Consider the following 56,494-nt stretch of genomic DNA (forward strand, 5'->3'; position numbering starts at 1 on the left):
GACCAGCACCACACCCTGCAAGGCGAGCGTGATGGCCCGAATACCCACATTCGCGATGGAGTTGACCTGTACGCTGCCGCCGGCGGTGAGCGTCGCGGCGCCCACCGCCTTGAGGCTGAGCGCTCCCATCGCGTCGACGGTGACCGCACCGCCGAGCGACTTGAGGTTGACCAGCCCGCGGCCCTCGATGTCGAGCGGGCCGCCGCTCTTGATGGTCAGTCTCCGGCGCGCGCTCAGGGTGAGGTCGGTGCCGGCCTCGACCGAGACCGACCGGGTGCCCTTGATGGTGACGGACCCCTTGCTGTCCACGGTGATCTCGGTCTTCGTGCGATCGAGATTGATGATCAGCTTGTCGTTGCCGGAGGCGATCCGCACCCCCTGCTTGCGGGCACCGGTCTGCTGGCTGAGCAGGTCCACCCGGTTGCCCTTCCGGTCGGACAGGGTGTGCCGGATCGCCTGCTTCTTCAGCCCGTCGTGCAGTGGTACGTCACTGACCACGGTCGGTTTGTCCTTGCCGTTGTAGAGGCCGCCGATGACGAACGGATGGTCCAGGGCGCCGCGGTCGAAGGCCACCAGCACCTCGTCGTCGACGTCGAACGGGAACACCCCGCCGCCACCCTTCCCGCCGAGCTGCACGGTCCGCGTCCAGTCGCTCTCGTACGCGTCGTCCAGCCAGGGGAACTGGAGCTTGACCCGGCCCTGCTTCAGCGGGTCCTGCACATTCGTCACCAGGGCGTTGGCCACGCTCGGCAGCTTCGGCGCGGTGGCCGTGCCCCCGCCGGACGTCAGCCCGTACAGGGAGCGCCACTGCCGGCCGCTGACAGTGATCCAGGTCTGGTAGTGCTCGTCGTAGCCGAAGACGTGCCGCACGGACGTCACCGTGTACTTGCCCTCGAACGGCTTGCCCACGTCGGTCAGCGTGACCGGAACGCCGGGCCGCAGCTTGGGGTTGCCGAACACCATGACCTCCAGCTCGGCGAAGGAGGAGGTCACGTCGTCGGCGAGGGCCTTGGCGGCGACCTTCACCTCGGCCAGGCGGTCGTAGGGTGTGTCGGTCTCCACCAGCTTGGCGGTCTTGAACTTCTTCGCCGTCTTCTGCGGGGTGGTGCCGATCGCGAAGCCGTCGTTGGACGTGGCGGGCGACATGGCGGTGAGCTTCTTCTTCGTCGTGACGTTCCAGCCGCGCGCCTCGGTCTTGGCGACCTGGTCGGCGGAGGTCACCGCGGCCCGGCAGCGCAGCACGTCCACGCCGCCCTGCAGTACGAAGGGGCTCTTGTCGCCCGGGGTGCTGGTCGGCGGCGCGGTGGAGGCCGGGTCGGACTTGGCGAACTGGAACTTCCCCTCGGAGTCCAGCGACATGACCACGTCGTTCTCGTCGGCGAGCCGGGCGAGGAAGTCCCAGTCGGTCACATTGGCCTGACTGATGAACTCGTAGACCGTCGTGGTGGGCCTGATGCCGCCCTTCCCCTTGCCGATCGGAATGCCGTTCATCGTGGCCAGCTTCTTCGCGATGTCCGCGGCCGTCTGATTGCGGTACGCGGCCACCCTGCGCTGGCGCATCAGACGGTGGCCCATGTCGTAGCCGCGGATGACGGTGAAGGTGCCGGTGCCGTCGTAGTCGGTCTCCATGCCGGTCACCTCGCCGGTCAGCAGCGGGGAGGCCGCGCCCTGGCCGTCCGCGACCGGCGCGAGCGTCACCAGGGTGCCGCACTGGATGCCGAGTTCGCCGAGCACCAGCCGGTCCGGGTCGCGGAAGGTCAGCCGGAACGCGGCCGGCACGCCCGCCCCGAGGTCGACCCAGCAGCCGACGAGGTCGGAGGCGATCTTCTCCGGGACCGGACTGCCGTCCACGGTCACGTGGACGACGTTGGAGTACGAGGGCTGGACCATCAGAAACCCACCTCTTCGGCGGCGGGCAGCACGAGCTCGGTGCCGTTCGACAGCCGGTTCGGGTCGTCGATGCCGTTGGCCTCGGCGATCGCCCGCCAGGCCGCCGCGTCCCCGTACTCCCGCCACGCCAGCGACTGCAGCGAGTCGCCCGCGACGACCCGGTGCACACGCTGCGCGGTGAGCGCGCCCGACGTCGGGTTCTGCCCCTTGGTCTTGCTGGGGATCTCGTGCAGATGCACCTGACAGGTGGCGCGGATCGGCACGCCCGTCGTGCCGAACAGGGAGTAACTGGCGTCCACCGAGCTGACGTACGCCGTGAACCGCGCGGTCGAGAACGACCCCCACTGGAACACCACCCACGGCGTGGACGGCTGCTTCGCCGCGATGCTCTTCGTCGTCACCTCGCAGCAGGAGAACAGTGCCTCGACCTTCTTCAGCACCGAATTGCTGGTCGGGTCGTCGGACGAATCGAGGAAGATCTCGACGGTCATCTCGCGGGGCTCGGGCCCCATGAACTCCGGGAGAGAGCCGTCCCGCACGGCCGCGGTCGGGGTGGTCTTCCACCGGGCGCGCCGGCTCAGCGAGAGCGTCGAGGGGTTGAAGTCGAAGTTGAACGTCTTGATCAACCCGCCCGGAGTGGTGCTGCGGCCGATGGGCGGCTCGTGAATGGCCAGCGTGGCCCTCACCAGACTCTTGCCCGCGCCGCCCTTTCCTGACTTGCCTGCCATGTTCTTCGCCGTTCCCTAGTCCGTGAACCCGTGGTGGGTGATTTCCAGCACCTCCGTGGCCACGGCCGGGCTGGCCGGGTCCAGGGAGGGCCCCTGCCAACTGACCGGGAGCACGTCGAGCAGACCCCAGCGGGCCACCTCCGAGCCGTCCGCGCGCAACGCCGCGATCTGCGCCGTCGGCCGCTTGACCCCCGTGGTCACGGAGGACACCCAGGCCGCGACCTTCGCGGTGTCCGGTGTCAGGGGGCGGGTCAGCCGGATGTTGGAGAAGGTCACGCGGGACGGAAGCTGCCACACGAACCCGTTGTTGCCGCCCTCCTGGCGCTGCTCGATCTCCACCTGCGACGAGAGTCCTTCACACCCGTTGAAGTAACCGAGGCTCTCGCCGTCGATGGTGAGGGTGAAGAAGATGGTGGAGCCCGGGTCTCGATCGGTGGCCATCGGGGATCGGCCTTTCTTGAGGTGTCGTACGGGGTGGTGGAGGTCAGCGACGGGGATCGCGCAACTTGCCGATCCGCTCCCGTTCGAGGCGGAGTTCCGTCCGCAGCAAGCGGGTGATCGGCCCGGACAGCTTGTGCGTCAGCTCGTCGATCTGCCCCTGGGTCAGGGACCGGGGATCGAAATCGACGGCGGTGTACGTGGGCGGGGCCTCTTCGCGCTCGGCGTGCGAGGGCAGTGGCCGACGGGGCGGCTCGGTCGCGGAGTACGGGGGCGGGGGGCCGCTCGGAGGCGGCGGCGGTGGTGGCGTCGGCGGAGGCGAGGTGGGTGAGTACGCGGGAGGAGACGTCGGGTTGACGTCTCGCTGGACCGAGGGGAGGGCTGGGGGTACGGCGGGGGTGGCAGGTGCGGTGACGGTGGTGGTGGGTGCGGGAAGTACGGGAGGTACCGCCGAGGCGCGCTGTACCGGCAGGGCTACGGGTGGGGCGGCCGGGGTTGCGGTCAGGGGGACGGCCGCTTTGGGGGTGGGACTCGTGGAAGTCGTCGCGGGCGCTGGGGGTGTTGGCTGCGCTGGGGCCGTCGACTTCATGCGCTGAATCGGTGGCGTCGGTTGCGTTGGTCGCGCCTGGTCCGTCGGGTCCGTCGGAAGGCGGAGTCCGTCCGACGGGCGAGGCATGGGCGCGCTCGGAGTGGAGGAACGCTGTACGAGGGGGGCGGCGCTGGGCGTCGCCGGGGGCGTGAGACGGGGGGAAACGCCTCCGGCGGGCAGCGGGTGCGCAGGGGTGGGGCGAGCCGTCGAGTGCTGAACGGCGGGTGTGTCGGGTGCCTGCCGCGACGGAGCGGGCTCGGAGGCGACTTGCTGGACGACGGGGGCACCGAGGCCGAGACGGCGCGGGGTCGTGGCATCGGAGCGAGGAGTGCGGTGCTGCTGCGCGGACACCTTGGGTTGGGATGCGGGTGTCGAGGTCTCCGGCTGCCGAACGGCCGAGCGCTGCACAGGGGGCACAGGGAGCGCAGGGGGCACGGCGGGCCCGGCGACATTGGCACGGGCGATGCCGGGACGCGCTGGAGCTGGAGCTTGAGTCGGCACAGATGCGCGAGGGGCGAGTGGTCCCGTGGCAACTGTGGGTGTTGCCGGTGTCGCACTCGCACGGGGCAGCGGTGTCGAGGAAGTCGGGGGAGTCGAGGTGGCAACGCGCTGGACCACAGGGACAGTTGGCGTCGGTGAGCTCGGTGTCGACGGCTTCGTAGGGCCCGCGGAGGCCGGGCTGCGTCGCGCCGACGGGCCGCTCGCAACGGTGCCGGGTTGAGCAAGGGGGACGGTGGCAAGTCGCCGGAGCACCGGAGCACCCGAGCCGGGAGTCTCGGGGCCACGCGCTGCCGGACCGCCGTAGGTACCGGCGACGGGCCCGCCGACCGACGGTTGCGACACCGCCCGCTGCACCACGGCACCGGTGCCACCGGGCAACCCGGGCACGCTGGTTGACGAAGGTGCCGTTCCCGGTGCCTCGGTCGATCGGCGTGTCGGACGGGGTATCAGACTGCCGCCGGGCCCGGGACGGGCCCCGACTGCCGAGGAACGCTGTACGGCCGGGGCCGGGGCCGCGGTCGAGGGCGGGGTCGGGGCCGTTCCGGCTACGGCCCTACCGGGGGCGATGGACGTGCCCCCTGTTGGGCCGCCCGCTCCTGTCGGCCCGGGCCCGTCGGCACGCCGCGCCGACGGGCCACTCGCAGAGCCGCCGCCGGAGCCGCCGGAACGGGACACGCTCCGGCCGTTGTCGGCTGTTGTGGCGCGCCGCAGCGGTACGGCCGCGGGAGCGGTACGGCGCTGCACGGCGGCGGCAGGAGGCGTGGAGGGCAGTAGCGAGGTCAGTGCGCGTGCGGGAGCGAGCGGGCGCACGGGGGGACGTGGCGACGGCGGGGAGGTGGGAGCGACCGGCTCCGTGCCACCGTCCTGCCGGGGGACGACGAGCCCACTGCCCGCCGGACTCTTCGCGGTTCCCTCCACCGCGCTCGTACGTTCCTGAGCGCGAGGTTCCGCCACGACGGCCCGCTGTACGACAGGGCTGCCCACCGTGGCCGTACCCGACGCGGTGGAACCTGCCGGAGCCGGAGCCGGGGAAGAGACCGAACGCTGAACAGGCAGGTCCCCGGACGGGGCTCCCGCCTGGGGAATCTCCAGCCGAGACGGTGCCGCACCTGATGACGACGATCCCGAAGGTGGCATCCCTGGCTCCGGGGACGGCGTCCTGGGAGACGTCGTGGTGGAGAGAGCGGGAGGAGTCGTCGCACCGCTGTGTGCGCCCGGTCGTCCCGTTGGGGTCCCCGTCGCACGCTGCACCGGACGTTGGACCGGCGTCGCGTTCGAAGGCGGAGTGGACAAGGGCGCGCCCAGCCCCGAGCGTCGACGCGGCGGACCCGCGGACGGGCTGCCGCCCGGAGTCACTGGAGTCACCGGAGCGGTCGGTGCCGTCGGTGCTGCCGGAAGGGGGGACGCCGTTACGGATGCCCCGGCCGACGGCTCGTCCCCAACGGACGGCGCCCCCAGCCCCGTACGTCCGGAACCGCCCGACGTGCTCCGCTGGACCGGAAGATCGGACCGGGTGGCAGAACCGTCGCGCGATCGCGACAGGGAGACGGGAGGCGTGACCGGGCCGGCGGAGGCAGCCGGTGTCCCGGAACCCGGGAGCGTGGCGGCGGGAACCGAAGCCCGGGGAGCAGTGCCCGATGGCCGGGAGACGTTCACCGAAGCGGCAGAGCCGGACGGCGTCACGCCGCTACCAATGCCACCGCCACCTACACTCCCACCGTCTCCGCCGCCGTCACCACTGGCCGGGACGGTGACGGCGGGCGTCGACGACGGCTGAGGTTCGGACTGCTGCGGTATGGACGGCTGCGGAACGGACTCCTGCGGTACGTACGGCAACGGTGCGGACGGCTTCATTGCCGGCAGGGCCCGCCGCTGCACCGCGGGCCTGGCCGGTGCCTTGGTCAGCGAGGTGGGCCGTGCGGCCCGGGGAGCGGCGGGCGTCACTCGCAGGCCCGCCGGGCCGAGGGCCGCCACCGGGGAACTCATGCGCTGCACGGGCAGCGCACCGGTCTCCTCGCCCGACTCCACGGGCAAGGCCACCGGCAGGGAGAGCGAGGGGAGTTCGAGCCCGGAGGCAGGTCCCACCGGGGCGGCGAGCAGACCCTTGACCAGTCCGCCGGGCGCGCCGTCGAGGACGGCGTGCGACAGCGTGCCGGTGAAGGAGGGGTTCTGCCAGGTCGTCAGCCGACCCCCGAACCCGGCGTCGGCGACGGAGCCCGGCCGGTCCGTGGCCCGCTGGATCGGCGGCAGCGCGGGCCAGGCGGCAGGCCGGACCACACGCGCACCGGCTCCCCGCCCCGCACCGCCCGCCGTGGACGTATCGCTCACCCCGGCATCCGTACCGCCGGCCGGAGCCGTAGCGCCCGCCGGTCCGGAAGCGGACGCGGCCGCCGAGCCGCTGCCGGATCCCCGCTCGGGTCCGCCGCCCCGCAGCCGATCAAAAAGCCCCACGCCGTGTCACCCTTCTCCGGCGCCGCGGTTGACGAGTGCCGCGATCTGTTCCGTGTAGCCGCGCCGGTCGCGGTGTTCGAGATCCAGGATGGTCTCCAGGCTCCAGTGGAAGTGATAGGCGATGTACGCGATCTCCTCCTGGATGCGGTCGGTCGCGTACGTCACGATTCCCCCAGGCGGCTCCCGCCGAGTTCGACCTCGAACGGCTCCTCGCAGTGCGGGCAGGTCACGGCGGCACGGGTGTGGCCCTCCGCGTTGACCTGACGGTAGAAGTCCTGCAGGAAGGCCAGGTCCGAGGCGAACATGTTCTCCACCACCCCGTCGTGCACCAGCGCGAGCGTGCCGAGCCGGGTGATGACCCGGCCGAGCAGCACGACCGACAGGTACGCCGGGTTCTCCTGCACCCGCATGTCCCGCAAGGGGACCAGCTCGTCGCGAGCGGTGGCGAGCCGCATCACGCCGTGCCGGTGCACGGTGCCGGAGTCGTCCACGTACCCGCGCGGCAGCTCGAACTCGAACTCGGTGCGCAGCGGTTGCGCGGCTGCAGCCGGGGCCGGGGCCGGAGCCGGAGCAGCGGTCTGCTCCGGCTCCGGTTCGGCGACGGCCGCAGCCGCCGCCCTGGGAGCCGTACGGCGCATTACTCGATGACCAGTTCTTCGAAGGTGATCGTCACGGTCTCGGTGAGCGCGGACGCCTCGCCGGCCTTCACGGTGCTGGTGTCGATTTTGCTGCACCAGGCGTTGCGCATGTTGTACCGCTTGACCGGGTTGTTCATGTAGTCCATCACCATGATGGTGGCGTTCTTGCGGGCGGTGCTCATCTGACCGGCGACGGACTCGGTGATCCACTGGTTGAAGGCCGCCGACTGCGTCATACCGCGGACGACCGTGCAGGTGCCGGCCTTCTTCACGCCCGGCAGCTTCTTCGTGACGGGGATGCCCTGAGAGGAGACCTGCTGGTACTCGATGACGTCCTGCTCGATGCTGAGGCCGCTGACCTCCGCGAGGTACTCGACCATCACACCGTCGATCTGGAGGCCGAAATTGTGTGAAGTAAGGGCGTCACCCGGCTGGAGACTCATCTGTTCTCTGTCCTTCTAGGGTTTCTTGGGCGTACGGGGTGGAGCTGGTGCCCGAGAGGGCGGTACTGCTACTCCTCCAACTCGCCGCTGCCGCTGGAGAACTGGGCCAGCCGGAAGATCACGAACTCGGCGGGCTTGACCGGCGCGATGCCGATCTCGCAGATGACGCGGCCGAGGTCGACCGACTCCGGCGGGTTGGTCTCCTCGTCACACTTGACGTAGTACGCCTCCTCCGGCCGCGAACCGAAGAGGGCGCCGTTGCGCCACTCGTTGACCAGGAAGGCGGAGACATTGCGTCGGATCCGGGCCCACAGGGCGTGGTCGTTCGGCTCGAACACCACCCACTGGGTGCCGATCAGGATCGACTCCTCCAGGTAGTTGAAGTACCGGCGGATGTTGAGGTAGCGCCAGGCCGGGTCGGAGGACATGGTGCGAGCACCCCAGACGCGGATGCCGCGGCCCGGGAAGGCGCGGATGCAGTTGACGCCGATGGGGTTGAGCAGGTCCTGCTCGCCGCGGGTGATCTGGAGCTCCAGGTCCACCGCTCCTCGTACGACCTCGTTGGCGGGCGCCTTGTGCACACCGCGCTCGGAGTCGTTGCGGGCCCAGATTCCGGCGACGTGGCCGCTCGGCGGGATCAGCCGGGACTGGCCGCTGGCCGGGTCGAAGGCCTTGACCCAGGGGTAGTAGAGGGCGGCGTACTTGGAGTCGTAGCCGGCCGTCTCCTGGCGCCACACCCGGATCTGACGGGCGTTGAGGCCCGGCGGCGGGTCGATGACCGCGACCCGGTCGCCCATCAGCTCGCAGTGCGCGATCAGGCCGAGCTGGACGGCCTTGACGGCCTCCAGGTCGATGGCGCCGCGCTGGTAGGCGGCCATCAGGTCGGGGACGGCGACCATCGAGACCTCGTCCACGGCCTCCAGGCCGCCGAAGCCGGTGCGGTCGGCGGAGTCGCCGAGGTACTGGGCGGGGCCGGGGTGGCCGTTCTCCGTGGTGGCCGGGACGGCCGGTGCGGAGGTGGACGGGGCGGCGAGCGCCACCGTCTGGTTGTCGGGGCGGGCCAGCTGGGCGGCGGGCGCGGCCTCCTGCACGGCGATGAGCTTCGAGCGCTCCTTCACCTGGGTGACCACGTAGTTGCGACCGCCCTTCTTGGCGGTCACGTCGAAGGTCTCGGCGACCTTGTCGCCGTCCTTGACGATCAGCTTGAACCGCTCGGCCGGGCCCTCGCCCTCGGGGTCGGCGACCTCGACGCTCAGCGAGCCGCCCGCGACGGCGCTCACCGAGAACGTGCCGAGCTGCTTCGGCTCGCCCGGCGGCAGCGCGGCCTGCGCGCCGGAGCCGGTCACCGCGGCGGGGCCCGCGGAGTCGCCCGAGGCGCCGCCGGGCGTTCCGCCGACCCGGACGACATAGGCGGCGCTGCCGCCGTTGTTGAAGAAACCGTAGACGGAGTGCGCGAGGTAGTACCCGTCGGTGAACTCACCGAAGGCCGCCACGTACTGCGTCCAGTTGGTCACCAGTGTCGGCTCGTGCAGGGGGCCGATCGGGGCGAGACCGACGAAGGCCGCCACCGAGGTGCCCACGCCCTCGATCGGACGCGAGCCGCTGGCCACCTCCTCGACGTAGACGCCCGGCGACAGGTAGGACGGCATGCTCTGCTCTCCTCGGGGTACGAGATGGGACGTCACTCACCCTCACGCGCGAAGCGCGCCTCCCGAAACGTCCTGCGGTGCCGGGTCGGGGGCAGCCGTGTTGCCCCCAGGGGCAATTCGGGAGGGGGATTGCGGGGGTGCAGGGGCTCTGGTCTCCGAGGACCGGCGCGCACACCTGTGCCGTACTGGTTGCGCTCTGCCGTACTAGTTGCTGATGCTCCACGCCCACGCGGCGCCCTTCGCGATTCTCGCGGCGAGCGTCAGGAAGTCCTGCTTGACGGCCTCCGGGGTTTTCTCCGGAGGGAAGAGCGGCTTGATCGGCGATTCTTCGGGGAAGTCGGCCGACAGCAGGGCCCGGTAGCGGTTGTAGACCTGTGCGATGTCATTGCGGACCGCCTCCGATCCGCTCTTGGCGGGCGCTCCGAGGAGCCGGTTGTCATTCGTCGCCGCGATGGAGGCGACATCCATCAGGAAGCAGTCCAGAAGGTCGGTCACGTCCTGGTGCTTGGCGCCGTCCACCTGGTCGGTCACGTCCTGCAGGAGACGTTGCGCCATTTCCGTGGTGACCGCCTTGTAGACCCCGTAGCGGGGGCCCTGGGGGATCGCGCCGAGCACGTGGTCGGCCTGCTTGGCCTCGGCCGAGTTCATGAACTTGGGCTGCTCCTCGAGACCCGGCACGGGGAAGGGCATCCCCTTCAAATGCTGCTCTTCGTCGAGGAGTTGAGGCTTTGCCTCCGCGAGAGGATGTATGCCGAACTCGTGGGAGAGCATTCCGACGATGTATCCGATGTCGTAGTTCTCGAAGTAGTACGCGGCGAGAATGACCTTTACGCCCTGGTCCCCGTTGTCCTTGACCTCGGCCGGAGTGTCCGCGATCCGCTTCTCCAGGACGATGTCGCACGGGCGGCCGCGGAGATACTCCTGGATGAGCTCGTGCTCCGACAGCAGCTGAAGAACGCGCTGGGCCTTGCCGAAATACTGCGGGTATTTGTTGGCCACGTTGGTGAACGCGATCTTCCCGCTGGCCATGCGCGCCCGCTGGATCGGCAGTGCGGCGCGCTGCACCGGAGCCGCCTCGACCGCACCGGCGGAGGCCGGCCCGTTCTCCAGCGGGACCGGTCCGGACATCACGCGTTTCGCGTTGGCCTCGGCCGCCTGCTCGAAGCTGTCCCCGGGGTCGGACATGTGCAGCCCGTTGCCGTGGTCGGTACCCGCCACGGGGCCCTGCCGCTGCTGGACCACATGCGTGAGTTCATGAGCGAGCGTGTGCTTGTCGGCGCCCCCGGGGCCGATGACCACATGGCTGCCGGAGGTGTACGCATGGGCACCGATCTCGGCCGCGGAGCGCTGCGCCACGGTGTCCGTGTGCAGACGTACGTCCGAGAAGTCGGCGCCGAGACGGGCCTCCATCTCTGTCCGCACGCCGGTCTCGAGCGGGCTTCCCGTGCTGCGCAGGACGTCATGGACCGCCGACCGCTGCACCGGTGCGGAGTGCCCGCACGCCGGGCCGTGTTCGTGAGCCTCCCGGGCCAGCAGTCCGGCGACCGCCGCGTTGCCCGCGGTGCGCTGGAGCGCGGTCACGGCCGAGGGGGAGAATCCGCCGCCGGGCAGCAGGGCGGGTCCAGGGACCGGGCCCACGCCCGCGGCCCCGTCCGTCCGCCGTGCAGCCGCCCGATCGGCAGGCCCACCTTTTCGGGCCTGCTGCTGGTCTGTCTGGCGTTCCTGCACCGTCTGCCTCCTCGGCCGTCCGCGTGTGGTCCGCCGAGAGCACGGTCACACAACTCACCAGAAGAATGATGCGAGCGTCCTCCGCCAGGCCCGCAAGGTCATGGGGGACCTGTTCGGGAGCAGACCCCGTGCCCGAACGGGCCACCGAGTGGGTCCGTGTGACGTCTGGCGCTCCGTCCGGGTGCCGTGACAGGAGACTTCCGGGCAGCGTTTGTGCCCTCTGGTCTCCTGACCGGAGCCGGTCGTCCCCGTAGCGTCGACGGGTGAGCCTTTGGACTTCGCTGGAGCCTGCCTCCAGCACTGTGGATCCCGGTGGCAGCACGAAGGTGCGGTTGCGTTTGCGCAACACCGGTGACGTGGTGGATGAGTACCGGTTCGAGCCGGTGGGTGATGTGGCGCCGTGGACGGTGGTGGAGCCGCAGACGCTGCGGTTGTATCCGGGGACGACGGGGACGGTGGAGTTGACGTTCTCGCCGCCCCGTTCTCCTGACGCGGTGGCGGGTCCGAATCCGTGGGCAATACGAGGCTGACGGCGTCGATCAGTGGCAGTGACAACGGCGATCATCTGTCGTACGACATTCATCCCGGCAATGTGCAGATCGAGCCGGGTCGTGCGGCGTTCGTGAAGGCGACGTTGAGGCCGCGGCAGATCATCTGGTTCGGGTCGAAGGAGCAGCGGCCGTACACGCTGGCGATTCAGCGTTCGGGTACGGGGCCGCAGCCGGTGGAGGGTACGTATGTGCAGCGCGGGTTTTTGCCGCGTTGGCTTGCCACGTTCCTGGGTGTGTTCATGGCGCTCGCGATCACGTTCGTGATGCTGTGGATCGCGTACAAGCCCTCCGTGCGCACGTCCGCCACGGAGAAACTCCAGGAAGCCGGCATCAGCACGCTCCCGGCACCCACCCCGTCCCTGTCGCAGGCGCCGAGTTCCGCGCCAGCGGACGTCCCGGCGGCTCCGTCCCAGCCGCAGCAGACGCCCGAGAGCGGCGGTGGAGGGGGCGGCGGCGGAGCGTCGGCCAGTCCCGAGGCGACGAAGAAGACGGCGACCGGGCCGCTGCCCGCGACGAACATCGTGCTCAGGAACCCCACGACCAAGAAGTGCGCCGACATCCCGGGCTACGACAAGGGTTCGGTGAACGGCCCGGTCAGGGAGTTCACCTGCGACGGCACCACCCATGACAACCAGCTCTGGAACCTCGAAGTGCGCGAGAAGGGCGGCGGTCCCGAGAAGTCGGACCTCTTCCAGATCCGCAACGTCAAGGACCAGATGTGCATGGACCTGCCCGACTACGGCGCCAAGCCCGCACAGACGGGTGTGTACGAGTTCCAGTGCGACGGCACGACCGCCGACAACCAGTTGTGGTGGCTCGACAAGCAGGACGACGGCCACTACTGGATCCGCAACTACTCCAGCAACCACCTGTGCCTGGACGTCGCCGGCTTCAGCACCGGAGGCAACGACACCCCGCTCACGATCTACTACTGCAGCAAGACCGACGACCAGGAGTGGGACATCGTCCACCCGTCCTGACCCACAAAGGGCAGTGCCCCGCAGCTCTTTGGGCAGCCGTCATGCCCCGACGCTTGCTGACGGGAGCGACCCCCCGGCCGTAGCGTCGACGGGTGAGCCTTTGGACTTCGCTGGAGCCTGCCTCCAGCACTGTGGATCCCGGTGGTAGCACGAAGGTGCGGTTGCGTTTGCGCAACACCGGTGACGTGGTGGATGAGTACCGGTTCGAGCCGGTGGGTGATGTGGCGCCGTGGACGGTGGTGGAGCCGCAGACGCTGCGGTTGTATCCGGGGACGACGGGGACGGTGGAGTTGACGTTCTCGCCGCCCCGTTCTCCTGACGCGGTGGCGGGTCCGAATCCGTTTGCGGTGCGGATCACGCCGACGGAGCATCCGGAGGCCACGACGGTTCCCGAGGGGAATCTGACGATCACGCCGTTCACGGAGGTGCGGGCGGAGTTGGTGCCGCCGACGGTGAAGGGGCGTTTTCGGGGGCGGCCGAAGCTGGCGGTGGACAACCTGGGCAATACGAGGCTGACGGCGTCGATCAGTGGCAGTGACAACGGCGATCATCTGTCGTACGACATTCATCCCGGCAATGTGCAGATCGAGCCGGGTCGTGCGGCGTTCGTGAAGGCGACGTTGAGGCCGCGGCAGATCATCTGGTTCGGGTCGAAGGAGCAGCGGCCGTACACGCTGGCGATTCAGCGTTCGGGTACGGGGCCGCAGCCGGTGGAGGGTACGTATGTGCAGCGCGGGTTTTTGCCGCGTTGGCTTGCCACCTTCCTGGGTGTGTTCATGGCGCTCGCGATCACGTTCGTGATGCTGTGGATCGCGTACAAGCCCTCCGTGCGCACGTCCGCCACGGAGAAGCTCCAGGAAGCCGGCATCAGCACGCTGCCGCCCAGCCCCTCGGCCTCCGCCGCGCCACCCACGCCTCCCTCGCCCAGCGCCCAGGCCCCGGTCGTGCCCTCGGCGCCCGAGACACAGGCCGCGAGCGGTTCCGGAGGGGGCGGTGGAGGTTCGTCCGAGACCAAGCCGAAGGAGTCGGCCGCACCGCAGGAGGACACGGCGGCGACCGCCGTCGTGCAACTGGCCGCGCAGGACCCCGGACGGCACATCTGCTACCGGGCCTATCTGACGAACAAGGGCTGGACCAAACCGGTGTGCGACGGCGCCATGGCCGGCACGGTGGGACAGAACCGCCCGATCAAGTCACTCAACATCGCCACGTCCGACACCGACGGCACCGCCGCCACCGCCTTCGTCTACGACTCCCAGTCGACCAACGGCAAGGGGCACTATTTCGGGCCGTGGAAGGGTGTGGTCGACGGCGCCGACCTCTACATCGGCAGTACCAAGAAGGACGACCCGTACATGCTGGGCTTCGCCATGAACGTCGGCGAGAGCAAGAGCGTCGTCTGCCAGACCGCGCACGTCCACAACGAGGGCTGGAAAGCCCTGGCCTGCGACGAACCCGGCGGGGACAACTACATCTTCGGCGGGACCCTGAGCAACCTGCTCTGGCTCGAGGCCGTCAAGTTCACCGTGTGAAGCGACCCTGCCCGGCCGACAGCCGTCGGCCGGGCACGGTCGTCTGCGAGAGCAGCTACCAGGTGCCCTCGCCCGGCACCAGCCGGCCTGCCTTGCGGTACTCGCGGCGCGCGCCCTCCAGGAGGTCGGCCGTGTCGACCGGCGCACCGCGGCCGGCGGCGCCGTAGGCGGCCGTGACCACGGCGCTGCGGATCGAACCACCGGCCAGCTCGAAGTCACGGGCGACGGCCCGCGGATCGGTGTCGTCCGCGCACGGCACATGGGTCAGGGCGTGCCGCCACAGGGCCAGCCGCTGGTCGGCGTCCGGGAACGGGAAGTCGATCACGAGGTCGAGACGGCGGGTGAACGCCTCGTCGATGTTGGCGCGCAGATTGGTCGTGAGCAGCGCGATGCCGTCGAAGGACTCCAGCCGCTGGAGCAGATAGGAGCTCTCCATGTTGGCGTACCTGTCGTGCGAGTCCTTGACCTCGGACCGCTTGCCGAACACGGAGTCCGCCTCGTCGAAGAGGAGCACGGCGTCGGTGCGGTCCGCCTCCGTGAAGATGCGTTCCAGGTTCTTCTCCGTCTCGCCGACGTACTTGTCGACGATCGAGGAGAGCTGTACGACGTAGAGGTCGAGGCCGAGTTCGGCGGCCACGACCTCCGCGGACAGGGTCTTGCCGGTGCCGGAATCACCCGCGAAGAGGCCGAGGACGCCCCGGCCACGCCCGCCGCCCGCGCTCAGCCGCCAGTCGCCGAGCACCTGGTCGCGGTGGCGGGCGCGCAACGCCAGCTCGTGCAGTTGCACCAGCGGTTTGTCGGGCAGGACGAGATCCTCCCAGCCGACGTCCGGACGGATCCGGCGGGCGTGCCGCTCCAGCCCGGAGGCGGACTGCTGCCGGGCGGCCAGCCGCAGATGAGCGGGGGTCAGCGCGGTGCCTTCGAACACGGCGAGGCGCTGCGCGGCACGGGCGGCGCGCAGGATCCGGTCGCCGCCGAGCCGGTACGGCGCGACCACCGGGGCGAGGTCGAAGCCCGGGGCGGGTTCCGGTACGGGTGCGACCTGGGCGGAAGTCTCGGTGTCGACCCCGGTGCCGAGCGCCACCGCCCACGCGTCCACCGCTCCGGAGCGCAGCCGGGGCGCGTCCAGGACGAGCGGATCGCGATGGTCGCACCAGTGGGGATCGTAGGGACGCGGATCGGTGAACAGCACGGACACGTCGTCCACCGCCAGCGCCCGCATCACCGGGGCGGGATCCTCCGGCAGCGGCGACACGACGATCGCGCAGTCACGCAGCCGGGCCTCGCGCAGCAGGTCGGCGGTCGGCTCCTGCCCGGCGGCCTTGTCCGGAGCGAAGTGGAGCGCCTCCCGCGCCGAAGCGTCGCGCAGCGCGCCCGCGGCACAGGCGAGACCGTCTCCCGCCCGGTGTTCGCGCAGATAGACGGTGAGCGGGGCGGCCGCCAGCCGGTCGGCGAGCCTGCGCAGGAAGACCTCGTCGTACTGCTCGCCCCGCACCGGCGCCCGGAGCCGGTGGACATGGCCGGTCAGTGCGGCGTCCAGGGTCTCGTCACCCAGCAGATGCGCGATCAGCCGGTCGGGCACGCGCAACGACCGGCTCAGAAAGGGGCGTTCGGACTCCTCGACCACTGCCAGACCCAGCGCGGCCAGCGGAGCCGAGGGATGGAACCGGGCCCGGCCCTCGGCATGGTGCGCCGGAAGTCCGCACAGGTCGAGCGCGAGCCCGGTGGTGGCCCGGCGCCGGCTGACGTCGTCGTTGAGGTAGCCGTACAGCGGCTCGAAGGTGCGGTCGAGGTCCGGGGCCAGCGCGATGAGCAGGATCCGCACATCCAGCTCGGTCAGCCCGAGCCGCCCGGCCAGCAGATCCAGCCGGTCGCCCCGCTCGGAGACCCAGCTCTCGGGAGCGGGGTCCTGACCGGCCGGCTCCAGCAGATGGCGTACCGCGTCCTCGGACAGATACAGGCCGCGCAGCGGATCGGCCGCGGTGGGATCGGTCGCGCTGCGGTGTTCGACCAGCAGCGCGACATGCTCGCGGAGCCGGGACACGCGGATCAGGAGCGCGTCGGCGGATCCCTCGAAGGCGGTGGCGGGTGAAGTGCCGTCGGTGGACGACGAGGTGTCGGTGGCGGCCGACGCCGGGACGTGCGGGGTCACTTCGCTCGCTTCTCTCCGTTTCGATCCTCCGCGACCGGGTGGTCCCCGGCCGGGAGCTCCGTGCCCGGGGCCGTGTCGGCCGCGGTCGTGGACGTCAAGTGCCGTGCCCGGTGCCGCCGTTCGGGCGAGCCCTCCAGGGTTCCGTCCATCCCGCGTACGCGCACGCCGGCGCCCTCCGTGACCGGCGGCCCGGCGTCGTACTCCGGGAACGACGGGAACGGCGCGGTCACCACCAGATCCAGCGACGGCTTCAGCTCGCCGCCGAGCGCGGACCAGATCTCCGCGAGGGACCGGGACTCGGTGTGCAGATTCGCCACGGACAGCGGCACGGACAGCCCCAGTGCGGCCAGCGCGTCGGGCAGCGCGTGCGGGGGCAGGATCTCGTGGGGGAGCAGCGTCGCCAACACCGCGGACAGCAGCCGGTGTTCGTCCTGCGGCTGCTTGGTCCAGGCCGTCACGAGATACGACAGCCGGAACCAGCGGGGCGGCTGGCGGCGGCGCAGCACGATGCCGCGTTCGTCCCGCACGGCCATGGCGCCGCGCTCACGGCGCCGCACGTCCTCGCGGATGTCGTACAAGTAGGCGTTGATGGCGGGCGCGTTGCGGCGGGCGGCCCACTCGCGGGTCGGCGCGTCGAAGGCGACCTCGATACCGGAACCGGCCAGTGCACCGCTCCTGAGCAGCCCTTTGAGGACCTCGTCCACCTCGTGAATCACCGTCGTGCTCCCGCCGTGCCGTCACGTCCTGCCGGGTACCAGCCGTGGGCCGGCTGAGTACCCGCTCTGTACCCGTCTGCTGTGATCCGCTCGGTACCCCGTTCGACAGGCCCCGTGCGAACGATCGCCCGCCTCAGATGTAGCCTTCCCTGAGCGCATAGGCCACGGCGTGGGCGCGATTGCGCAGATGGAGCCGGGTGGTCAGTCCGTGCATCACGTTCTTGACGGTACGTTCGGAGTAGGAGAGCTTGCTCGCTATCTCCCCGGTGTCCAGCCCCTCGGCGACGAGTCTCAGCACATCGATTTCGCGCGGCACCAGGCCGGAGAGCGGAACTCCGGTCTGGCCGGAAGCGGTGCGCTGGAGCGATCCCACCTGAGTGATGAGGCGTCCCAGCAGATCCGCCGGCAGATCCCCGTCGCCCCGCGCGGCCGCGAGCACGGCCTGTACCAACCGGTGCGCACTGGCCTCGTGGCGCCAGACGATGGCCCCGACACCGCACTCGATGACGTCGAGCAGTTCGGCCTCGCGGATCGCGTTCACCACCAGCACGGCACGCGCCCCGTCGCTGCGTACGAGTCGGCGCAGCTGGGACAGCGTGGTCTCGTCCGGTCCCTCGTTGACCAGGACGGCCACGGTGCCGGGCCCGGCCTCCGCGCTGTCGAGGAGGTCGATCACCGGGTGCTGCGCCAACTGGCTGCGCACCCCGGCCCGTGAGATCGGGTCGGGTGCCTGGACCACCACCGGTATGCGGTTTCCGGAATCCACCGCACCGGTGTCGGCGGGCCGCTGTGACACGCCTGCGTCAGTGGTCCGTAATGAACTGCGCAACCGCTTCTCCCAAATCCACGTGCTGGTCGCCCCTGTGTCGCCAGTGGCCGAAGGGCTTGTCCCAGACTTCTGTGCTTGGCGTGCCTCGCGCAATCGTGGAGGACCACGAGACGTACCACGAGATGGATCATGAAACGTCCCCGACAGGAGACATCGATGGGCGAGACCGAAGCGCTGCGTGAACGACGGGAGGCACTCGAGCTGATGGCCGCCGAGGCGGACCGCGCCTGCGCCGGGTCAGGCCGTCTGGTGCTGCTCAAAGGGGCCACCGGCACGGGGCGCACTGCCCTCCTCGAGGCCGTCACCGAGCAGGCGGCGGCCCGTGGCATGCGGGTGCTGCGGACCCGCTGCTCACCCGACGGCGAGGCCGGGGCGTTCGCGGCGGTCCTCCAACTTCTGTCATCGGGCGGCGAATTCGATGCCGGAACCAAGCTGTTTCCGGACATTTTCGACGACAATCCGCACCACTGGTCCTACGCCGAACACCTGTGGAGACGGCTGCGCTCCCACGCCGCCGACGCCCCATTGCTGCTGGCCGTGGACGACGTCCACTGCGCCGACGAACCCTCGCGCCGCTGGCTCGTCGACGTCGCCCGGCGGATCGACACACTGCCCGTCCTCCTGGTGGCGACCGAGCGCAGCCAGTACGACATCGACCCGCCGTCCGCCGGTCTTGCGCACGCGCTCTCGCCCACCCTGGTGCGCACCCACACCCTCGCCCCGCTGAGCGCGAACGCGGCGGCCCAGCTGATCCGTTCGGACGTCGACGCCGCCACGCCCGCCTGGGTGGACGACTGCGTCCGGGCCGGCGCGGGCAGCCCCCTGCTGCTGCGCGCCCTGCTCGACGACCTCCGCGCACAGGAACCGGACGGCGCGCCCCCGAGGCCCGTGCCGGACACCAGTGCCGCCCTCTACCCGGGTGCCTATCCTGCCGCCGTCTCCTGGTGGCTGGACAGCGCCGGAGAGGCGACGGCGAGGGTGGCCCGCGCCCTCGCGGCGCTGGACACGGACGTGTGGGAGGAGGGCCACGCGGAGGAGTTCGCCGAGCTGCTCGCCGAGACGGCCGGCGCCGACCCCGCCCGGGTCCCCGGCTGGCTGACCGCCATGACCCGCCTCGGCCTGCTGCGGCCCGATCCCGACGGACGGCCGCGCTTCGCCCACCCGCTGCTGCGGGACGCGGTGCTCAGCGGCTGGCCCACCGTCCGGCGGCAGGCGGCCCACCGTACGGCGGCCGAAGTGATGCTGGGCCGTGGCGACCGCGCCGAAGCGGTGGCCGGACAACTGCTGCGGACCCAGGCCGTGGGCGCGGCCTGGGCCACCGTGGCGCTGCAGGACGCCGCGTCCGTGGCGGTGCGGGACGACAGGCCCGACGACGCCGTGTCGTATCTGCGTCGTGCGCTGGACGAGCCGCTGACGCCCGCCCGCCGGACCATGGTCCTCACCGAGCTCGGCTCCCTGGAGTTCGCCGCCGCCCGCTCCTCGGCGGGGATACCCCGGCTGACCGAGGCGACCCGGCTGCCGGGCATGCCGCAGGACCGGGTACGCGCGGCCGTGGCCCTGGGCACCGTACTGGCCCGGCGCGGCAAGGCGCGCGCCGCGATGGACGTCCTGCGCGACCTGGACGAGCAACTGACCGGCCATCCGGACCTGACACGGCTGTTGCAGACCGCCTCGGCGCTGCTGTCGGACCACGACCAGGGCATCCGCCAGGAGGCGTACCGCTGGCTGCACGGTGCCGCCGAGCGGTCCCCGGACCTGGTCGGAACGGCAGGTCAGGCCCTTCTGGTCCGCTACGACGCGACGGCCGGACTGATCTCCGCCGCCACGGCCATGAAACGGGTCCACGCCCTGCTGGACGAACCGAGCGACGCGCTCGCCGAACCCTTCCTCCTGGGTACGGCCGCCGCCGTCGCGCAATGGGCCGACGAACTGGCGGAGGCCGAGGGGCTGGTACGCCGGGGACTGGACCGGCAGAGCCCGTCCCTGTTGCACCCCATGCACCTGGCGCTGCTCAACGTACGGGCGGACATCGCCGCGACGCGCGGACAGTACGCCGATCTGCTCGCCGAACCGGCGGCCTGGCAGGTCACCGAAGCCACCCGGCACCGGCCCGCTCCGGCCAACGCGCACGCTCACGCCGTGATCGCCCTGGTCGAGACGGGCCGCACCGAGGAGGCGGCCAGCCTCGCGGACAGCTTCGCGCTGGGCGACGCGCACGACTCCTGGGAACTCAACCGATTCCTCTACGCGCGGGGCGTGTTGCGGTCCGCGCAGGGGGATCATGCCGGCGCGCTGGACGACTTCCTGGAATGCGGCCGCCGACAGACGGCACGGGACGTGGTGAGCCCCGTGGTCACGCCCTGGCGGACCGCGGCGGCCGAGTGCCGCAGCGCGCTGGGCCGTCCGCAGGAGGCCCTCACGCTGGCCCGCGAAGAACTGCGGCTCGCCCAGGTGTGGGACACCCCCCGGCTGGTGGGCCGGGCGCTGCGCGGGCTCGCCACCGCGACCGGGGGCCGCCGCGGTCTGGAACTCGCCGACCGTGCCGTACGCATCCTGCGGGACGCCTCCGCGCAGACCGAGCTGATCCCCGCCCTGATCGGACAGGGGCGTCAGCTCGTCGCGGCGGGGGACCGGAGCCGGGCCCGCGACGCGCTGCGCGAGGCGGCCGAGCACGCAGAACGGCTGGGCGCGGTACGGATGCGGGCGCTGGCCGAGGAGGCTCTCCCCGAAGGCCGCTCCCGCGGCTCGGCGACCGCGCTCACCGGATGGGAGGCGCTGACCGGCAGTGAACGCCGGATCGCCGCCCTCGCGGCCGATGGCCGGACGAACGCCGAGATAGCCGAACTCCTGCACCTGGCCCGACGCACCGTCGAGACCCATCTGACCAGTGCCTACCGCAAGCTGGGCATCCGCCGCAGGACGGAACTCACCGCGGTGATCGGCGAGCGGCCGGCGGATCCGGCGGAGCCGGTGGAGGAGCCGGGCGGCTGACACGCACCCGCATCAGGACGTGAGGCGGCCGTCGGGGTCGTGGAGCTTGGTGTGGTTGGCGGGGTCCTGGAGCATACGGCGGGCCACGGGCGCCGGGATCCGCACGACCACCGGAGTGGGGACGGTGAAGTCCCGTACGGCGACCGAGGGGGCGCCGGAGCGGCCCCGGCCGCTCACCCGGGCCACCACCCGCACGTCCAGGGTGAACTGCACCAGCGTCGCCTCGAACTTGGGCTTGTGCAGAGGCATCGAGCCGGACCCGTGGGCCGAGGTGTCGGTGGCGCCGCCGACCTGGTCGACGTTGCCGAGGAGCTGGTTCATCCGGAACTCGTCCGCGTTGAGCACACCGGCGCCGCCCAGTCCCCGTACCGACTTGTTGTGCTCCACCGCCTGCTGGTGGTCCGTGCCCGTGGGCCGGGGCGCGTGCAGGGCGCTCTGCGCCACCGTCTCGAAGGTCATCTTGTCCCCGACGCCCAGCACGCGGCCGGCGCGCAGCCGGGCGTGCAGTGAGGTCCGCAGATCCTGCCCCCGCGCCCCGGAGGCGTGCACGACGGGAAGGTCGACCCCCGCCGCGGTGAGCAGGGGCAGGGCGGAGATCAGCCACTCGGTGGACACCGCCTCGCGCTGCGCGTACGCCGCCGCGTCGCCCGTCCTGCGGTAGCGCTCCCCGCCGTGCGCGGCCCGTACCGCGTCGTCGATCACCCGGCGGATCTCGGGAGCGCCACGGAACCCGTTGACCTGTGCCTCCATCGGCAGGCTCACCCCGCGGCCGTGCCAGGGCCCCAGCCGGCTCGCTTCGGCGTCGTCCTGCCGCAGGAACGCCTGTCCCGCCTCCGCGCGCGGCACCGGCCGCAGCCGGGACAGCGCCTCGAGGTCCTTGACCAGAATGCGATGGACCAGGGACTGGCCGCCGAGGGTGGAGAGGCCCACCCGCCCACGGGACGAGTGCAGTTCGAGGGTCGCCTCGATCGGCACCCGCATGCGGACGGAACGCGCGGAGGCCTCGGCGACGGTCTTCATGCCGAGCTGACCGCGCCCCACGGTGGCCGACTTCGTGACATCGCTGACGCCGATGCCGAGCCCTCCGGAGCCGCCGACGCTCTTGAGCGGACCGCCGCCGCCCTCCGGCTTGCCCGCACCGGCCACGACCCCCTCGACGGTCCGCGTGTCGCTCGTCTCGCGGGTGTCCACCCGCTGCGTGGCGGCCGCGGTGATGTACTCCATGTCGCGGCCGTCCTTCGCCTCGCCCTCGGACGTGCCCTGCCGGGTGCGGCGTACGCGGAACACGGCCCAGTACGGCGTGTCGCGGCCGCGGAACAGTTCGACGGGCACCCCGCCGTCCATGGCCCCGGAGAGCAGCCCGGCCGACCCGTCCCGGTCCAGGACGCGCAGCAGCCGCTGCATGTTGTCGTGCGGATCGGCCAGTTGCCGCTTCGGCAGCAGTTCGTCGGCGAGAGACCGGTCACGCCGCCCGACGTCGGCGCGCAGCCGCTCCAGCAGGGGAACGAAGTCGGGCAGTTCCTCGATCATGCCGAAACCGAGCGGCAGCTCCTGGGCGAGGGCGGGCGCCGCCGGGGTGGTCGTGCTCGGCGACTCCCCGCTCCGGGACGCCTCGGTCTGCTCCTGGGTGGCCTTCCCCTTGCCCTTGGACTCTTTGCCCTTGGATTCCTGGCCCTTGGACTCCGTGCCCCGGCGTGCGGACTCCTCCTGCGAGGACGTCTGCCCGGCGGCCCCGGGAACGCGCAGGCCCGCCGCCGCCAACTGCTCCTGGGTGAGCCAGACGGCGGCCGCGGCGGGCAGTGTCCGCTCGCCCGTCGCGACGTACGGGCCGCCTCCCGTGACCTTGACCTCGCTGACCATCCGGACCACCAGGTCGCAGTGGACCAGGTAGAGAGGCCGGGTGCGCGGAGTGTGGGCGTTGCGCTCGACGGTGCCGCTCAGCGTCGTCGCCGTCGCCGCGCTCCGGCCCAGGCTCCGGCCGGCCGACACGCCCTCGCCCAGCCGCCAGCCGGCGCCGTTCTCCGATCCGAGGGCGCCGCCCTGCACGGTCGTGGAGGTACCGCTGCCCTCCTGCCCGGTCATCTGGTGGCCGCCGAGCAGGAACGTCTCGGTACCGGCCCCGGTGCCCTCCGCGACCACCTCCGGGTTGGTGAGCGCGAACCGGGTGCCGATCGCGCCGTTGAGCGCGTGGAGCCTGCGCGGGTACCGCAGGTTCTTCACCACCCACCCGGAGGACACCGCCTGGCGCAGCGCCGAGGTGATGGCCTGCGGACTGAAGCGTTCCTCGATCGCCAGCCGCGGCGCGAGGCCCTCGGTCCGCAGCGCGAGGTCCTCCCGCAGTTCCCGGTTGCGGCTCGCGGCCCGCGACAGGAGCTCGAAGGCGAGGTCCCGGACCGGTCCACCGCCTCCGACGGTCTCCACCAGCGTCCAGTCCCGGACCGCCCGGCCCGCGATCGAGCGCGGCGCCATGGTCGACAGATCGCCGATGCCCGACGCGTTGAACTGCCGCTGCGGGGGCGCCAGTCCGGCGGTGCGCCTGCCGGTCCTGGCCGTCAACCGGTCCTTCCCGGCGGTGTCCAGGGTGAACGCGGTGGGGGTGAGCAGCCGTACGTCCTGCTCGGCCAGGTCGAGCGCCTCGGTGTCCGCGGTCGAGGCGATGCGCACGGCGTCGGGTGCGTCCCGCCCCGGCATGCCGGGGGTGAGGGCACGTTTGGCGGTCCGCTCCCGTGTCGTCATGGTGACGTCCACGTCCAGGCGCAGGGCGCCGCCGAACGCGCTGGTGTTCTCACCGCCGTTGGTGAGCACGTCGGAGCGTGTCGCCGGGCCCGCCTGGTTGCGCCGGGTGCTCTGCCGGATCCGCTCGCCGCGCACCGTGGCGGACAGGGCGCCGGGGATCAGCCGGAACTGGCCGAGCGCCAGTCCGCCGATCGACCGTGAACTGGACCGCCCGCTCTGCGAGTTGCTGGTGACGCCGCTGTGGCTGCGCACCAGCCAGTCCTTCGTCTCCCCCTGGTAGCCCGTCTCGCGCAGGGCGCCGACGACCTTGATCTGGACGTCGTGCGCGTGCCATCGGCTCTTGCGCCGCATCCGGACCCGGATCCCGGCGGAGAGCAGCTGGTCCTTGTTGACCCGCAGGTTGGTCTCGGAGAGTACGGTGATCAGCTCGCGGTAGTTGCGCCGCTGCACCTCGCTCTCCTCGCGGCTCACCTCGGTCCCCGCACCCGCGCCGAACGCGGGCAGATAGCCCGCGAGTCGCTGGTCGGTGGCGAAGAGCCGCTCGATGCCGGAGAGCAGGGGAGCGGTGTCCAGCTGGCTGATCGCCACGCTCGACCCCATGGCTCCGAACGGCAGATGGCGCTCGTTGCCCGGACCGGCCGACGACCCGGCCCCGTCCCGTGACTCCTCCCCTTGCCGCCGGTCGAGCTTCTTCCCGTCGGCGTCCGTTCCCGGCTCCCTGATCATGGAGCCCGCCGTGACGCCTTCGGGCAGTTCGAGGCCCAGCGACCGGGCCTCGTCGGCGCGCAGACTGACCCACACATCCATCGAGTGCCGGGCCGTGCGGGCCCCGGAGCGCACCTTCATGGCGGGGGAGAGCGGTCCGGTGCCCTCGACGCTGAACCGCACCTTGCCGAGGTAGAGCACCTTGTCGCCCCTGACCTCGGCGCCCTGACGGCTCGACACCGTCTGCTCGGCCACGGTGAACCGCGCTTTGCGCGCGCCGGCCGTGGGCATGACCGTCGCGCGCACCGCGGCGGCGTTGCCCAGCACGCCGAACCCCGCCGCCGGGCCCGCGCCGAAGGTCCCCCCTCGGCCCTTGGCCGCCATGTGGGACACCGAGTGCTGTGCCTGCTGGTGTGTCCGCAGTTGGGTCTTGCCGGTCGTCCAGGCGGGCGACAGGGCGGTGAGGTCGGCGCGCATCCGGTAGGTGCCCGTGGCACTGCCGTCCTTGGAGACGAGATCCTCCCCGATCACCCAGCCGCTCAGCAGCCGGGGCAGGTCCTCCAGGACGGTCGTGGCGGAGGTGGCGTCGTGGAGCCGGGCCCGCCCGGGCGCACCGCGGGAGGTCAGGGAGGGGTGCAGCACGGAGCGGACCGTGTCGAACAGACCGCCGCCGCCCGGATGGGGGGCCGCGGCGTCGTCCAGAGCGACCGGGGCCAGCGAGTCCGCGAGCCGTACGCTCCGCGCGGTCCCTGTGCTGAGGGGGCGCGGCCGCGCGGGCGCCTCGGCGGTGACCGGCACCAGGTGTTCGGTGGGCACCCGCATCATGAGGGACCCGGCGCCGCTGAACGTCCGCGCCCGGCCGCCCCGCCCCTCGTCCTGGGGCTGGACCCGTACGCCGTAGCGCACCTGGCGCCGCATCTCGACGGAGCCCTTGTCGCTGCGCAGCACCCGCGGTTCGGACATGGTCTTCTGCACACGGGAGTCGGTGGAGGACTGGAACGGCTGCGCGTTGGCCATGACCGCCCCGCCGAGCCAGACGCCCGGGACGACCGGCGCCAGCCCGAACGCCATGAAGTTGACACCCTTGCTGGACGAACCGCCCGAGGAGTGGCTCACCACGCCCGAGGTGTTGTGCTGGGTGTCCACCTTGATGTTGGCGCCCTCGGCCATCCGCGCGTCCTGGGCGGCCTGCCGGGGGGCGACCTCAGTGCCGGTACCGGTGCCGCCGTCGTGATCGTCGGCTCGCGCCTTCCCCTTCCCCTTGCCCATGGCGGCCTCCGACTCGGCCAGCAACGCGGCCATGGCCTTCGCCTGTTGCTCGGCCGCGGCCTGAGCCTTCGCGGCCTCGGGGGAGACGAAGGTCTCGGGCAGGTCGGTGCCGTCCCGGGAGATGGTGACGGTGACGTCGTACCACCCCTTGCCCTCCGGGCCCTCGACGGCGAAGGAGCGGCCCTGGCCGTAGAACGTCTCCGGCCGCCCGGCCAGCTCCTCGCGTATCTCGGCCACCGTCCCGTCGGACCGTCCGACGACCGTCCCGAGGGCGGTGGACACGAACTCGTGCCCGGTGAGCCCGTATGCCGTGGAGAGCCCCGCCGCCCGTAACTCCCGCAGGTACGGCGGCAGTCCGAGCGGCGGATGGGAGGCGCCGGACCCGCCGGCGATCGGCCCGGGGACCGGCCGACGCGTGCCCGTCCGACGGGGGCGTGTCGTGGTGGCGGCGCGCGGCCGGACGGTCTTCGCGCCTTCCTCGGACTCCTCCGCCGCCTCTTCGAGCGCGGGAAGCACCGCGGGCAGCCGGGTGGCGGCACTGCTCTCGGGCAGCTCCTCGAGGGTGGGCAGTACGGCAGGGGCGGGCCTCGGCGCACGCGTGGTGCCCGCCGCGACCTCGGCGGCCGGGAGCCGTCCGCGCAGTGCGCGCGTGGTGGCCGCGTTGCCCGCGCCCCGCTGCAGGGCCAGCAGTGCCTGCGGAGTCATCCCCGGTCCGGTCGTCGGGGACGCCGGGTGCGGCGCCGTGACCTCCGCGCCGTTCCTGGCGGTCGAGGCCGTGTCCCGGCCGACGGTTCCCCGGCCGTGGTCCCCGGCCCTGCCGTTCCCGCCCGATGCCTGCCGCTGCCTACGCACAGTGAGCCATTCCCGTCAGGAGGACCGCCGTCCCGCCCCCATCGGATCCGTCCGCTGGGGAGCGTAACCACTGCGCAGGGCCCACAGGGAGCAAGATCATGGACTCGGACATATGGACGCCCGCCGACCACCGAAGGGACAACGGCAGTACACCCGCGCTCCATGTTCCGCGGCCGTGCGCTCACTTCGAACACCGTTGAATGGCATTGCCGCCGTGCTCCCGCGGCGCCCACTGTGGCGGTGGTCGAAAGCGAAACACCACACTCAGGGGGAATTTCTCATGCGCCGTATTCCGGCCGTCATCACCACGTGCGCCGCGACACTCGCCTTCCTCGTCCCGGCGGGCCTGGCCGCCGCCGCGCCCGCCGCGCCTGACTCGCCTGACTCGCCCGCCTCGGCCGTCTCGCCCGCCGAGCAGTCGTACACCGTCGTGCCCTACGAGAACGTCAAGGTCCGCAAGCTGCCGACGCAGGACAGCGCCTACCTGGCCACCCTGACCGCCGGTCGGTCCTACACCGCGTACTGCTGGACCCACGGGCAGACCATCACGGACCACGGCTACACGAACGACGTCTGGATCGGATTCGCCGACGGATTCAGCAGCGCTGTCTATTTCAAGGGCGACCAGTACGCGAATCTGCCGGCCTCCGCCCAGTGCTGAAGGCAGCGGAACTCACCGGAATCCACCGCGATCGCCCCTACGCGCCAGGGAGTTCATCCATGAGTGTCCGACGCAAGGCCGCCGCCGTCCTCGCCGGAGCCGTGCTCGCGTGCGGCCCGCTGAGCGCGGGAACCGCCTCGGCCGCGGCGCCGACCGGCCTCACGCGGCAGGCCGCCTTCGAGACGTACACCGTCGTGCCCGTCGTCGACGCGCCCATCCGTTCCGGCCCGGGCAACGGCCACCCCGCGATCGGCAGGCTGCGCGCCGGGTACAGCTACTCCGCCTTCTGCTGGCTCTCCGGCGAGACGGTCGTCGACCACGGCTCCACCAGCCACATCTGGATCTATCTCTCCGGCGGCCCCGGCATCGGCGACGGCTGGGTCAGCGCCCTGTACCTCCGCGGTGACGAGCGGGCCGATCTTCCGGCTTCGGCGCAGTGCTGACCCGCGCGGCAGCCGGTCCCATGCCCGTCGGACGGACCAGTCAGATGACGGAAGCTTCCTCGAGCCACCGCTTCGCACAATGGACGAGGTCCCCTCCGACCGCCTCACGAAGCGAAGGTTCAGCATGCACGTGGATGCCCATGACGATGAGATCTGGGCCGTACTCGAAGGTGAGATCACCTTCTTCGTCGGAGAGCAGCGCTACGACCTGGGTCCGGGCGACGTCGCTTTCGGTCCGCGCGGCGTCCCGCGCCGCCATGTCGTGCGCAGCCCGGAATCCCGTCTGCTCGTGACCTCGGTGCCCACCGGGGTCGCGGAGTGGTTCACCCGCAACGGCACCCCGGTGGCCTTCGCCGGTGAACTGCCCCCGTCCCTCGACCTCGACGCCGCCGTCGGCCTGGTGGGCGCCTACGACCTTCATGTCGTCGGCCCGCCGGCCACGGGCGAGTGAGGCGGGCGCGCCGGGCCGAGGCAGGACGATCAGGCCGCCGCGGGGGAGTCGAAGGTCAGCCCTGATGGGCCCGCAGCGCGGCGAGGGCCCGGTCCGCGTGGGCGCTCATCCGCAGCTCGCTGCGCACCACCTCCAGGACGGTGCGGTCCTGGGCGATGACGAAGGTGACCCGCTTCGTGGGTGCCAGGGAGAAGCCGCGCTTCACTCCGAACCGCTCGCGAACCGTGCCGTCGACATCGGACAGCAGCGGGTATCCGAGCGTGTGACGCCCGGCGAACTCCTGCTGCTTGTCGACCGCGTCACCACTGATGCCGACCGGCCGCCCGCCGGCGGCGGTGAACTCGGCGGCCAGATCACGGAAGTGGCACGCCTCGGTGGTGCAGCCGGGGGAGAGGGCGGCGGGGTAGAAGAACAGCACGACCGGTCCCTCCCCGAGCAGCTCGGTCAGCTTGCGCTCCGTACCGGTCTCGTCGGGCAGGGCGAAGTCCTCGACCTTGTCGCCCACATCCACACCACGCGTCATGACTGACCTTTCCGACCCTTGGCAACGCTGCGAGCCCACAGTACAAGGGGCACCTGCAAGGGGAGTCGCGCCATCGCCGCGGCCTTCTGCGGAGCGGGACGCCGGCGCCAGTCCACGGCCATCTGGACGTTGGCGGGGAACACCCCGACGAAGAAGGCCGCGGTGGCCAGCGCGGCCACCCGGCGGGTACGAGGCACCGCCACCCCGGCGGCCAGCGCCAGTTCGGCGACACCGCTCGCGTACGTCCAGGTCCGGGCCGCCCCCGGCAGCGCCCGCGGAATGGTCGCGTCGAACTGCCGTGGCGACACGAAGTGACCGACACCCGCGGTGGCCAGCAGGCCGGCGAGCAACAGGGCTGAGCGTTCCGACCGTGGCACGGCTCCTCCTCCAGGGGACTGCCGCGAGATATTACCGGGGGGTAAGTGCGGAGCGGGCGACGGGGCCCACGAAGGGGTAGGGCTCCCCTCGTGACCCGGGCCGATGTCAGCGCGCGGCGCGAACGCCGTCCAGCGCGACCGTGAGGACCCGGTCGCGCTGGGTGTCGTCGAGGAAGTTCGTCGAGGTGATCCCGGCGACCATGCGCAGCAGGTCGTCGAAGTCCATGTCCGCGCGCGCCTCGCCGGCCTTCTGCGCCCGCTCGAACAGCGGGCCGCCCGCCTGGTACATCGAGTCCCGGCAGGTCAGGAAGATCTCCGACTCGTTGTCGAGCGCCTCACGGATGGCCCGCTTGGTCACGGTGTAGTCCACGAACCGCCGCAGCCACGAGGTCAGCGCCTCCCAGGGCTCCCGCTCGGCGACTTCCAGGGCCACCTGGCACAGGGCGTCCACCTCGTCCGCGTACACGCTCTCGAAGAGGTGGCGGCGGGTGGGGAAGTTCCGGTAGAGGGTGCCGATGCCCACGCCCGCGCGCCGGGCGATGTCCTCCAGGGAAGCCTCCGCGCCGTGCTCCGCGAAGGCCTCGCGCGCGGCGGCCAGCAGCGCGTCGTAGTTGCGTGCGGCGTCTTTGCGGTGCGGGCGCCGGGACGCCACGATCCCGCTGATGGGGAACGGCTGAGCCGTCACTTGGTGCCTCCTGGCCGAGAAGAAGTTGAAGCGGAGGTGTGCCTCCGTTACAGTGGAGGCATACCTCCACTTTAGCAGTCGGGGGTGCGTTCCCCAGGGTGGCGTGCGTCCGCACGCACCGTCGACGCGCTCGTACCCCCTGTGACCTCGAACGGGCCGTACGCAGCCCGCCCCCGCTCCTTGAGTGGCCGTTCCGCTTGCTCCGTCTCGTTCTCTGTTCCGTTCCGTACCGCTCCGTTCGGAGAGGCTTTTCATGCCAACGAAGTCCACCCGCCTCACCTTCGCGGTCCTCGCGACCGGTGCGGGCGTGTTCTCCATGCTCCAGTCGCTGATCGCACCGGCCCTGCCGACCGTCCAGCACGCCCTGAACACCTCGCAGTCCACCGTGACCTGGGTGATGACGGCCTACCTGCTGTCCGCCTCGGTCTTCACCCCGATCCTCGGCCGGGTCGGCGACCTGATCGGCAAGAAGCGCACCCTCGTCGCCGTCCTCGTGACCGTGACGCTCGGCTGTCTGCTCGCCGCGCTCGCGCCGAACATCGGTGTACTGATCGTCGCCCGAGTCGTCCAGGGCATAGGCGGTGCGCTGTTCCCGCTCTCCTTCGGCATCATCCGGGACGAGTTCACCGCGGCCGAGGTCGGACCCAGCATCAGCAACCTGTCCGCCGTGATCGCCGCGGGCGGCGGCGTCGGACTCGTGGCGGCCGGTCCCATCGTGTCCGCGCTCGACTACCGCTGGCTGTTCTGGCTGCCCGTCGGCGTCGTCGCGGTCACCACACTGATCGCCCTGCGCTACGTCCCCGAATCCCCGAGCCGGGCCGAAGGACGCGTCAGCTGGCTCGGTGCCGTCCTGCTGTCGGGCTGGCTGGTCGCGCTGCTGCTCCCGCTCAGCCAGGCGGGCCAGTGGGGCTGGGGATCGGCCCAGGTGATCGGGCTGTTCGCCGCCGCCGTCGTGCTCTTCGCGCTGTGGCTGCTGGCCGAGGCGCGCTCCCGCACCCCGCTGATCGATCTGCGCGTCATGCGGCTGCCCGCGGTGTGGACCACCAACACCGCCGCGCTCCTGTTCGGCGCGGGCATGTACGCGATCTGGTCCTTCCTCCCCGGCTTCGTACAGACCCCGAGCTCCGCCGGATACGGTTTCGGCGCCAGTGTCACCGCGGCCGGACTGCTCATGCTGCCGATGCTGCTCGCCATGTTCTGCTCGGGTGTGCTCAGTGGTCGGCTGGAGCCCGTCCTCGGCGCCAAGAAGCTGCTCACGACCGGTGCCGCACTCGGCGCGGTCGCCTGTGGCTTCCTCGCCCTGTGGCACGACCAGCAGTGGCAAGTGGCCTTCGCCGCGGGCATCTTCGGGCTCGGCATCGGACTCGCCTTCTCCTCGATGGCCAACCTGATCGTCGGCAGCGTGCCGCCCGAGCAGACCGGCGCCGCGACCGGGATGAACGCCAACATCCGCACCATCGGCGGGTCCATCGGCGCGGCCGTGACCAGCGTTCTGGTGACCGGCCGGCTCCAGCCCTCGGGCCTGCCCTACGGCTCGGGATACACACACGGGTTCACCCTGCTCGCCCTGCTGTGCCTGGCCGCGGCGCTGGCCGCGCTCCTCGTGCCGGTCCAGCGTGCCGGTCGGCTCTCCGCCTCGGCCCGCGCGGGCGCCGACTCCGCGAGTACGGAACCGGAGGCGGCCGTCGTCGATGCGTGAAGTTGATGGGTGAAGATGCTTGTCGGACAGGGTCATGACTCCGAACGGGCGGCGCGTTCACCCGACTCGGTGAGCGGTACCACGGGTGCGTACCACCGGCGCACGCACCGCCGTTGCTCCGACATGGACAGCACTCACATGGCCCAGCGGCGCCGTCCGGAGCAGGGCCTCGCGGGTCGGCCCTACGCCGAGCTGACGGACGGGCGGCTGGGCCACCCGCCGATCTACGCCCAACTGGTCGCGGAGTGGCGGGCCAAGGGCCGGGTGGTTCCGGAGCACCGCGGGGCGGTCGTGGTGCTGTGGGCGTCCTTCGCCGCCTCCAGTCCCTTCGATGGCGCGGCGTGGCCGGTCGACTCCTGGGCGGAGAGGCGGGACGAGAAGGACGAGAAGACCACCGGACCGGTACCCGCCGAACCCAGGACCGTGTCCGCAGGCTCCGTACCCGCCGAACCCAGGACTGTGTCCGCAGGCTCCGTACCCGCCGTCCCCGTACCCCGTGGCCTGCTGGGCTGGTGAACCCCTCCGCGCGCTGCCGCGGAGTGCCGGTCACCCGCCAGGCGGGGGTGCCAGGACGGCGAGCGTCCCGTTGGCCCGCTGCAACGCCAGTTCCAGGGGGACCGCGGCATGCAGGGCTCCGGTCCCGTCGGGTGGAATCAGCCACTCCAGGAACCGCGCGGCGCGGTACGGCGGTGGTACGGCGACCCACGAGCCCTTGCCCGCGTGGCGGAGCCCGGAGCCGACCCAGCGGCTGGCCGGGTCCGGCGGCAGGAAGAAGCCCACTCTCCGGGACGCGGTGTCCACCAGGGTGGGGCCGGGGGCGCGCAGCGGGTCGTTCCACAGGATGTCCAGGGCGAGCAGTCCGAGTTGCTCGGGCACGCTGAGTACGTCCCAGAACCGCCCGGCCTCCATGAGCACGGTCCCCGACCCCTGATCCCACTCCCGCTTGCAGACCCGGGGGTCCGCGGCGGCTGCCGCGAGCCACTCGACACCTTGCATCCACATCACATCCGGCATGACCAACTCCAGGGCATTCGCTGGCCGTCTGACCAGGCATGGAGCGGCGCACTCGGATGCGGAACCCGCACCTGGGCGCCGACCCGGCGTGTTCATGCTGGTAGATATTTCTATGTGGCGGAAGGGGTGGCGCGGTCTGGCGTTTTCGCCGAAACGTTCTTCTGGGGACGTCCGTTGCTCGGATTTCCGTCAGGTCCGTGAAGTGTCCGTCAACTTCGTGCAGCCAGAATGCCGAGCACGTTGGCCGCGACGACGGCGCCGATGCCCGTCCACTCCGTCCAGTCCAGGTTCTGACCGAGGACGATCCATCCGACCAGACCGGCCAGGACGGGATTGACGCTCATGAAGAGACCGAAGGCCGGGGCCGGGACGCGGCGCAGGGTGAACAGGTCCGCGAGGCAGGGCACCGCGGACGACAGCACGCCTGCGGCCACGGCGCAGCCGACCGCCGTCGGCGTCGGAGGATGCCGGACCGCGACGGCGACGCCGACCGGCAGGAACAGTACGGCGGAGAGCCCGGCGGCGGCAGCGGACCCCGCCACCCCGGGGATGCGGCGGCCGACGGTGCGGTTGAGCAGGATGTACGACGCCCAGCAGCCGGCGGCCAGCAGCCCGAGGCCCATTCCGAGGAAGTCGGCGGAGGGGCGCGGACGCATCAGCGTGACGACACCCGCCGCGGCGATCACCGCACAGCACGCGTCCACGCGGCGGCGGGAGGCGGCCAGCGCGATGCTGAGCGGGCCCAGGAACTCGAGGGTCACCGCCAGTCCCAGTCCGATGCGGTCGATCGCCGTATAGAGGGACAGGTTCATGGTCCCGAACACCAGCGCCAGCAGCACGACCGGCCACCACTGCCCCCAGGTGAACGTCCGCAGCCGGGGGCGGCCCAGTGCCAACAGGACGACCGCGGCGACGTACTGACGCACCGCGACCACACCGACGGGGCCGAGGACGGGGAAGGCCAGGGAGCCGATCGCGGCACCGGTCTGGTTGGACAGGCTACTGCCGACCATGGCGACCACGCCGGCCAGGGGCGTGCCGCCCGGCTTCGGGGCTGTGGGTGCCGGGGGAGTGCGACGCGCGGGTTCTGCCGGGCGTGCGGAGGCTGCGTGCATGTCTCGATGCTGGGAGGCCGGGGCTCTTGCGCAAAATGCATCAGCCGATCCATCTATACGCTTGAGTCATGGATCCTTCACCTGAGGACGCTCCACCCGAGGGCGCTTCCGGCAAGGGCGCTTCCGTCGAGGACGCCTCCGGCACGGGTGCCCCCGTCGACCACGCCTCCGTCATGAATGTGGAGCTGCGGCAGTTGCGCTGTCTCGTCGCGATCGTCGACGAGGGCACCTTCACCGACGCCGCCATCGCGCTCGGGGTCTCGCAGGCCGCCGTGTCCCGCACGCTGGCCTCACTCGAGCGTGCCCTCGGGGTGCGGCTGCTGCGGCGTACCTCGCGGGAGGTGGCCCCGACGGCGACGGGACTGCGTGTGCTGGCGCATGCCCGGCGGGTACTCGGCGAGGTGGCCGACCTGGTCCAGGAGGCCATGTCGGGTCGCGCCTCGCTGCGGATCGGGTACGCCTGGTCCGCGCTCGGCCGTCACACCCTGGCCTTTCAACGAGACTGGGCGCGGGCGCACCCCGAGACGGAGCTGCGGCTCGTGCGTGTCAACTCCGTCACCGCAGGCCTCGCCGAGGGAGCCTGCGACGCTGCCGTGGTGCGCAGACCCCTGGACGACCGGCGGTTCGACTCCGCGATCGTGGGGCTGGAACGGCGGCTGTGCGCCCTGGCCGCCGACGATCCGCTGGCCGGACGCCGCTCGGTGCGACTCGCCGACCTCGGCGGGCGCGTCCTGCTGATCGACCGCAGGACCGGCACTACGACGACGGAGCTGTTCCCGCCCGACTCCCGCCCGGCGACCAGGGAGACCCACGATGTGGACGAGTGGCTCACCGCGATCTCCACGGGCCGCTGTGTGGGCATGACGGCCGAGTCCACCGCGCACCAGTACCCGCGCCCCGGCGTCGTCTACCGGCCGGTGCGCGACGCCGAGCCCATCGCGGTGCGGCTCGCCTGGTGGCGGGACGACCCGCACCCCGCCGCCCCCGCCGCCATTGAACTCCTGACGGAGCTCTATCGCCGAGCCGCGTAGCCGGCGCCGGGGCGCAGCGGGTGCGCCGTGCTGCCCGCCGGTGTCACGCCGAGTCGCGCGCGATGATCCGCCCGGGCTCGGGGCTGAGCCCGGGCGGGATCGAGGCCGAGCACGGCGCGGGCGTCGAGGCGGCCGTGAACTTCGGCGACGATGCGGACGGTGGTGAGTGCGGGTGTGCCGAGGGCGCCGTATTCGGTGTCGTCGAAGCCGATCACGGCCAGGTCGTCTGGTGCGGCAAGTCCCAGGTCGTGCAGGGCGGTCAGGGTGCGCGGGGCGATGTCGTCGTCGAAGGCCGCGACCGCCGTCACGGTCCCGTGCGCGGCGAGGAAGGTCTTGACGGCGCCGGCGCCGGCCGTCCTCGGACGGGGCGCGACGAAGGAGGGCGGCGTTCGCGGTGAACCCCGCCCGCCAGTCGCCCGCAGCCCCGGGCTCGTGGCCGCTCAGACAGGCCTCGGCGAACCGGAGCACGGCGCGCAGGAGCCCTCGCGCAGTGCTCGCTCGCGAGACGCCGCTCGCCGCGGCGACGTCGCTCAGCGTCACACGCCGTGCGCCGACCGTCATCACGCCCCCGATCGGTTCTGTCGCGGCGGTACCGGAACCGTGGACGACCGCCAGTGTGGTCGTACGGCCGCACGCCGAACGGTCCCGGGTCGCTGACGCGACGCGGGACCGTTCGGAGAAGATCAGCCGTCTTTGGCGAGATGACAGGCCGTCAATCTTCAGATGTCAGTTACGACCGCTGGGGTCAGTGTCCGCCACCGCCACCACCGCCGTGGCCGCCCCCGCCGCCACCGCCGCCGTGGCCGCCGCCACCGCCGCCGTGTCCGCCACCGCCGCCGCCATGGCCGCCGCCACCGCCGCCGTGGTCTCCACCGCCGCCGCCGTGGTCTCCGCCACCGCCGCCGTGGTCTCCGCCACCGCCGCCATAGCCTCCGCCGCCGTGGTCTCCGCCACCGCCGCCGTAGCCTCCGCCGCCTCCGTGGCCTCCGTCGTCGTTCCAGTTGCTGTAGGAGTAACCGGAGTCCGAGTGTGAGCTGGTCGCGCTGGCGATGCCTGCTGTGCCGAACGCCAGGGCCAGAGCGGCGAACAGGCTGGCGACCAGCCGGAACGTCCTTGAAGTGATGATCCGCATGGTGCTTTCCCTTCCCGGGAGCGTAGACAGGACCTGGCCCTGCACGGCCGCGGTGACGTCGGCACCACTGAGGCACTGAGACGTTCGCGATGAGGGTCCGGTACATCGGCGTTGAAAGTGACGGGAATTGCCGTCCGCCGACTCACGCGCTGATCGCGCGGCATCGGGCCCACCTGGGCTGCTGAGTGCAGCGAACCCCGCGGCGGGGCGCCCGTCCGTCAGTCAACCGATGACCGGGTTGTCGTCGGTCGGGATGTAGTCGGTCGGGATGCTGAGATTGTTTGTCTTCTCACCAGGCAAAACGTCTGTTTTCTGTTCAACCCGTATCCAACCTACGCATACCGGCACAATGAAGTCAAGCGCAGCAGGTGGGCCTCGGGGGCACGGGAAGTGGGCCGTGGTGCCGCAGGCAACTCCCTTTACTTCTTTTTGGCGTTGGGCGACTGACGCCCGCCCAGATCGGGGCTGGTCAGGGCGGTCCCGGCCGCCGTCTTCGGCCCGCACGGCGCACGATGCACGCCCGGCCCGCCCCACCCAAGGAAGCGGATCCGACGTCGAGTTGGCATTCCCCGCGGCGGATCCTCGACGGTCCTGTCCTTGGGTCGCCCGTGCGCTCGGTGTCCGCGGAGTGAGCGTCGCGCCCTTGCCCCGCCCGGGAGATGGGGCACTGGCATCGCCGTGTGCGGAGATCGACACCTGCCCGGCCGGGCGACTGTCACCGCCGAGTGGCCGTGGGACTCTTGGGGCTGGTCGGCGCCCTGTGACGGCGGGTGACCTGACCGCCGGCAGAGCATGTCGGCAACATAGAGAACAAAATTGTTGACAATCTTGTTGGACTGGATTTAGGTTCGACAGGCACTCACTCAGGGAGGGCGCGATGCCGAAGGAAGCCCGTCCAGGCACCGGCGAGCAGGCCAAGCAGCACGCACTGGTGCACCTGCGGCAGGCGATCCTGCACGGCGACATGGCACCGGCCCAGCGGCTGGTGGAGAACGAACTCGCCGAGCAGTTCGGTGTCACGCGGGCCAGCGTCCGGGCGGCGCTGATCGAGCTGGAGTCGGAGGGACTGGTCGAGCGGATCCGCAACCGCGGCTCGCGGGTGCGGGTGGTGACGGTCGAGGAAGCGGTGGCCATCACCGAGTGCCGCATGGTCCTCGAGGGCCTCTGCGCGGCCAAGGCGGCCGTCGAGGCGAGCGAGGACCAGCTGGACCAGCTGACCGACCTGGGCACGGCGATGGCCAAGGCGGTCGCGGGCGGTGAGCCACTGGTCTACTCCCGGCTCAACCACGAACTGCACGACCGGATCAGGGAGTTCTCCGGCCAGCAGGTCGCCGTGGGGCTGCTGGAGCGGCTCAACGGGCAGCTGGTGCGCCACCGTTTCCAGCTCGCGCTGAGACCGGGGCGCCCCCAGCAGTCACTGAGTGAGCACCTGGCCATGATCGAGTCGATCAGGGCCCGGGACCCGCAGGCGGCCGAAGCGGCCGTCCGTACCCACCTCGCGGGAGTCATCGACGCGCTGCGCCAATGACGTCGCGGTGGTGGGGCATCCGGCCTGTCCACCAAGGAGATGTGAGCAATGACGTACGGCAAGGCGCCCACCACCCCACGCTCGACACTTGTCATCACCGCGCATGCCGGGGACTTCGTCTGGCGGGCCGGGGGAGCCATCGCCCTGGCCGCCTCCCGTGGAGAGAAGGTGACCATCGCGTGCCTCACCTACGGGGAGCGCGGTGAGTCGGCCAAAGCCTGGCGCGAGGGCAAGTCGCTGGAGGAGATCAAGGAGATCCGCCGTGCCGAGGCCGAGGCGGCGGCCTCGACCCTGGGCGCCCGGGTGCGCTTCCTCGACGCCGGCGACTACCCCCTGCTCGTCACTCAGGAGCTGACCGACCAGCTCGTACGCATCTACCGCGACACCCAGCCCGACGTGGTCCTGACCCACCCCCTGGACGATCCCTACAACGGCGACCACCCGGCGGCCGCCCGCATGGCCCTGGACGCCCGCGTCCTCGCCCAGGCCATCGGCTACCCCTCCGAGGGCGAGATCATCGGAGCCCCGCCGGTGTTCTTCTTCGAGCCGCACCAGCCGGAGATGTGCGGCTTCCAGCCCGAGGTCCTCCTTGACATCACCCCGGTCTGGGAGACCAAGCGCAAGGCCATGGAGTGCCTCGCCGCCCAGCAGCACCTGTGGGACTACTACACCGACCTGGGCAAGCGGCGCGGCGTACAGCTCAAGCGCAACGCGGGCCCCAACCTCGGCCTGCCCCACGCCACCTACGGCGAGGCCTACATGCGTCCCTACCCGCAGGTCACGGAGGAGCTGGCATGAGCGGTCTGATCGTCACCGACCCGCCGCGCGCCCACGCCGAGGACGTCGAGACGCTCGGCGGCTACGGCGTGGCCACCGTCCACGAGAGCCTGGGCCGAACCGGCAGTCTCGGTCCCGGGTTCCGGCCCATCCAGCAGGACGTGCGCATCGCGGGCACCGCGGTCACCGCCCTGTGCTGGCCCGGCGACAACCTCATGATCCACGCTGCGGTCGAGCAGTGCCGCGAGGGCGACATCCTCGTCGTGACCACCACCTCGCCCTCCACCGACGGCATGTTCGGCGACCTCTTCGCCACCGCGCTCCAGTACCGCGGGGTGCGCGGCCTGATCATCGACGCCGGGGTGCGCGACACCGCCGACCTGCGTGCCATGGGCTTCCCCGTCTGGTCGACGGCTGTCTGCGCCCAGGGCACGGTCAAGGCCACGGCCGGCTCGGTGAACACACCCGTCGTGCTCGGCGGCCAGGTCGTCCGCCCCGGTGACGTCATCGTCGCCGACGACGACGGCGTGGTCTGCGTACCCCGCGAGCAGGCCGGCAGGGCCGTCAAGGCGGCCGAGGCGCGCACCGCCAAGGAGGACGCCTCCCGGGCCGCCTTCGCCGAGGGCCAGTTGGGCCTGGACCGCTACGGCCTGCGCGAGACCCTCGTGCGGCTCGGCGTGCGGTACCAGGCCTACGACGAGTACACGCGCAACGGTTCCCCGTCATGAGCACCGGTGAGGAGCTGCGCTGCATGCTGATGCGCGGCGGGACCTCGAAGGGCGCCTACTTCCTTGCCGAGGACCTGCCGGCCGGCGCCGGCGCGCGCGACGACCTGCTGCTGCGGGTCATGGGCAGTCCCGACCCCCGGCAGATCGACGGACTCGGCGGAGCGCACCCGCTCACCAGCAAGGTCGCGGTGGTCTCCCGCTCCCAGAGCCCCGACGCGGAGGTCGACTACCTCTTCCTCCAGGTGGGAGTCGACCGGGCCGAGGTCTCCGACCGGCAGAACTGCGGCAACCTCCTTGCGGGGGTCGGCCCGTTCGCGGTCGAACGCGGTCTGGTCGCCGCCCGGGACGGGCACACCTCGGTACGGATCCGGATGGTCAACAGCGGTGACCACGCCACCGCCACCTTCCCCACGCCGGACTGGCGCGTCTCCTACGCGGGGCCGGCCGAGATCTCGGGCGTGCCAGGCACCGCCGCACCCGTGGTGATCGAGTTCGAGCGGGGCAGCAACCCCCTGCTGCCCACCGGGCATGCCCGGGACATCGTCGCGGACACGCCGGTGACCTGCGTGGACAACGGCATGCCGACCGTGCTGATCGCCGCCTCCTCCCTGCAGGTCACCGGCTACGAGAGGCCGCGGGACCTGGAGGAGGACCTGACCCTGCACGACCGGCTCCAGCGGATCCGTCTGGAGGCGGGCCTGCTGATGGGCCTGGGTGACGTCAGCGAGACGACCGTGCCCAAGCTCAGCCTGCTGGCACCGCCCACGAACGGCGGCGCGGTCATGACCCGCACCTTCATCCCGGTCCGCTGTCACACCGCCATCGGCGTCCTGGGCGCCGCCAGTGTCGCCGCCGGGCTGCGCGTCCACGGCGGCGTCGGCCAGGACGTCGCCCGTCTGCCCGAGAACGGCGGACGGCTGCGCATCGAGCATCCCACCGGATTCCTCGACATCGAGAGCGAGATCGACGACGGCACCCCGGGGGCCGCCCCCGTGGCCCGCCGTACCGCCGTCGTCCGCACCGCACGCAAGATCTTCGACGGTACGGTCTTCCCCCGGCCGGCCGGAGCCGCACTTCACCCTTAAGGAGGCCTGTATGGCCCCGCCCCTCGGCGACATCGCCCACCTCGGGCACGTCGAACTGCTCACCCCGGACCTGGACGGGAGTCTGCGGTTCTTCACCGACTACCTCGGTCTGACGGTCAACGGCCGCAGCGGCGACTCGGTCTATCTGCGGACCTGGGACGACTACGAGCACCACAGCCTCGTCCTCACCGCGCACCAGACCTCCGGTCTGCGCCGCACGGCCCTGCGCGCCTCCAGCGAGGAGGCCCTGCAGCGGAGGGTCAAGGAACTGGAGGCCGCCGGTCACCAGGGCCGCTGGACCGAGGACGAGCCGGGCCTCGGCCCGCTGTACGTCACCGCCGACCCCGACGGCCACGAAGTGGCCCTGTACTGGGAGTCCGAGTGGTACCAGGCCCCGGACGAGCTGAAGCCGGGGCTGAAGAACCAGCCCCAGGCCAAGCCCGGCCACGGTGTGGGCGTACGCCGCCTGGACCATGTGAACTACCTGGCCGCCGACGTCGCCGCCAACGCCGACTTCCACCAGCACCTCCTGGGCGCCCGGCCGACCGAGCAGATCCAGCTCGACGGCGGCCGGATCGCCGCGAAGTGGCTGACGTTCACGAACAAGTCGTACGACGTCGTCTACACCGAGGACTGGACGGGCTCGCGCGGGCGGCTGCACCACATCGCGTTCGCGACCGACACCCGCGAGGACATCCTGCGCGCCGCCGACCTCGCCCTCGACACCGGTGTGTTCATCGAGACGGGCCCGCACAAGCACGCCATCCAGCAGACGTTCTTCCTCTACGTCTACGAGCCGGGCGGCAACCGCATCGAGCTGTGCAACCCGCTCACCCGTCTCGTACTGGCCCCCGACTGGCCCCTGATCACGTGGACCCAGGCAGAGCGGGCCAAGGGACAGGCATGGGGTCTGAAGACCATCGAGTCCTTCCACACCCATGGCACGCCGCCGCTGGACCCGGCCGCGGACCACTGAGAACAAGTCAGCGAAACAGGCAGGGCGGCACACGGCTGTGTGCCGCCCATGGCCGTTTCACCTGCTGATTCTCTCCTGCTGTAGCCTCTCGGAACCGCCGGCTGGATTGTTCCTGAGATTGTTGACAAAAGCGTTGACACTTGGTGAACCGGAACCCTAGCGTCATGCGCACCATCGGGTCAGGCCGCTCGAGCCGCACCGACCCGCCTCACTCATCCCCTCCAGGGACACTTCTCCCGGACGAGAGGAAACAATGATGTCTCCCTCCCCAGACCTGCGCGCCCGCGGGACCGGACTGGCCACGCTGGTGGTCGGCCTGTGCTGGCTGGTCGTGCTCTTCGACGGCCTCGACATGTTCGTCTACGGCTCCGTGCTGCCCAACATGCTCGCCGAGCACGCCCTGGGGCTCCAGCCGTCCCAGGCCGGCGACCTGGGCAGTTACGCCACCTTCGGCATGCTGATCGGCGCGCTGTCCGCGGGTACGGTCACCGACTGGATCGGCCGCAAGAAGGTGATCATCACCTGCACCGCGGTCTTCTCGCTCGCGTCCGCCCTCTGCGCCGTCGCCCCCAGCCTCGGTGTCTTCGGACTCGGCCGGTTCATCGCGGGTCTCGGACTCGGCGGTCTGCTCCCCACCACGATCACGATGGTCGCCGAGTACGCCCCGCGTGGCCGCCGCGCTCTGATAGTCGGCACGCTGATGACCGCCCACCAGGCCGGCGGCATCCTCGCGGGCTTCGTCGGCCTGTGGACCACCGGCGCCGGCCAGTGGCGCGTCGCCTACTGGATCTGCGTGGTCCCGCTGCTCATCGGCGTTCCGCTGATCGCCAAGTACCTCCCCGAGTCGCTGAACTTCCTGATCGCCAAGGGACGCACACGGGAGGCCCGCGAGCTCGCCGAGCGCTACGACGTCGAACTGCCCGCGCCCGCGGCGGAGCGCCCCGTGGCCGGGGACCGCTGGAGCGCCGTGATCGCCCTGTTCCGCGGCGGCCTGTGGCGCACCACGCTGCTGTTCTGGCTGGCCTCGTTCTGCGGCCTGCTGCTCGTCTACGGCGTCAGCAACTGGCTGCCCACCATGATGCGCGGCGCGGGCTACGAGCTCGGCTCCTCGCTGTCCTTCGTCATCGTCATCAACCTCGGCGGCATCGCCGGCATGCTGATCGCCGGCCGCTTCTCCGACCACTTCGGCGGTGCGCGCGTCGCCACCGTCTGGTTCGCGGCCACCGCCCTCGGCGTCTATCTGCTCGGCATCCACATGGCGTTGCCGCTCACCTACGTCGTGGTCTTCCTGACCGGCCTGTTCCTCTTCAGTGCCCAGGCCATGATCTACGCGACGGTCGCCGGCCGCTCCAGCGACGACAACCGCGCCACCGCCGTGGGCTGGGTCTCCGGCATCGGCCGCTTCGGCGCCGTGTTCGGACCGTGGCTCGGCGGCCAACTCGTCGCGGCCAAGTCCGAGAACTGGGGCTTCACGGCGTTCGCCATCGCCGCCGTGCTCGCCACGGTCTTCGTCGCCCTCACCGGCCTGCGCGGCCCCCAGCAGACCCCGCAGCGCGACGCCGCCCAGCAGCTGACCACCACCGGCTGACCGCGACGACATGCCTGAGGCCGGGACCTGGCGGGGCCCGGCCTCAGGCATGTCCGGATCGGATACGAACAGCGGCACCCATGGCCCTGTTCAGCCCATCTGGTCCTGTGCGGAGAGGTGTTCCACCGTCACCCCGGTCTCGGTGAACGTACGCGTGACCGTGCCCGACGTGTACACCCACAGGATGCGCAGCGGGCGGTCGCCGATGTTGCGGAACAGATGGGGGACGGGCGACGGCACGTACGTGGTGTCGAACTGCTCCAGCTTCGTCACCTCACCGTCCACCACCACCTCCGCCTCGCCCTCGAGGATCGTCACGTGCTCGTCGCAGTTGTGCGAGTGCAACGGAGCCCCGGAGCCGACCGGATAGACACTCATGCCGCTGGTGACGCGGTTCTCCCCGGCTGCCGAGGGCGTGGTGATCAGCGGCGTCGTCACGACGGCACCACCACGGTCGAGCAGCGGCACGGACGCGACTTTGATGATCGTGGTCATCCGGAGTTCCTCTCCCATCAACGCTGTTGCGTCGATCGACGTTAGGTCGCGTCCCCATGAATGGGTGCCCTCCGGCGTGCAGTTTTACCTTGCATTCCGGGAGGGGTGAGCTTCCCGAACTCGGCTGTACCTTCGGCTGGCATCGCACGGCTTCCCCGTACGTGCCGGAAACACGCCGGAAAGAGAAGGCAGGTATCGGCCCCATGAGGCTCCCCGTTCTCACCGATGAGGAAATGAATCCCCGCCAGCAGGAACTGGCCGCCCGCATCGCCGGCCGTCGCGGCGCCGTCCGTGGCCCCTTCCGCGTCTGGCTGCACAGCCCGGAGATGTGCGAACGCGCCGAATCCCTCGGCGCCTTCGCCCGCTTCGACTGCGACCTCCCCAGGCATCTGCGCGAGCTGACACTGCTGATGGCCGCCCGGAACTGGGACGCGCAGTACTCCTGGAACGCGCATGTGAACCAGGCGATCGAGGCCGGCGTTCCGGAGGCCGCCGTCAAGGCCGTCGCCGAGAAGCGCGAGGCGGTCTTCGACGACGAGGCGGACCAGGCCTTCTACCGGTTCTGCCGCGAGGTCCTCGAGAACCACTTCGTGTCCGACGAGACCTTCGCCCGCGCACTCCAGCACTTCGGCCCCAGGGGCCTGGTCGACACCATCGGCGCGCTCGGCAACTTCACCATGCTCGGCATGTGCCTGAACACCTTCCAGGTGGACCTCCAGGCCGATCGTGAGCCCCCCTTCCCCGACATCCGCGGCTACGAGCGTGTCGTCCCCGACGGGGACGGACCGCGGCCGTGACGGCCCTGTCGGCCGTGGTGCGCGTACGGGGCGTCACCAAGAGCTTCGGCGGGGCGGCCGCGCTCAAGGGTGTGGACCTCGATCTGTACCCCGGCGAAGTGCACGCGCTGATGGGCATGAACGGAGCCGGCAAGTCGACACTGGTGCAGATCCTCTCCGGGGCGCACCAGCCCGACGGCGGCACCATCCAGGTCAACGGGGCCACGTACTGCGGACTGACCGTGCGCAGGGCCCGACGGCTCGGCATCGCGTCGGTTCCCCAGCGCCGCGAACTGGCGATGGGCCTGACCGTGGCCGAGAACGTCATGCTGGGCGACCTGCCCACCCGGCGGGGCACGGTCCACTGGAAAGCCGTCGACTCCGAGGCGAGGAAGGCGCTGTCCGGCCTCGGCATCGACATCGACGTGGAGCGCACCGCGCGTTCGCTCACCGTCGCCGAACAGACCATGGTCGAGGTGGCGCGGGAGGTCCGCCGCGGCGGCCGGATCCTGATCCTCGACGAGCCGACCGCCTGCCTGAGCGCGGAGGCGGCGCACCAGATCAGGGACCTGGTGCGCACCCTGCGCGACGAGGGCGTCGCCGTCGTCTACATCTCGCACTACATCGACGAGGTCATGGCCGTCGCCGACCGCCTCACGGTCCTGCGGGACGGCGAGGTCGTACGCAGCACGCCGGCCGGCGACCTCGACCCGGCGGGGCTCGTGCGCAGCATGGTCGGCCGGGACGTGGTCTCCCGGCGCGTCGAACGTCCCGCCCCCAAGGACGACATCGGCCTCGCGGTGCGTGGTCTGAGCGACGGCCGGACCATCCGGGACTTCACCGTCGAGGTGCGCAAGGGCGAGATCGTCGCGGTGCTGGGACCGGCCGGGGACGCGCAGTCACACCTCTTCGACCTGCTGTCCGGCCGCCGCCGCCCCGACCTCGGCACCGTGCACGTCGACGGCGCCCCCGTGCCCCTCGGCAGGGTCCGTGCCTCGCTCGCCAGCGGCCTGCGTTGCGTCTCCGGAGACCGCAGGGCGCTGGGCCTGGTCCCCGAACTCTCCCTGGACGAGAACCTGATGCTGGCCGACGACCGCTTCGCACGCCGCCGCGTCCACCGGCGCGGCGCGCTCACCCGCCGCGCGGCCCCGCTGCGCAGGAGCTACGGAGTGGTCTCCCTCGTGGGGAACCCGCCGGTGAGCGCGCTGTCCGGAGGCAATCAGCAGAAGGTGCTGCTGGCCAAATGGCTGCAGACCGAGCCGGTCGCCTGCTTCCTGGAAGACCCCACCAACGGCGTGGACATCGCGGCCATGGCCGACATCCACACCCTCGTCGACGACCTCGCCTCACGGGGCACGGCCGTACTGCTCGCCTCCTCCTCCGCCGAGGAGGTCATGCGGCTGGCCGACCGCGTCGTGGTCGTCAGCGCCGGCCGCGCGGTCGCCGAACACGACATCACCGCCATCACCCACGACGAACTCGTCGCCACCGCTCTCGGAGGTCAACCGCAGTGAGCGTCAAGACACTTGCCGACGCGCCGGGCGTCAGCGACCCGCCCGAGGAGCCCCGGCCCCGGTCCACCTTCGGCGCCCTGCGCCGTGCGCCGCACACCGGTCTTCTCGCGGTCCTGATCGTCGTGGTGGTCGCCACCGCGCTGCGGACCGACTCCTTCGCCACCACCACGAACCTGATCAACGTGCTCCGTCAGGTGAGCGTCACCGCGGTGATCGCCGCCGGCCTCACCCTGCTGATGACCGCGGGCGGCATGGACTTCTCCATGGGCAGCAACGTCTCCGTCACCACCGCCGTCGGCGCGCAGTTGCTCTCCCACGGCCACTCCACCGCGTTCACCGTGATCGCCTCGGTGCTGCTGGCCACGGTCATCGGGCTGGTGAACGGACTGGTGGTGACGTTCACCAACGTGGCCCCGTTCGTCGCGACCCTGGCGACGGCCACCCTGCTCGACGGCGTCGCGCTCCTGGTGCAGGGCGGCCTCAGCGTCTCCATCGGCACCAGGATGTTCTCCCTGGGCAACGACAAGGTCCTCGGGGTGCCGTACCTGCTGATCGTGGCGGTCCTCGTGCTGCTGGCGACCGCCCTGGTCATGCGGTTCACCGTGTTCGGGCGGGACGCCTTCGCCATCGGGGGCAACGAGCACGTCGCCCGGCTCAGCGGCATCGACGTCACCGCTCGCAAGCTCACGTTGTACGCCGTCACCGGCGCCCTCTCGGGTCTCGCGGGCGTGATGCTGCTGTCCCGGCTGGGTGCCAGCAGCCCCGGCACCGGCGGCCTCACCCTCCAACTCACCGCCGTTGCCGCCGTGGTGATCGGCGGCACCTCGCTCGCCGGCGGCCACGGAACCGTCGTGGGCACGGCGCTCGGCGTTCTGCTGCTCGGCGTGGTGGCCAACGCCCTCAACCTCGTGCAGGTCTCCAGCTACTTCCAGCAGGTCTCCGTGGGCGGCGTACTCCTCGTCGCGGCCATCGCCAACGAGCTCCACAAGGCCCGCTCCGCGCGGCACTGACCCCCTCGTCTTCTCTCCACCGCCCGTCATGAAAGGCGTACGACCATGAGACTCTCCGCCCGCTCCCGCCGAGCGATGCTCGCCGCCGTCGCCGGTACCACCCTGGTGCTGAGCGGCTGCGGCAAGGACACCGGCAGTGGGTCCGGCTCCGTGTCCCTCGGGTTCGTCAACGGCGCCGACACCGAATTCCACACCTGTTTGCAAAAAGCCCTGGAACAGACGGCGAAGTCGGAAGGGGCGAAGGTCTACACGGCCAACTCCCACCAGAATTCCGGCACCGAACTGTCCAATATCGAGGACATGATCTCCCGCAATGTCAGCGCGCTCATCGTGCAGACCGTCAACGTCGACGCGCTCAAGGGCGACATAGCCAAGGCCAAGGCCTCGAACATTCCGATCTACCTGACGTCCGTCGCCACCAGCGACGTGAACGACATCCTCGGCGCGGCGGTCGTCGACCTGGGCAAGGTCGGGGCCCTGGACGCCGGCTGGGTCGCCGAGGACGCGGGCGGCAAGGACGTACAGGTCGGTGTCATCGCGGGTGCGCCCGGGGCCGCCTCCGATCTGCTGGTGGGCGGTTTCACCAAGGCGCTGCCCGGCAACGCCAAGGTGGTCGCGAACCAGCCAGGCATGTTCAACGCGGCCAAGGCGCAGGACGTCGCCGAGAACATGATCCAGGCCCACCCGGACCTCGCCTACGCCTTCGTCGCCAACGAGGAGATGGGCCTCGCGGCACGCAAGGCGTTCGACGCGGCCGGCGCCAAGAACGTCAAGATCGTGACCGCCAACGGCACCGACGAGGGCCTGGCCGCCGTCAAGGACGGCCGCTTCTCCGCCACCGTGGCCAACTCGGCGATGACGATCGGTCAGACCGCGGCCAAGAACGCGATCGGGCTTCTGGACAACAAGAAGGTTGACAAGATTGCCAACATTCCTCTTCTCTTGGTCACCAAGGACAACCTGAGCAAGGCACCCCAGTACTGCCCCAAGTAACCGAACCCGCACCGCGAAGCGGCGTCTGTCGCGAAGGCGTCCTGAGCCGCCGTCCACCGCGTCGCCGGAATGTCCGACACAGCCGCCATGAGGTCATTCCGGCGCGGTACGCCCGCACACCCGTACGACCGGCACCGCCGCCGGGGCCCACCCCTGGCAGTCGTGGGCCTCCGGAGGAAACATGGATCGCTTGCTCCTCATGCACAGCTTCGTCACCGTCGCGCAATCCGGCAGTTTCAGCGGAGCCGCCAAGAAGCTGGGCTCCTCGGGCTCGCTGGTGTCACGGCACGTCGCCGAGCTGGAGCGGCAGGTGGGGGTCCGCCTGGTCAACCGCACGGCCCGTTCGGTGAGCCTCACCGAACCCGGCCGGCGCTACGCGGAGTTCGCCGCGCGCATCCTGGAGGAGATCGAGGCCGAGGACGCAGGCATCGCCCAGCTCCACGACCGCGCCGAAGGGACGCTCAGCATCATCTGTCCCAAATGGATAGGCAGCCTGGACCTCGGGGACGCCATCGCCGCCTTTTCCGCCGCACACCCCAAAATCCAGGTGCGATTCGAACTCGGCGGCATGTCCGACCGGACCTACGATTTCCTGGACGGCGGATTCGACGTGGCATTCCACACCCGAGACCTCCGGGACTCCAGCGTCCGCCTCAAGAAGATCGCCTCGCTCCCGTTCGTGCTGTGCGCCGCCAAGGAATACCTGAACCGGAACGGGCCACTGACCGAGCCGAACGGCCTCGCGCATCACGACTGCCTCGTGCACGTCAACGACCCGGTCTGGCGCATCGGCCACGGACACGCGTCGACCCTGCACAAGATCCGCAACATCGCCTTCTCGTCCAACTCCTACATCGCCCTGCAGAAAGCGGCCGTGCACGGGCGCGGTCTCGCCCTGCTCCCGCAGCGACCGGCCTACGACGACCTGGTCTCCGGCGCTCTGCAGGTCCTGCTGCCCGAACTCGCGGTGCCCGACCGGCCGCTGTACGCGATCTACGGCCCGGGGCAGGACACCCCGCGCAAGATCAGCGTCTTCCTCGACTTTCTGACGGACTGGTTCTCGCGGAATCCCATTCCGGTGATCCGGCCGTAACCGCAAGAAACGATTGCACAGTCCGTCGGCCCCGAGCGTTGAGACGCCGCCACCCGAAATCTACGCTCACCGGGCGACCCGTGAAACGAGGAGACCATGGGAATCCAGAGAATCGAATCGGTCACCTACGGCATCGGCGACCTCGACGAATGCGTTCGTTTCTTCGACGACTTCGGACTGTTCCTGGTGGAACGGACCGACGAGTACGCGGTGTTCGAGACGCTCACCGGGCAGACCCTCCACCTCGACACCGGCCCCGGACCGCTGCTGCCGCCGCCGGTGGAAGCCGGTCCCACTCTGCGCGAGGTGGTGTGGGGTGTCGACACGGCGAAGGAGCTGAAGCGGCTCGTCGCGGCCGTCGGCCGGGACCGGACGGTCCGGGAGGACGCGGCCGGAGTGTTCCACACCGTGGACGAGACCGGTTTCGGAGTCGGTCTGACCCTGGCCCGGCCCAAGCCCGCGCCCCTCACCCCCCGGCCCGCCAACGCCCTGGGCAGCGTCGGCCGCTGGAACACCGCCCTGGAGCCGATCACCCGCGTCCACCCCCTGCGGATGTGCCATGTGGCCCTCAACATCCTCAAGGAGGGCCGCGAGGAGGCCGTCGCGTTCTACGAGGAACTGCTCGGCTTCCGGCCCACCGACGTGGTGAAACCCATGGGCGTCTTCATGCAGGCCCCGGGCGACCAGGACCAGCACACCATCCTGCTGTGCCACCGCCCCGACAAGGCCGGCGTCAACCACATCGCCTACGAGGTCCCCGGCTTCGACGACGTCGTCGAGGGCGGCAATTACATGATCGACCACGGCTGGCGCGAGGCCCGCAGACTCGGCCGCCACACCGTCGGTTCGAACGTCTTCCGGTTCGTGCACGCACCCTGCGGCGGGCGGGTCGAGTACGCCGCCGACATGGACCGCGTCGACGACCGCTACGAGACCCGGGTCCACGAGACCACCCCGCCCCACCACATCTGGGCTCTGCGCACCAACCGCGACCAGCAGGACGCCCCCGCCTCCTGACCCTCCGCCGCCTTCGGCGGGGAAACCGGCGCCTTCGGCCGGGGAAACCCCATTCGCCTCGCTCGCCAGCCTGAGAGGGCACCCACTCATGACCTCCGACCACGGCTACCCCGCCGTCCGCATGTACATAGCGGGCGAGTGGTGCCAGGGCGGCACCGGACGGACCGCCCCGATCGTGAACCCCGCCACCGAGGAGGCGATCGGAGAGGTACCGCTCGCCACCACCGACGACCTGGACCGCGCCCTGGCCGGCGCCGCCGAGGGCTTCAGGGCCTGGCGCGACACACCCGTCGCACGGCGCACCGCCCTCCTGCACGCCGCCGCCGACCTGCTCACCGAGCGCAGCGCCGAAGTCGGCCGGATCATGACCCTGGAGCAGGGCAAGCCCCTCGCCGAGGCCACCGGGGAGGCCCGCCGTGTCGCGGACACCCTGCGCTGGCACGCCGACGACGCCCGCCGCGCCTACGGCCGCATCATCCCCTCCGCCCCCGGCACCCTGCTCTCCGTACGACGTGAACCCATCGGCCCCGTGGCCGCGTTCGTCCCCTGGAACTTCCCGGCGGGCGGCCCGATGCGGAAGATCTCCTCGGCGCTCTGCGCGGGCTGCTCCATCATCATCAAGGCCTCGGAGGAGACGCCCGCCACCGCCGCCGCCCTCGTCGGCTGCTTCGTGGACGCGGGCCTGCCGGCCGGTGCACTCAACCTCGTCTTCGGCGAACCCGCCGAGGTCTCCGCGCACCTCATCGCCTCCCCGGTCACCCGTCTGATCGCCTTCACCGGCTCGGTCCCCGTGGGCAAGCTGCTCGCCGCCGCGGCCGGCGAGGTCATGAAGCCCTCCCTCATGGAGTTGGGCGGCCACGCCCCGGTGATCGTGTGCGCGGACGCCGACCCGGCGAGGGCCGCGCGCCGCGCCGCCCAGGCGAAGTTCGCCAACGCCGGACAGGTGTGCACCTCGCCGAGCCGGTTCCTGGTTCACGAGCGTCTCGTCGAGGACTTCACCGCGGAGTTCGTGAAGGCCGCCGAAGCGGTCGTCGTCGGCGACGGCCTGGCCGAGGGCACCACCATGGGGCCGCTCGCCAACGAGCGCCGGCTCCAGGCCGTTCAGCGTCTGACCGCCGATGCCGTCAGCCGGGGAGCGACCGTCCGCACCGGCGGCGAACGGCTCGACCGCGCCGGGTACTTCTTCGCGCCGACCGTCCTGACCGACGTACCGGCGGACGCGGACCTCCTCCACGAGGAACCGTTCGGCCCCCTCGCGCCGATCGTCCCCTTCGGTGACCTCGACGAGGCGCTCACGACCGCGAACGCGCTGCCGTACGGCCTTGCCGCCTACGGCTTCACCGAGTCCGCCGCCACCGCCGAGCACCTGGTGCGTGAACTGGAGGCCGGCATCCTCTCCGTCAACCACTGCGGCGGCTCCGTCAGCGAGGCCCCCTCCGGCGGCGTCAAGGAGAGTGGCTACGGCAGGGAGGGCGGGCCCGAGGCTCTCGACGCCTACCTGATCACCAAGCGCGTCTCCCATCTGCTGGCGGGCTGAGCGTCATGCGATACACCCGTGTCTCGGTCGGCGGACGGGCGGTGTGGGGCCAGGTGGGGGAGGAGGACGTCGAGCTGCTGTCCGAGTCACCCCTCGACGCCACGCGGCGGCAGCCGCACATCGAACGCGGCCCGACGGTCATCGGCACGGTGCCGCGGGCCGGCGCGACCTGGCTGCCCGTCGTCGTCCCGCCCGTGTTCTACGCGGTCGGCATGAACTACCCGCGACACATCGAGCACGCCCGCGCCGAGGTCCCCACCCGTCCCGAGGTGGGCTACCGCGCCAACAACGCGCTCACCGGGCACGGTTCGCCCATCGTCAAGCCGGCCGGTGTCGAGGGCCGGTTCGAGGCAGAGCCCGAACTCGTCGCGGTCATCGGCCGAACACTGCGGCACGCCACGTACCAGGAGGCTCAGGAAGGTGTCTTCGGGTGGACCATCGGCAACGACGTCAGCGCCCGCACCTGGCAGCACCAGGACCGCACGTTCTGGCGCAGCAAGAACAGCGACACGTTCAAGCCCATGGGCCCCTGGATCGAGACCGACGTCGACGCCCTGGCACAGACCACCACGCTCCGCGTCAACGGGGAGGTCCGGGCGTCGTTCGCGACCGGCGACATGGTCTTCGACCCCTTCGACTTCATCGTCGAGATGACCCGGCACGTCACCCTGCGGCCGGGTGACGTGCTGTGGATGGGCGCCGAGTCCACCTGCCAACTGGAGCCAGGGGACACCGTGGACATCGAGATCAGCGGCATCGGTGTCCTGTCCAACCCCGTACACAGCGAAGGGAATCCGTCATGAGCACCGCACCCCGTTACATCCACCACGTCAACTTCCCCACCACCGACCCCGACCGCACCGCCGACTGGTACACGAAGGTCTTCGGGATGAAGCGGATCATGCCCAAGTCCAACACCCGCGTGGTGCTGATGACCCGCGGCACCTTCGATCTGCACTTCACCCCGGTCGAGGAGATGGAGCGCATGGCGCCCTATCACTTCGCCGTCGAGGTCGACGACTGGGACGAGTTCCTCACCCACCTGAAGGAGCTCGGCATCCGGCACACCCGCCCGGTCGAGCGGCCGGAGAACCAGTCCAAGTTCTGCTACATCCACGATCCCGACCACACCATGATCGAGCTGGTCTTCCACGGCAAGCGTCCCAACTGACCGCGTCCGGCTAGGAGTTCACTGACATGCCCATCGCCGACTCCGACGGCACCTCCATCTACTACGAGCGCCACGGCAGCGGTCCGGCGATCCTGTTCGTGCATGGCAGCGGTGGCCACCACGCCGCCTGGTGGCAGCAAGTGGCCGCGCTGCGCGAGGAGTTCACGGTCGTCACCATGGATCTGCGCGGCTTCGGCAAGTCCGACGCCCCGGCCCGTCCGCACTCCTCGAAGCCCGGGTTCGACGGACAGGATTTCCCCGGCGACGTCGTCGCCGTACTCGACGAGGAGGACCTGGCCGACGTCATGCTCGTCGGCCAGTCGATCGGCTCCGTCGCCGCCCTGCGTGCCGCCCTCCTGCGTCCCGAGCGCGTCTCCTCGGTAGCCCTCGGCCACTCCCTGGGCGGCATCAGCCACCCCGAGCTGAAGGAACTCGCCGCCGCCGACCGGGCCGAGGCCGTCAAGCTCCCCGTCATCGACCGCCTGCTCACCCGGCGGTTCCAGCAGGAGCGACCCGACCTCACCTTCCTCTTCCAGCAGATGGGCACCTTCAACGTCGCCAAGATGGCCGACCTGCGCAACCTCGACACCAACGGCCCCTCGCTGGAGGAGATCCAGAACTCGGGCGTCAAGGTCGCCTTCCTGGCCGCGGAGAAGGACGCGGTACTCAGCGTGAAGACCGTGACCCGCGCCCACGAACTGCTGCCCGGCTCACATCTGGAGATCGTCCCGGACGCCCCGCACTCCATGTACTGGGAGGCGCCCGAGCAGTACAACGTGGCCGTCGCCCAGCTGCGCCGCACCCTCACCGCACAGAAGGAAGCCGCATGAGCAGCCTCACCCTCGATGCCGCCGAAGAGATCGTCGACGCCGCCCTGAAGCGAGCCCGGTCGCTCGGGAAGGCGGTGAGTGTCGCCGTGGTGGACGCGGGAGGCTTCGTCGTCAGCGTCCGCCGCTCGGACGGTGCGCGCCCGCTCACCCCGGACATCGCCCGCGCCAAGGCGTACACCGCCGCCGTGATGCAGCGGCCCGGCAAGATGCTGAAGAAGTGGCAGGAGAGCCAGCCGGTGTTCTTCTCGCAGCTCTCCCAGCTGCCCGGCGCCGCCCAGCCGATCATGGCCACCGAGGGCAGCGTCACCATCAAGAGGGACGGCGAGATCATCGGCGGCCTCGGCATCGCCGGCGGCACCGCGGACGAGGACCAGCAGGTCGCCGACGACGTCCTCGAATCCCTCGGCTACGAAATGGAGTTCGCCGCCTGGGGCGTCGCGGGCAACCCGGCTCCGAACGCCGAGAAGACCGAGAAGCCCGAGAAGACCGAGAAGACGGAAAAGGAGGCCTGAGCCATGGCGGACACGTTCAACTACCGCATCGACCACCACGGCAGCCTGGTCCGCCCCGGCACTCTCCTGACCGCGCGGGCCGAGGGCGACCCCGAGATCGTGCTGAAGGCGGAACTCGAGGCGGTCGAGGAGGCGGTGGCCCTCCAGCGGAAGCTGCGTACCACGGTCGTCACCGACGGGGACTTCCCCCGGGAGGACTTCCGCAGCGCGGTCTTCGACGCCGTCTCCGGCTTCCGTCGCACGGACTCGGAAACCCACGGCGGACTGCCGCGCTGGGTGGCGGAAACGCTGCCCAAGGCGAACGGTCCGCTGCTCGCCGACTGGGCCGGGCGGCTCACCGGGCTGACGGTGATCGCCCCCAAGGCCTCGCTGCCCTCCCCGGCCTATCTGGCCGCCACCACCTTCGCACCCGAACTCGCCGCATCGGGCGGGCCCTCCTCGGCCCGCGAACTCGGAGAGGCCCTCGCGGAGATCATCCAGGCGGAGATCGCGCTGCTGGTCTCCCGGGGCGTCCGGCTCGTCCAGCTCAACAACCCGCTCCTGATCGGCCACGTCGCCGCCGACCCGGCCGCCCCCGGCGCGCTGTCCTTCGAGGACGCGCTGGCCGTCGACGCCCTGGCGGTACGACTGGAAGAGCGCCCGGTGGGAGTCAGGATCGGCGTCTGCCCCGGCTGGGAGGCACCCGCCGGGGTGGACCGGGCCCGCGCCGAGCGCCTGTACGGCGGGATCCCGGCCGACCGCTGGATCCTGCCGTACGACAAGGGCACCGACGCCGAACTCGACCTGGTCAAGGCCCTGCCGGAGGACCGCGACGCGTGCCTGGGCGTGGTGGACGCGGCCGTGTCCGCACTCGAGGACATCGACACGGTGATGGCCCGCATCGACGCCGCCGCCGAGGTCAAGGACCTCGAGGACATGGCCGTATCGCCGTCCCGCGGCTTCGCCGACACGGCGACCCGTCCGCTGCTGAGCGCCGAGAACCAGCGCCGCAAGCTGGTACTGGTGGAGACCGTCGCCCGCTACTGCTGGGGCAACGAGTTCTGACCCGCGGCCCAGGGGCCGGGAAGCGCGCCCGCGCTTCCCGGCAGACCTTCGGAGAACCTCGGCGTCAGAGAACCTCGGCGTCAGAGAACCTCGGCGAAGGTCACCGTGCGCTCGGTCAGCAGCGGCCACACCGTCTCCACGATCAGCTCGGTGAAGTGGTCGGCGACCTTGTGCGCGTCGAAGCCGGCGCGGTCGGCGTACTGCTCGTACAGCACGAAACCGCCCGGCCGGTCCACCTCGGCGTGCACCTCGTACGCCAGGTTCGCCGGCTCGGCGCGGGTGTGCTCGCGCACCTTCAACAGCGCGGCGCGCACGGTGTCCTCGTCGGCGGGCTCGCAGCGGTAGTGGGCGACTACTGCGTAGGCCATGTCTGTTTCTCCTTAGCGCGATTCCGGCTCCCGGCGGCGTCGTACACACCGCCCGGCCTGCAGATTCCAGCACGGATCAGTCGCCCGCCGACCCGCGCGCGGCGCAAGCAATGACTGCCTGCGCGGGTCTGGCGGCACCGCCCCGACATGGTGTGTTGTCGCATCCGGCCCCCTGCGGCCGCTCCCTGTGCAGACCGCGGATCCCGCACCGCGGCGGACGAAGGAAGTGATCTCCATGCGAACCCTGGAAACCCTCTTGGGCGGAGAGTGGGTGGCGACCGGTGAGTGGATCGACGTCCACGACCCCTCCGATCTGCGGACCCCCGTCGCCCGCGTCCCCGCGCTGAGCGCCGCCGACGTCACCCGCGCCTACGACCACGCCGAGCGGGGCTTCGCCGTCTGGAAACGCACCAGCCCCTTCGAGCGCGCCCGGATCATGGCCGAAGCCGCCCGGCTGCTGCGCGGGCGCCGCGCGGAGATCGCCGAGGACCTGGCGACCGAGATGGGCAAGACGCGGGCCGAGGCGACCGGTGAGACGATCAAGGCCGCGGACTTCCTGGAGTACTACGCGGGTCTCGCCCGGCAGGGGTACGGCACCCTCGTGCACGACGTCCGCCCGGACACCCGTACCCACCACCAGCGCGAGCCGCTCGGCATCGTCCTCGCGATCACCCCGTGGAACGACCCGTTGATCACCCCGGCCCGCAAGCTGGCGCCGTGCCTCGCGGCGGGCAACGCGGCCCTCCTCAAACCGGCCACCGACACCCCCCAGGCGGCTCTGCACTTCGCCCGCGCCCTCCACGACGCGGGACTGCCCGCCGGTGTCCTCAACGTGGTCACGGGGCGCGGCGCGGAGATCTCCGAGGCGCTGATCTCCGACCCGCGCCTGGCCGCGCTCACCTTCACCGGCAGCAACGAGGTCGGCGAGGCCCTGCGCGCCCAGCTCGCGAACAGCAACATCCGCTTCCAGGGCGAACTCGGCGGCAAGAACGCCACCGTCGTGCTCGCCGACGCCGACCTCACCGCCGCCGCGAAAGCTGTCGCCGCCGCGGCCTTCGCCCAGGCCGGGCAGCGCTGCACCGCCACCAGCCGGGTGATCGTCGAGCGGCCCGTGTACGAGGAGTTCACCGCGCTGCTGCTCGCCGAGGCGACCGCGCTGCGCGTCGGTCCTGGCCTCGCCGCGGGCACCACGATGGGCCCGCTGGTGAGCGCCCGTCAGCGCGACGGCGTCCTGTCCGACATCGAGCGCGCGGTCAAGCAGGGCGCGACGGTCCTCGTCGGCGGCGACCAGCCGCGGGACGAGGCACTGAGCCACGGCTGCTACGTCAATCCCACCGTGCTGGGAGACATGACCCCGGAGCTGGACATCTGGCGCGAGGAAGTGTTCGGGCCCGTCGTCGCCCTGCTCCCGGTGGACTCCTTCGAGGAGGCGGTCGAGGCCGTCAACGACTCCGTCTTCGGCCTCGCCGCCGCCGTGTTCACCCAGAACCTCGGCGCCGCGTACCGGTTCGCCGACGAGGCCGAGTGCGGCCAGATCGCGGTGAACACCACCACCTCGGGCTGGGATGTCCACCACCCCTTCGGCGGCTTCCGCGACTCCGGGTCGCCGTTCAAGGAGCAGGGCGAGGAGGCCCTGCGCTTCTACACCCGGGTCAAGACGGTCGCCGTCCACTTCGGTGCCTGACGCGTTTCGAGAACAGGCCTCAACGAGGAAAGGAGGATGCCGATGGCTGACGAGACGATCGGCATCGTCGGCGCCGGCATCGTGGGCCTGGCCACGGGGCGTGAGATCGCCCTGCGCCGCCCAGGCACCCGGGTCGTGGTGCTGGAGAAGGAGCGGGCGGTCGCCGTCCACCAGACCGGGCACAACTCGGGCGTCGTGCACGCCGGCATCTACTACGCGCCGGGCAGCCTCAAGGCGGACCTGTGCGTGCGGGGCGTGTCCGTCCTGCG

50 protein-coding genes and 1 pseudogene (2 of these 51 running past the window's edge) are annotated in these 56,494 nt (G+C 71.1%); 30 read left to right on the plus strand and 21 right to left on the minus strand.

Features of this window, described 5'->3' with window-relative positions:
- The 9 genes from AQJ27_RS28070 to AQJ27_RS54875 form a co-directional block, all read right to left on the minus strand.
- A protein-coding gene (locus tag AQJ27_RS28070; protein WP_067374695.1) for a VgrG-related protein crosses the window boundary here: on the minus strand, positions 1-1,890 show its 5' portion. It extends 27 nt beyond the left edge of the window; the window shows 1,890 of its 1,917 coding nt (coding positions 1-1,890); it begins with the start codon at positions 1,888-1,890; its stop codon lies off the left edge, out of view.
- Positions 1,890-2,618, minus strand: coding sequence for a CIS tube protein (locus AQJ27_RS28075; protein ID WP_067374696.1), 729 nt, complete (start codon positions 2,616-2,618; stop codon positions 1,890-1,892). Before AQJ27_RS28075 ends, AQJ27_RS28070 begins: the two co-directional genes overlap by 1 nt.
- A gap of 15 nt (positions 2,619-2,633) precedes the next feature.
- On the minus strand, positions 2,634-3,059 hold the full coding sequence (locus AQJ27_RS28080) for a phage tail protein (RefSeq protein WP_054235291.1): 426 nt from the start codon (positions 3,057-3,059) through the stop codon (positions 2,634-2,636).
- A gap of 43 nt (positions 3,060-3,102) precedes the next feature.
- Complete coding sequence (locus AQJ27_RS56505) at positions 3,103-3,645, minus strand: extensin (RefSeq protein WP_159064410.1); 543 nt, start codon at positions 3,643-3,645, stop codon at positions 3,103-3,105.
- Between the two features lie 2,958 nt (positions 3,646-6,603).
- The gene (locus tag AQJ27_RS57425) at positions 6,604-6,762 is read right to left on the minus strand and encodes a DUF6760 family protein (RefSeq protein WP_095856654.1); all 159 of its coding nucleotides are present in this window, start codon (positions 6,760-6,762) and stop codon (positions 6,604-6,606) included.
- Positions 6,759-7,235 carry a hypothetical protein gene (locus AQJ27_RS28085; protein WP_067374698.1) on the minus strand — a complete coding sequence of 159 codons (477 nt, stop codon included), beginning with the start codon at positions 7,233-7,235 and terminating at the stop codon, positions 6,759-6,761. Before AQJ27_RS28085 ends, AQJ27_RS57425 begins: the two co-directional genes overlap by 4 nt.
- Positions 7,235-7,678 (minus strand): phage tail protein, encoded by a 444-nt coding sequence (locus AQJ27_RS28090; RefSeq protein ID WP_054230236.1) that lies wholly within the window; start codon positions 7,676-7,678, stop codon positions 7,235-7,237. Before AQJ27_RS28090 ends, AQJ27_RS28085 begins: the two co-directional genes overlap by 1 nt.
- A gap of 68 nt (positions 7,679-7,746) precedes the next feature.
- Positions 7,747-9,327, minus strand: coding sequence for a phage tail sheath subtilisin-like domain-containing protein (locus AQJ27_RS28095; RefSeq protein WP_067374700.1), 1,581 nt, complete (start codon positions 9,325-9,327; stop codon positions 7,747-7,749).
- A gap of 204 nt (positions 9,328-9,531) precedes the next feature.
- On the minus strand, positions 9,532-10,965 hold the full coding sequence (locus tag AQJ27_RS54875) for an eCIS core domain-containing protein (protein ID WP_167552130.1): 1,434 nt from the start codon (positions 10,963-10,965) through the stop codon (positions 9,532-9,534).
- A 353-nt stretch (positions 10,966-11,318) separates the two neighbouring features.
- Here AQJ27_RS54875 and AQJ27_RS28105 point away from each other — a divergent pair.
- Both AQJ27_RS28105 and AQJ27_RS28110 read left to right on the plus strand, forming a co-directional pair.
- A pseudogene (locus tag AQJ27_RS28105) lies at positions 11,319-12,586 on the plus strand (RICIN domain-containing protein).
- 92 nt (positions 12,587-12,678) lie between these two features.
- Positions 12,679-14,118, plus strand: a complete 1,440-nt coding sequence (locus AQJ27_RS28110; RefSeq protein WP_067374702.1) for a hydrolase — start codon at positions 12,679-12,681, stop codon at positions 14,116-14,118.
- 55 nt (positions 14,119-14,173) lie between these two features.
- Here AQJ27_RS28110 and AQJ27_RS28115 read toward each other — a convergent pair whose 3' ends face one another.
- From AQJ27_RS28115 to AQJ27_RS28125, 3 genes are all read right to left on the minus strand, one after another.
- Positions 14,174-16,270, minus strand: a complete 2,097-nt coding sequence (locus tag AQJ27_RS28115) for an ATP-binding protein (RefSeq protein ID WP_079065308.1) — start codon at positions 16,268-16,270, stop codon at positions 14,174-14,176.
- Positions 16,267-16,986, minus strand: a complete 720-nt coding sequence (locus AQJ27_RS28120) for a Pvc16 family protein (RefSeq protein ID WP_067374704.1) — start codon at positions 16,984-16,986, stop codon at positions 16,267-16,269. The genes AQJ27_RS28115 and AQJ27_RS28120 overlap by 4 nt, the downstream gene beginning before the upstream one ends.
- 133 nt (positions 16,987-17,119) lie before the next feature.
- Positions 17,120-17,782 (minus strand): helix-turn-helix transcriptional regulator, encoded by a 663-nt coding sequence (locus tag AQJ27_RS28125; protein WP_067374706.1) that lies wholly within the window; start codon positions 17,780-17,782, stop codon positions 17,120-17,122.
- A 189-nt stretch (positions 17,783-17,971) separates the two neighbouring features.
- On the opposite strand from AQJ27_RS28125, the gene AQJ27_RS28130 reads away from it, so the two are divergent.
- The gene (locus tag AQJ27_RS28130) at positions 17,972-20,806 is read left to right on the plus strand and encodes an AAA family ATPase (RefSeq protein ID WP_067374708.1); all 2,835 of its coding nucleotides are present in this window, start codon (positions 17,972-17,974) and stop codon (positions 20,804-20,806) included.
- 12 nt (positions 20,807-20,818) lie between these two features.
- Here the strand turns inward: AQJ27_RS28130 and AQJ27_RS28135 are convergent, their stop codons facing one another.
- Positions 20,819-26,221: a hypothetical protein gene (locus AQJ27_RS28135; protein WP_067374710.1), complete on the minus strand. Its 5,403-nt coding sequence runs from the start codon at positions 26,219-26,221 to the stop codon at positions 20,819-20,821.
- A gap of 427 nt (positions 26,222-26,648) precedes the next feature.
- Here AQJ27_RS28135 and AQJ27_RS28140 point away from each other — a divergent pair, with 427 nt between their 5' ends.
- The 3 genes from AQJ27_RS28140 to AQJ27_RS28150 all read left to right on the plus strand — a co-directional run bounded on the left by AQJ27_RS28140 (position 26,649) and on the right by AQJ27_RS28150 (position 27,923).
- Positions 26,649-27,029: a hypothetical protein gene (locus tag AQJ27_RS28140; RefSeq protein WP_067374712.1), complete on the plus strand. Its 381-nt coding sequence runs from the start codon at positions 26,649-26,651 to the stop codon at positions 27,027-27,029.
- Positions 27,030-27,088: 59 nt separating this feature from the next.
- Entirely contained in the window at positions 27,089-27,472 is a 384-nt protein-coding gene (locus AQJ27_RS28145) for an SH3 domain-containing protein (protein ID WP_067374714.1), read from the plus strand.
- A 79-nt stretch (positions 27,473-27,551) separates the two neighbouring features.
- Positions 27,552-27,923, plus strand: a complete 372-nt coding sequence (locus AQJ27_RS28150) for a cupin domain-containing protein (RefSeq protein ID WP_067374715.1) — start codon at positions 27,552-27,554, stop codon at positions 27,921-27,923.
- Between the two features lie 55 nt (positions 27,924-27,978).
- Here the strand turns inward: AQJ27_RS28150 and AQJ27_RS28155 are convergent, their stop codons facing one another.
- The 3 genes from AQJ27_RS28155 to AQJ27_RS28165 all read right to left on the minus strand — a co-directional run bounded on the left by AQJ27_RS28155 (position 27,979) and on the right by AQJ27_RS28165 (position 29,508).
- Entirely contained in the window at positions 27,979-28,446 is a 468-nt protein-coding gene (locus tag AQJ27_RS28155) for a peroxiredoxin (RefSeq protein ID WP_067374717.1), read from the minus strand.
- The gene (locus AQJ27_RS28160) at positions 28,443-28,823 is read right to left on the minus strand and encodes a DoxX family protein (protein WP_067374719.1); all 381 of its coding nucleotides are present in this window, start codon (positions 28,821-28,823) and stop codon (positions 28,443-28,445) included. The genes AQJ27_RS28155 and AQJ27_RS28160 overlap by 4 nt, the downstream gene beginning before the upstream one ends.
- A 106-nt stretch (positions 28,824-28,929) precedes the next feature.
- A complete protein-coding gene (locus AQJ27_RS28165) occupies positions 28,930-29,508 on the minus strand; it encodes a TetR/AcrR family transcriptional regulator (protein ID WP_067374721.1) in 579 nt (192 codons plus the stop codon).
- A gap of 253 nt (positions 29,509-29,761) precedes the next feature.
- Here AQJ27_RS28165 and AQJ27_RS28170 point away from each other — a divergent pair, with 253 nt between their 5' ends.
- Both AQJ27_RS28170 and AQJ27_RS28175 read left to right on the plus strand, forming a co-directional pair.
- A complete protein-coding gene (locus tag AQJ27_RS28170; RefSeq protein WP_067374723.1) occupies positions 29,762-31,207 on the plus strand; it encodes an MFS transporter in 1,446 nt (481 codons plus the stop codon).
- Positions 31,208-31,330: 123 nt separating this feature from the next.
- Complete coding sequence (locus AQJ27_RS28175; RefSeq protein WP_159064411.1) at positions 31,331-31,723, plus strand: hypothetical protein; 393 nt, start codon at positions 31,331-31,333, stop codon at positions 31,721-31,723.
- A 30-nt stretch (positions 31,724-31,753) separates the two neighbouring features.
- On the opposite strand, the gene AQJ27_RS28180 is transcribed toward AQJ27_RS28175, so the two are convergent.
- Both AQJ27_RS28180 and AQJ27_RS28185 read right to left on the minus strand, forming a co-directional pair.
- Positions 31,754-32,221 (minus strand): hypothetical protein, encoded by a 468-nt coding sequence (locus tag AQJ27_RS28180; protein WP_067374727.1) that lies wholly within the window; start codon positions 32,219-32,221, stop codon positions 31,754-31,756.
- 209 nt (positions 32,222-32,430) lie between these two features.
- Positions 32,431-33,336, minus strand: a complete 906-nt coding sequence (locus tag AQJ27_RS28185; protein WP_067374729.1) for an EamA family transporter — start codon at positions 33,334-33,336, stop codon at positions 32,431-32,433.
- A gap of 173 nt (positions 33,337-33,509) precedes the next feature.
- Here AQJ27_RS28185 and AQJ27_RS28190 point away from each other — a divergent pair, with 173 nt between their 5' ends.
- Positions 33,510-34,367, plus strand: a complete 858-nt coding sequence (locus tag AQJ27_RS28190) for a LysR family transcriptional regulator (protein ID WP_067375083.1) — start codon at positions 33,510-33,512, stop codon at positions 34,365-34,367.
- Here the strand turns inward: AQJ27_RS28190 and AQJ27_RS52585 are convergent.
- A complete protein-coding gene (locus AQJ27_RS52585; RefSeq protein ID WP_235613730.1) occupies positions 34,349-34,789 on the minus strand; it encodes a substrate-binding domain-containing protein in 441 nt (146 codons plus the stop codon). The genes AQJ27_RS28190 and AQJ27_RS52585 overlap by 19 nt on opposite strands.
- A gap of 326 nt (positions 34,790-35,115) precedes the next feature.
- Here AQJ27_RS52585 and AQJ27_RS57945 point away from each other — a divergent pair, with 326 nt between their 5' ends.
- The 7 genes from AQJ27_RS57945 (at position 35,116) to AQJ27_RS28230 (ending at position 42,181) form a co-directional block, all read left to right on the plus strand.
- On the plus strand, positions 35,116-35,400 hold the full coding sequence (locus tag AQJ27_RS57945) for a hypothetical protein (RefSeq protein WP_067375085.1): 285 nt from the start codon (positions 35,116-35,118) through the stop codon (positions 35,398-35,400).
- Positions 35,401-36,376: 976 nt separating this feature from the next.
- Positions 36,377-37,027: a GntR family transcriptional regulator gene (locus AQJ27_RS28205; RefSeq protein WP_067374733.1), complete on the plus strand. Its 651-nt coding sequence runs from the start codon at positions 36,377-36,379 to the stop codon at positions 37,025-37,027.
- A 48-nt stretch (positions 37,028-37,075) separates the two neighbouring features.
- Positions 37,076-37,825, plus strand: coding sequence for a PIG-L deacetylase family protein (locus tag AQJ27_RS28210; RefSeq protein WP_067374735.1), 750 nt, complete (start codon positions 37,076-37,078; stop codon positions 37,823-37,825).
- Positions 37,822-38,532, plus strand: a complete 711-nt coding sequence (locus tag AQJ27_RS28215) for a 4-carboxy-4-hydroxy-2-oxoadipate aldolase/oxaloacetate decarboxylase (RefSeq protein ID WP_067374737.1) — start codon at positions 37,822-37,824, stop codon at positions 38,530-38,532. The genes AQJ27_RS28210 and AQJ27_RS28215 overlap by 4 nt, the downstream gene beginning before the upstream one ends.
- Positions 38,529-39,617: a 4-oxalomesaconate tautomerase gene (locus AQJ27_RS28220; protein ID WP_067374739.1), complete on the plus strand. Its 1,089-nt coding sequence runs from the start codon at positions 38,529-38,531 to the stop codon at positions 39,615-39,617. Before AQJ27_RS28215 ends, AQJ27_RS28220 begins: the two co-directional genes overlap by 4 nt.
- Before the next feature lie 10 nt (positions 39,618-39,627).
- Positions 39,628-40,593 (plus strand): catechol 2,3-dioxygenase, encoded by a 966-nt coding sequence (locus AQJ27_RS28225; protein ID WP_067374741.1) that lies wholly within the window; start codon positions 39,628-39,630, stop codon positions 40,591-40,593.
- 256 nt (positions 40,594-40,849) lie between these two features.
- On the plus strand, positions 40,850-42,181 hold the full coding sequence (locus AQJ27_RS28230; RefSeq protein ID WP_067374743.1) for an MFS transporter: 1,332 nt from the start codon (positions 40,850-40,852) through the stop codon (positions 42,179-42,181).
- Between the two features lie 90 nt (positions 42,182-42,271).
- Here the strand turns inward: AQJ27_RS28230 and AQJ27_RS28235 are convergent, their stop codons facing one another.
- On the minus strand, positions 42,272-42,676 hold the full coding sequence (locus tag AQJ27_RS28235; RefSeq protein ID WP_067374745.1) for a cupin domain-containing protein: 405 nt from the start codon (positions 42,674-42,676) through the stop codon (positions 42,272-42,274).
- A 233-nt stretch (positions 42,677-42,909) separates the two neighbouring features.
- Here AQJ27_RS28235 and AQJ27_RS28240 point away from each other — a divergent pair, with 233 nt between their 5' ends.
- The 12 genes from AQJ27_RS28240 (at position 42,910) to AQJ27_RS28295 (ending at position 54,173) form a co-directional block, all read left to right on the plus strand.
- Positions 42,910-43,473 carry a carboxymuconolactone decarboxylase family protein gene (locus tag AQJ27_RS28240; RefSeq protein WP_079065310.1) on the plus strand — a complete coding sequence of 188 codons (564 nt, stop codon included), beginning with the start codon at positions 42,910-42,912 and terminating at the stop codon, positions 43,471-43,473.
- A complete protein-coding gene (locus AQJ27_RS28245) occupies positions 43,470-44,966 on the plus strand; it encodes a sugar ABC transporter ATP-binding protein (protein WP_067374749.1) in 1,497 nt (498 codons plus the stop codon). Before AQJ27_RS28240 ends, AQJ27_RS28245 begins: the two co-directional genes overlap by 4 nt.
- Positions 44,963-45,976, plus strand: coding sequence for an ABC transporter permease (locus tag AQJ27_RS28250; protein ID WP_079065311.1), 1,014 nt, complete (start codon positions 44,963-44,965; stop codon positions 45,974-45,976). Before AQJ27_RS28245 ends, AQJ27_RS28250 begins: the two co-directional genes overlap by 4 nt.
- A 45-nt stretch (positions 45,977-46,021) precedes the next feature.
- A complete protein-coding gene (locus AQJ27_RS28255) occupies positions 46,022-46,969 on the plus strand; it encodes a sugar ABC transporter substrate-binding protein (RefSeq protein WP_067374751.1) in 948 nt (315 codons plus the stop codon).
- Between the two features lie 181 nt (positions 46,970-47,150).
- Positions 47,151-48,062, plus strand: a complete 912-nt coding sequence (locus AQJ27_RS28260; RefSeq protein ID WP_067374753.1) for a LysR family transcriptional regulator — start codon at positions 47,151-47,153, stop codon at positions 48,060-48,062.
- A gap of 96 nt (positions 48,063-48,158) precedes the next feature.
- On the plus strand, positions 48,159-49,079 hold the full coding sequence (locus AQJ27_RS28265; RefSeq protein ID WP_067374755.1) for a VOC family protein: 921 nt from the start codon (positions 48,159-48,161) through the stop codon (positions 49,077-49,079).
- 88 nt (positions 49,080-49,167) lie between these two features.
- On the plus strand, positions 49,168-50,616 hold the full coding sequence (locus tag AQJ27_RS28270; RefSeq protein WP_067374757.1) for an NAD-dependent succinate-semialdehyde dehydrogenase: 1,449 nt from the start codon (positions 49,168-49,170) through the stop codon (positions 50,614-50,616).
- 5 nt (positions 50,617-50,621) lie between these two features.
- Positions 50,622-51,419, plus strand: a complete 798-nt coding sequence (locus AQJ27_RS28275) for a fumarylacetoacetate hydrolase family protein (RefSeq protein WP_067374759.1) — start codon at positions 50,622-50,624, stop codon at positions 51,417-51,419.
- Positions 51,416-51,787, plus strand: a complete 372-nt coding sequence (locus AQJ27_RS28280) for a VOC family protein (protein ID WP_067374761.1) — start codon at positions 51,416-51,418, stop codon at positions 51,785-51,787. The genes AQJ27_RS28275 and AQJ27_RS28280 overlap by 4 nt, the downstream gene beginning before the upstream one ends.
- Positions 51,788-51,813: 26 nt before the next feature.
- Entirely contained in the window at positions 51,814-52,617 is an 804-nt protein-coding gene (locus tag AQJ27_RS28285) for an alpha/beta fold hydrolase (RefSeq protein WP_067374763.1), read from the plus strand.
- Entirely contained in the window at positions 52,614-53,129 is a 516-nt protein-coding gene (locus AQJ27_RS28290) for a GlcG/HbpS family heme-binding protein (RefSeq protein WP_067374765.1), read from the plus strand. The genes AQJ27_RS28285 and AQJ27_RS28290 overlap by 4 nt, the downstream gene beginning before the upstream one ends.
- 3 nt (positions 53,130-53,132) lie before the next feature.
- Complete coding sequence (locus AQJ27_RS28295) at positions 53,133-54,173, plus strand: uroporphyrinogen decarboxylase/cobalamine-independent methonine synthase family protein (RefSeq protein WP_067374767.1); 1,041 nt, start codon at positions 53,133-53,135, stop codon at positions 54,171-54,173.
- Positions 54,174-54,253: 80 nt separating this feature from the next.
- Here the strand turns inward: AQJ27_RS28295 and AQJ27_RS28300 are convergent, their stop codons facing one another.
- Positions 54,254-54,541, minus strand: a complete 288-nt coding sequence (locus tag AQJ27_RS28300; RefSeq protein WP_067374769.1) for a putative quinol monooxygenase — start codon at positions 54,539-54,541, stop codon at positions 54,254-54,256.
- 235 nt (positions 54,542-54,776) lie between these two features.
- Between AQJ27_RS28300 and AQJ27_RS28305 the strand changes: the two genes are divergently transcribed.
- On the plus strand, positions 54,777-56,225 hold the full coding sequence (locus tag AQJ27_RS28305) for an aldehyde dehydrogenase family protein (RefSeq protein ID WP_201264407.1): 1,449 nt from the start codon (positions 54,777-54,779) through the stop codon (positions 56,223-56,225).
- Between the two features lie 42 nt (positions 56,226-56,267).
- On the plus strand, positions 56,268-56,494 hold the 5' end (the start) of the coding sequence (lhgO, locus tag AQJ27_RS28310; RefSeq protein ID WP_067374773.1) for an L-2-hydroxyglutarate oxidase. The gene runs 982 nt beyond the window's last position; only the first 227 of its 1,209 coding nucleotides appear in the window; the start codon lies at positions 56,268-56,270; the stop codon falls past the right edge of the window.

The organism is Streptomyces olivochromogenes (assembly GCF_001514115.1).
GTDB lineage: Bacteria > Actinomycetota > Actinomycetes > Streptomycetales > Streptomycetaceae > Streptomyces > Streptomyces olivochromogenes.

Excerpts from the sequence above, each read along its gene's own strand:
- AQJ27_RS28075 (WP_067374696.1), bottom strand. The coding sequence starts at position 2,618 with ATGGCAGGCAAGTCAGGAAAGGGCGGCGCGGGCAAGAGTCTGGTGAGG.
- AQJ27_RS28080 (WP_054235291.1), bottom strand. The coding sequence starts at position 3,059 with ATGGCCACCGATCGAGACCCGGGCTCCACCATCTTCTTCACCCTCACC.
- AQJ27_RS56505 (WP_159064410.1), bottom strand. The coding sequence starts at position 3,645 with ATGAAGTCGACGGCCCCAGCGCAGCCAACACCCCCAGCGCCCGCGACG.
- AQJ27_RS28085 (WP_067374698.1), bottom strand. The coding sequence starts at position 7,235 with ATGCGCCGTACGGCTCCCAGGGCGGCGGCTGCGGCCGTCGCCGAACCG.
- AQJ27_RS28090 (WP_054230236.1), bottom strand. The coding sequence starts at position 7,678 with ATGAGTCTCCAGCCGGGTGACGCCCTTACTTCACACAATTTCGGCCTC.
- AQJ27_RS28095 (WP_067374700.1), bottom strand. The coding sequence starts at position 9,327 with ATGCCGTCCTACCTGTCGCCGGGCGTCTACGTCGAGGAGGTGGCCAGC.
- AQJ27_RS28130 (WP_067374708.1), top strand. The coding sequence starts at position 17,972 with ATGGGCGAGACCGAAGCGCTGCGTGAACGACGGGAGGCACTCGAGCTG.
- AQJ27_RS28135 (WP_067374710.1), bottom strand. The coding sequence starts at position 26,221 with ATGACTCCGCAGGCACTGCTGGCCCTGCAGCGGGGCGCGGGCAACGCG.
- AQJ27_RS28140 (WP_067374712.1), top strand. The coding sequence starts at position 26,649 with ATGCGCCGTATTCCGGCCGTCATCACCACGTGCGCCGCGACACTCGCC.
- AQJ27_RS28145 (WP_067374714.1), top strand. The coding sequence starts at position 27,089 with ATGAGTGTCCGACGCAAGGCCGCCGCCGTCCTCGCCGGAGCCGTGCTC.
- AQJ27_RS28150 (WP_067374715.1), top strand. The coding sequence starts at position 27,552 with ATGGACGAGGTCCCCTCCGACCGCCTCACGAAGCGAAGGTTCAGCATG.
- AQJ27_RS28155 (WP_067374717.1), bottom strand. The coding sequence starts at position 28,446 with ATGACGCGTGGTGTGGATGTGGGCGACAAGGTCGAGGACTTCGCCCTG.
- AQJ27_RS28170 (WP_067374723.1), top strand. The coding sequence starts at position 29,762 with ATGCCAACGAAGTCCACCCGCCTCACCTTCGCGGTCCTCGCGACCGGT.
- AQJ27_RS28175 (WP_159064411.1), top strand. The coding sequence starts at position 31,331 with ATGGACAGCACTCACATGGCCCAGCGGCGCCGTCCGGAGCAGGGCCTC.
- AQJ27_RS28180 (WP_067374727.1), bottom strand. The coding sequence starts at position 32,221 with ATGCCGGATGTGATGTGGATGCAAGGTGTCGAGTGGCTCGCGGCAGCC.
- AQJ27_RS28185 (WP_067374729.1), bottom strand. The coding sequence starts at position 33,336 with ATGCACGCAGCCTCCGCACGCCCGGCAGAACCCGCGCGTCGCACTCCC.
- AQJ27_RS28190 (WP_067375083.1), top strand. The coding sequence starts at position 33,510 with ATGAATGTGGAGCTGCGGCAGTTGCGCTGTCTCGTCGCGATCGTCGAC.
- AQJ27_RS28205 (WP_067374733.1), top strand. The coding sequence starts at position 36,377 with ATGCCGAAGGAAGCCCGTCCAGGCACCGGCGAGCAGGCCAAGCAGCAC.
- AQJ27_RS28210 (WP_067374735.1), top strand. The coding sequence starts at position 37,076 with ATGACGTACGGCAAGGCGCCCACCACCCCACGCTCGACACTTGTCATC.
- AQJ27_RS28215 (WP_067374737.1), top strand. The coding sequence starts at position 37,822 with ATGAGCGGTCTGATCGTCACCGACCCGCCGCGCGCCCACGCCGAGGAC.
- AQJ27_RS28220 (WP_067374739.1), top strand. The coding sequence starts at position 38,529 with ATGAGCACCGGTGAGGAGCTGCGCTGCATGCTGATGCGCGGCGGGACC.
- AQJ27_RS28225 (WP_067374741.1), top strand. The coding sequence starts at position 39,628 with ATGGCCCCGCCCCTCGGCGACATCGCCCACCTCGGGCACGTCGAACTG.
- AQJ27_RS28230 (WP_067374743.1), top strand. The coding sequence starts at position 40,850 with ATGTCTCCCTCCCCAGACCTGCGCGCCCGCGGGACCGGACTGGCCACG.
- AQJ27_RS28235 (WP_067374745.1), bottom strand. The coding sequence starts at position 42,676 with ATGACCACGATCATCAAAGTCGCGTCCGTGCCGCTGCTCGACCGTGGT.
- AQJ27_RS28240 (WP_079065310.1), top strand. The coding sequence starts at position 42,910 with ATGAATCCCCGCCAGCAGGAACTGGCCGCCCGCATCGCCGGCCGTCGC.
- AQJ27_RS28255 (WP_067374751.1), top strand. The coding sequence starts at position 46,022 with ATGAGACTCTCCGCCCGCTCCCGCCGAGCGATGCTCGCCGCCGTCGCC.
- AQJ27_RS28260 (WP_067374753.1), top strand. The coding sequence starts at position 47,151 with ATGGATCGCTTGCTCCTCATGCACAGCTTCGTCACCGTCGCGCAATCC.
- AQJ27_RS28265 (WP_067374755.1), top strand. The coding sequence starts at position 48,159 with ATGGGAATCCAGAGAATCGAATCGGTCACCTACGGCATCGGCGACCTC.
- AQJ27_RS28270 (WP_067374757.1), top strand. The coding sequence starts at position 49,168 with ATGACCTCCGACCACGGCTACCCCGCCGTCCGCATGTACATAGCGGGC.
- AQJ27_RS28275 (WP_067374759.1), top strand. The coding sequence starts at position 50,622 with ATGCGATACACCCGTGTCTCGGTCGGCGGACGGGCGGTGTGGGGCCAG.
- AQJ27_RS28280 (WP_067374761.1), top strand. The coding sequence starts at position 51,416 with ATGAGCACCGCACCCCGTTACATCCACCACGTCAACTTCCCCACCACC.
- AQJ27_RS28285 (WP_067374763.1), top strand. The coding sequence starts at position 51,814 with ATGCCCATCGCCGACTCCGACGGCACCTCCATCTACTACGAGCGCCAC.
- AQJ27_RS28290 (WP_067374765.1), top strand. The coding sequence starts at position 52,614 with ATGAGCAGCCTCACCCTCGATGCCGCCGAAGAGATCGTCGACGCCGCC.
- AQJ27_RS28295 (WP_067374767.1), top strand. The coding sequence starts at position 53,133 with ATGGCGGACACGTTCAACTACCGCATCGACCACCACGGCAGCCTGGTC.
- AQJ27_RS28300 (WP_067374769.1), bottom strand. The coding sequence starts at position 54,541 with ATGGCCTACGCAGTAGTCGCCCACTACCGCTGCGAGCCCGCCGACGAG.
- AQJ27_RS28305 (WP_201264407.1), top strand. The coding sequence starts at position 54,777 with ATGCGAACCCTGGAAACCCTCTTGGGCGGAGAGTGGGTGGCGACCGGT.